General features: G+C 65.4%; 49 protein-coding genes (2 of these 49 only partly in view). 19 read left to right on the forward strand and 30 right to left on the reverse strand.

Annotated elements, in window-relative coordinates; genetic code table 11:
• Positions 1 to 1088, forward strand: partial view of a DUF692 family protein gene (locus tag E7V67_006055; GenBank protein ID WUR14668.1) — the 3' portion only. It extends 550 nt beyond the left edge of the window; 1088 of the gene's 1638 nt are visible here — the last part of the coding sequence; its start codon lies beyond the left edge, outside the window; the stop codon is at positions 1086 to 1088.
• Between the two features lie 65 nt (positions 1089 to 1153).
• Positions 1154 to 3406 carry a PAS domain S-box protein gene (locus E7V67_006060; protein WUR14669.1) on the forward strand — a complete coding sequence of 751 codons (2253 nt, stop codon included), beginning with the start codon at positions 1154 to 1156 and terminating at the stop codon, positions 3404 to 3406.
• Positions 3407 to 3583: 177 nt separating this feature from the next.
• Here E7V67_006060 and E7V67_006065 read toward each other — a convergent pair whose 3' ends face one another.
• The 4 genes from E7V67_006065 to fumC form a co-directional block, all read right to left on the reverse strand.
• Positions 3584 to 6250: a M1 family metallopeptidase gene (locus E7V67_006065; protein ID WUR14670.1), complete on the reverse strand. Its 2667-nt coding sequence runs from the start codon at positions 6248 to 6250 to the stop codon at positions 3584 to 3586.
• Positions 6251 to 6486: 236 nt separating this feature from the next.
• The gene (locus tag E7V67_006070) at positions 6487 to 6771 is read right to left on the reverse strand and encodes a hypothetical protein (protein ID WUR14671.1); all 285 of its coding nucleotides are present in this window, start codon (positions 6769 to 6771) and stop codon (positions 6487 to 6489) included.
• A 68-nt stretch (positions 6772 to 6839) separates the two neighbouring features.
• A complete protein-coding gene (locus E7V67_006075) occupies positions 6840 to 7076 on the reverse strand; it encodes an RNA-binding S4 domain-containing protein (GenBank protein ID WUR14672.1) in 237 nt (78 codons plus the stop codon).
• 102 nt (positions 7077 to 7178) lie between these two features.
• Complete coding sequence (gene fumC / locus E7V67_006080) at positions 7179 to 8576, reverse strand: class II fumarate hydratase (GenBank protein WUR14673.1); 1398 nt, start codon at positions 8574 to 8576, stop codon at positions 7179 to 7181.
• Between the two features lie 134 nt (positions 8577 to 8710).
• Here fumC and E7V67_006085 point away from each other — a divergent pair, with 134 nt between their 5' ends.
• The gene (locus tag E7V67_006085; protein WUR14674.1) at positions 8711 to 10234 is read left to right on the forward strand and encodes a hypothetical protein; all 1524 of its coding nucleotides are present in this window, start codon (positions 8711 to 8713) and stop codon (positions 10232 to 10234) included.
• 59 nt (positions 10235 to 10293) lie between these two features.
• Here the strand turns inward: E7V67_006085 and E7V67_006090 are convergent, their stop codons facing one another.
• Together E7V67_006090 and E7V67_006095 are read right to left on the reverse strand one after the other, a co-directional pair.
• Positions 10294 to 10536: a flagellar protein FliT gene (locus tag E7V67_006090; protein WUR14675.1), complete on the reverse strand. Its 243-nt coding sequence runs from the start codon at positions 10534 to 10536 to the stop codon at positions 10294 to 10296.
• Between the two features lie 235 nt (positions 10537 to 10771).
• Entirely contained in the window at positions 10772 to 11599 is an 828-nt protein-coding gene (locus E7V67_006095) for an HDOD domain-containing protein (protein ID WUR14676.1), read from the reverse strand.
• Between the two features lie 250 nt (positions 11600 to 11849).
• Here E7V67_006095 and E7V67_006100 point away from each other — a divergent pair, with 250 nt between their 5' ends.
• The gene (locus E7V67_006100; GenBank protein ID WUR14677.1) at positions 11850 to 13874 is read left to right on the forward strand and encodes a M13 family metallopeptidase; all 2025 of its coding nucleotides are present in this window, start codon (positions 11850 to 11852) and stop codon (positions 13872 to 13874) included.
• Between the two features lie 158 nt (positions 13875 to 14032).
• Positions 14033 to 14245 carry a CsbD family protein gene (locus tag E7V67_006105; GenBank protein WUR14678.1) on the forward strand — a complete coding sequence of 71 codons (213 nt, stop codon included), beginning with the start codon at positions 14033 to 14035 and terminating at the stop codon, positions 14243 to 14245.
• Between the two features lie 284 nt (positions 14246 to 14529).
• Here the strand turns inward: E7V67_006105 and E7V67_006110 are convergent, their stop codons facing one another.
• Both E7V67_006110 and E7V67_006115 read right to left on the reverse strand, forming a co-directional pair.
• Positions 14530 to 16743, reverse strand: a complete 2214-nt coding sequence (locus tag E7V67_006110) for a S9 family peptidase (GenBank protein WUR14679.1) — start codon at positions 16741 to 16743, stop codon at positions 14530 to 14532.
• Positions 16744 to 16842: 99 nt separating this feature from the next.
• Complete coding sequence (locus E7V67_006115) at positions 16843 to 18237, reverse strand: MATE family efflux transporter (protein WUR14680.1); 1395 nt, start codon at positions 18235 to 18237, stop codon at positions 16843 to 16845.
• Between the two features lie 177 nt (positions 18238 to 18414).
• Between E7V67_006115 and E7V67_006120 the strand changes: the two genes are divergently transcribed.
• From E7V67_006120 to E7V67_006130, 3 genes are read left to right on the forward strand one after another with little or no spacing between them, the layout of a single operon-like run.
• Positions 18415 to 19113: a beta/gamma crystallin-related protein gene (locus tag E7V67_006120; protein WUR14681.1), complete on the forward strand. Its 699-nt coding sequence runs from the start codon at positions 18415 to 18417 to the stop codon at positions 19111 to 19113.
• Between the two features lie 59 nt (positions 19114 to 19172).
• Positions 19173 to 20099, forward strand: coding sequence for a DnaJ C-terminal domain-containing protein (locus E7V67_006125; protein ID WUR14682.1), 927 nt, complete (start codon positions 19173 to 19175; stop codon positions 20097 to 20099).
• A gap of 3 nt (positions 20100 to 20102) precedes the next feature.
• The gene (locus E7V67_006130) at positions 20103 to 20417 is read left to right on the forward strand and encodes a chaperone modulator CbpM (GenBank protein WUR14683.1); all 315 of its coding nucleotides are present in this window, start codon (positions 20103 to 20105) and stop codon (positions 20415 to 20417) included.
• Positions 20418 to 20612: 195 nt separating this feature from the next.
• Here the strand turns inward: E7V67_006130 and E7V67_006135 are convergent, their stop codons facing one another.
• Together E7V67_006135 and E7V67_006140 are read right to left on the reverse strand one after the other, a co-directional pair.
• Positions 20613 to 21743 (reverse strand): hypothetical protein, encoded by a 1131-nt coding sequence (locus tag E7V67_006135; GenBank protein WUR14684.1) that lies wholly within the window; start codon positions 21741 to 21743, stop codon positions 20613 to 20615.
• Between the two features lie 122 nt (positions 21744 to 21865).
• On the reverse strand, positions 21866 to 22783 hold the full coding sequence (locus E7V67_006140; protein WUR14685.1) for a LysR family transcriptional regulator: 918 nt from the start codon (positions 22781 to 22783) through the stop codon (positions 21866 to 21868).
• Between the two features lie 103 nt (positions 22784 to 22886).
• Here E7V67_006140 and E7V67_006145 point away from each other — a divergent pair, with 103 nt between their 5' ends.
• The 3 genes from E7V67_006145 to pncB all read left to right on the forward strand — a co-directional run bounded on the left by E7V67_006145 (position 22887) and on the right by pncB (position 25704).
• Positions 22887 to 23501, forward strand: a complete 615-nt coding sequence (locus E7V67_006145) for an FMN-dependent NADH-azoreductase (GenBank protein ID WUR14686.1) — start codon at positions 22887 to 22889, stop codon at positions 23499 to 23501.
• A 99-nt stretch (positions 23502 to 23600) separates the two neighbouring features.
• Positions 23601 to 24479: a cysteine hydrolase gene (locus tag E7V67_006150; protein ID WUR14687.1), complete on the forward strand. Its 879-nt coding sequence runs from the start codon at positions 23601 to 23603 to the stop codon at positions 24477 to 24479.
• Between the two features lies 1 nt (position 24480).
• Entirely contained in the window at positions 24481 to 25704 is a 1224-nt protein-coding gene (pncB, locus tag E7V67_006155; GenBank protein ID WUR14688.1) for a nicotinate phosphoribosyltransferase, read from the forward strand.
• Positions 25705 to 25752: 48 nt separating this feature from the next.
• Here pncB and E7V67_006160 read toward each other — a convergent pair whose 3' ends face one another.
• On the reverse strand, positions 25753 to 26055 hold the full coding sequence (locus E7V67_006160) for a hypothetical protein (protein ID WUR14689.1): 303 nt from the start codon (positions 26053 to 26055) through the stop codon (positions 25753 to 25755).
• Between the two features lie 95 nt (positions 26056 to 26150).
• On the opposite strand from E7V67_006160, the gene E7V67_006165 reads away from it, so the two are divergent.
• Complete coding sequence (locus E7V67_006165) at positions 26151 to 26705, forward strand: GNAT family N-acetyltransferase (GenBank protein WUR14690.1); 555 nt, start codon at positions 26151 to 26153, stop codon at positions 26703 to 26705.
• 282 nt (positions 26706 to 26987) lie between these two features.
• On the opposite strand, the gene E7V67_006170 is transcribed toward E7V67_006165, so the two are convergent.
• The 6 genes from E7V67_006170 to E7V67_006195 all read right to left on the reverse strand — a co-directional run bounded on the left by E7V67_006170 (position 26988) and on the right by E7V67_006195 (position 40457).
• A complete protein-coding gene (locus tag E7V67_006170) occupies positions 26988 to 27602 on the reverse strand; it encodes a hypothetical protein (GenBank protein WUR14691.1) in 615 nt (204 codons plus the stop codon).
• 154 nt (positions 27603 to 27756) lie between these two features.
• Complete coding sequence (locus tag E7V67_006175; protein ID WUR14692.1) at positions 27757 to 28296, reverse strand: PEP-CTERM sorting domain-containing protein; 540 nt, start codon at positions 28294 to 28296, stop codon at positions 27757 to 27759.
• A 162-nt stretch (positions 28297 to 28458) separates the two neighbouring features.
• Positions 28459 to 29886: an HlyD family type I secretion periplasmic adaptor subunit gene (locus E7V67_006180; protein WUR14693.1), complete on the reverse strand. Its 1428-nt coding sequence runs from the start codon at positions 29884 to 29886 to the stop codon at positions 28459 to 28461.
• Between the two features lie 15 nt (positions 29887 to 29901).
• Entirely contained in the window at positions 29902 to 32094 is a 2193-nt protein-coding gene (locus E7V67_006185; protein ID WUR14694.1) for a type I secretion system permease/ATPase, read from the reverse strand.
• A 119-nt stretch (positions 32095 to 32213) separates the two neighbouring features.
• Positions 32214 to 40043, reverse strand: coding sequence for a calcium-binding protein (locus E7V67_006190; GenBank protein WUR14695.1), 7830 nt, complete (start codon positions 40041 to 40043; stop codon positions 32214 to 32216).
• A 33-nt stretch (positions 40044 to 40076) separates the two neighbouring features.
• Complete coding sequence (locus E7V67_006195; protein ID WUR14696.1) at positions 40077 to 40457, reverse strand: hypothetical protein; 381 nt, start codon at positions 40455 to 40457, stop codon at positions 40077 to 40079.
• 287 nt (positions 40458 to 40744) lie between these two features.
• On the opposite strand from E7V67_006195, the gene E7V67_006200 reads away from it, so the two are divergent.
• Together E7V67_006200 and E7V67_006205 are read left to right on the forward strand one after the other, a co-directional pair.
• Entirely contained in the window at positions 40745 to 41599 is an 855-nt protein-coding gene (locus tag E7V67_006200) for a hypothetical protein (GenBank protein ID WUR14697.1), read from the forward strand.
• Between the two features lie 382 nt (positions 41600 to 41981).
• Positions 41982 to 42296 carry a transcriptional regulator gene (locus tag E7V67_006205; protein ID WUR14698.1) on the forward strand — a complete coding sequence of 105 codons (315 nt, stop codon included), beginning with the start codon at positions 41982 to 41984 and terminating at the stop codon, positions 42294 to 42296.
• A gap of 988 nt (positions 42297 to 43284) precedes the next feature.
• Here E7V67_006205 and E7V67_006210 read toward each other — a convergent pair.
• The 3 genes from E7V67_006210 to E7V67_006220 all read right to left on the reverse strand — a co-directional run bounded on the left by E7V67_006210 (position 43285) and on the right by E7V67_006220 (position 46350).
• On the reverse strand, positions 43285 to 43881 hold the full coding sequence (locus E7V67_006210; protein WUR14699.1) for a hypothetical protein: 597 nt from the start codon (positions 43879 to 43881) through the stop codon (positions 43285 to 43287).
• 814 nt (positions 43882 to 44695) lie between these two features.
• On the reverse strand, positions 44696 to 45124 hold the full coding sequence (locus E7V67_006215; protein WUR14700.1) for a DUF4224 domain-containing protein: 429 nt from the start codon (positions 45122 to 45124) through the stop codon (positions 44696 to 44698).
• A 1070-nt stretch (positions 45125 to 46194) separates the two neighbouring features.
• Complete coding sequence (locus E7V67_006220; protein WUR14701.1) at positions 46195 to 46350, reverse strand: hypothetical protein; 156 nt, start codon at positions 46348 to 46350, stop codon at positions 46195 to 46197.
• Between the two features lie 739 nt (positions 46351 to 47089).
• Here E7V67_006220 and E7V67_006225 point away from each other — a divergent pair.
• Together E7V67_006225 and E7V67_006230 are read left to right on the forward strand one after the other, a co-directional pair.
• Entirely contained in the window at positions 47090 to 47983 is an 894-nt protein-coding gene (locus tag E7V67_006225; protein WUR14702.1) for an ATP-binding protein, read from the forward strand.
• A 485-nt stretch (positions 47984 to 48468) separates the two neighbouring features.
• On the forward strand, positions 48469 to 48993 hold the full coding sequence (locus tag E7V67_006230) for an SOS response-associated peptidase family protein (GenBank protein WUR14703.1): 525 nt from the start codon (positions 48469 to 48471) through the stop codon (positions 48991 to 48993).
• Between the two features lie 402 nt (positions 48994 to 49395).
• Here E7V67_006230 and E7V67_006235 read toward each other — a convergent pair whose 3' ends face one another.
• The 9 genes from E7V67_006235 to E7V67_006275 all read right to left on the reverse strand — a co-directional run bounded on the left by E7V67_006235 (position 49396) and on the right by E7V67_006275 (position 53231).
• Positions 49396 to 49662: a hypothetical protein gene (locus E7V67_006235; protein WUR14704.1), complete on the reverse strand. Its 267-nt coding sequence runs from the start codon at positions 49660 to 49662 to the stop codon at positions 49396 to 49398.
• Positions 49663 to 50023: 361 nt separating this feature from the next.
• Entirely contained in the window at positions 50024 to 50962 is a 939-nt protein-coding gene (locus tag E7V67_006240) for a hypothetical protein (protein ID WUR14705.1), read from the reverse strand.
• Positions 50963 to 51157: 195 nt separating this feature from the next.
• Positions 51158 to 51382, reverse strand: a complete 225-nt coding sequence (locus E7V67_006245; protein ID WUR14706.1) for a hypothetical protein — start codon at positions 51380 to 51382, stop codon at positions 51158 to 51160.
• On the reverse strand, positions 51379 to 51627 hold the full coding sequence (locus E7V67_006250) for a hypothetical protein (GenBank protein ID WUR14707.1): 249 nt from the start codon (positions 51625 to 51627) through the stop codon (positions 51379 to 51381). The genes E7V67_006245 and E7V67_006250 overlap by 4 nt, the downstream gene beginning before the upstream one ends.
• Positions 51624 to 51845, reverse strand: a complete 222-nt coding sequence (locus E7V67_006255; GenBank protein WUR14708.1) for a hypothetical protein — start codon at positions 51843 to 51845, stop codon at positions 51624 to 51626. Before E7V67_006255 ends, E7V67_006250 begins: the two co-directional genes overlap by 4 nt.
• 14 nt (positions 51846 to 51859) lie before the next feature.
• A complete protein-coding gene (locus E7V67_006260) occupies positions 51860 to 52222 on the reverse strand; it encodes a hypothetical protein (protein ID WUR14709.1) in 363 nt (120 codons plus the stop codon).
• The gene (locus E7V67_006265; protein ID WUR14710.1) at positions 52219 to 52557 is read right to left on the reverse strand and encodes a hypothetical protein; all 339 of its coding nucleotides are present in this window, start codon (positions 52555 to 52557) and stop codon (positions 52219 to 52221) included. Before E7V67_006265 ends, E7V67_006260 begins: the two co-directional genes overlap by 4 nt.
• Positions 52554 to 52874 carry a hypothetical protein gene (locus E7V67_006270; protein ID WUR14711.1) on the reverse strand — a complete coding sequence of 107 codons (321 nt, stop codon included), beginning with the start codon at positions 52872 to 52874 and terminating at the stop codon, positions 52554 to 52556. The genes E7V67_006265 and E7V67_006270 overlap by 4 nt, the downstream gene beginning before the upstream one ends.
• 186 nt (positions 52875 to 53060) lie before the next feature.
• On the reverse strand, positions 53061 to 53231 hold the full coding sequence (locus E7V67_006275) for an Arc family DNA-binding protein (protein ID WUR14712.1): 171 nt from the start codon (positions 53229 to 53231) through the stop codon (positions 53061 to 53063).
• 120 nt (positions 53232 to 53351) lie between these two features.
• On the opposite strand from E7V67_006275, the gene E7V67_006280 reads away from it, so the two are divergent.
• The 3 genes from E7V67_006280 to E7V67_006290 are packed head-to-tail and all read left to right on the forward strand — an operon-like array spanning position 53352 to position 55315.
• Positions 53352 to 53606, forward strand: a complete 255-nt coding sequence (locus tag E7V67_006280) for an Arc family DNA-binding protein (protein ID WUR14713.1) — start codon at positions 53352 to 53354, stop codon at positions 53604 to 53606.
• Positions 53603 to 54049 carry a hypothetical protein gene (locus tag E7V67_006285; protein WUR14714.1) on the forward strand — a complete coding sequence of 149 codons (447 nt, stop codon included), beginning with the start codon at positions 53603 to 53605 and terminating at the stop codon, positions 54047 to 54049. Before E7V67_006280 ends, E7V67_006285 begins: the two co-directional genes overlap by 4 nt.
• Before the next feature lie 21 nt (positions 54050 to 54070).
• Entirely contained in the window at positions 54071 to 55315 is a 1245-nt protein-coding gene (locus tag E7V67_006290) for a hypothetical protein (protein ID WUR14715.1), read from the forward strand.
• A gap of 88 nt (positions 55316 to 55403) precedes the next feature.
• Here E7V67_006290 and E7V67_006295 read toward each other — a convergent pair whose 3' ends face one another.
• A protein-coding gene (locus E7V67_006295; protein WUR14716.1) for a hypothetical protein crosses the window boundary here: on the reverse strand, positions 55404 to 57313 show its 3' portion. Its footprint extends 301 nt past the window's final position; the window shows 1910 of its 2211 coding nt (coding positions 302–2211); its start codon lies beyond the right edge, outside the window; its stop codon occupies positions 55404 to 55406.

Raw genomic sequence — 57313 nt, forward strand, 5'->3', positions numbered from 1 at the left:
ACGGCGAGGACGCGCAGGCGGCGCTGGCAGCCATCGAGCCTGGGCTCGTCGGCGAGATCCACCTGGGCGGCCACCGCGTCACGCCGGGCGCCGTCATCGACGACCATGGCAGTGCGGTCGCCGAGCCGGTCTGGCAATTGTACGAGGCGGCGCTGCGCCGCTTCGGTGCCGTGCCGACCCTGGTCGAATGGGACAACGACGTGCCGCCGCTGGCGGTGCTGCGGGCGCAGGCGGAGCGGGCCGACCGGCTGGCCGCGGGTCACGCGCCCGCGCGCACGCAGCCATGGCGGCCGAGCCCGTCCGTACAGGCGGCAGCTACGATGCCGGACGGACTGCAACAACGCTTTGCCGCCGCCGTGCTGGAACCGGCGCGCACCGAAGCGGTGGCTGCCGACCTGCGCGCCGCCGACGTTGCCGCCCGCATGGCGATCTACCGGGGCAACCTGCTGGGCAGCTGGCACAAGGCGCTGGCTGCCGCCTATCCCGTGATCGGTCAACTGGTCGGCGCCGAGTTTTTCGCCGCACTGGCCGCCGAGTATGGCGCGGCCCATCCGTCGGCGCAGGGCGACTTGAACGCTTTCGGCGCCGGCTTCGCCGCATTCCTGGAGACCTTCCCGCACGTGGCGGACCTGCCGTACCTGCCCGACATGGCCCGGCTGGAATGGCTGCTGCACCGGGCCCACTACGCGCCCGATGCTCCGGTACTCGACGGTGCGGCCTTTGCCGCGCTGACGCCGGAGCAGTTCGCCGCCACGCGGCTGGTGCCGCATCCGGCCGCGCACGTCTTTACCTCCCCCTGGGCCGTGGTCCCGCTGTGGCTGGCGCACCAGCCCGACGGCGGCATGCCGTTGCCGCAGATCGATGCGCCAAGCAGTGCTCTGGTATGCCGGCCCGGCTGGCGGCCAACCGTGTGGCCGGAGCAAGCGGCCGGGCATGCCATGCTGGCGCGGCTGATGGCCGGGGAGGCGATCGGACCGGCGCTCGATGCCGCGCTGGCACTGGACATGGCTTTCGACATGGGCAGCGCGCTGCGGCACTGGATCGCGGCCGGCGCCTGGAGCGGGCTGCGCCCACCCGAACTTGCCTGAACATGGCGAACACATTCCGTCCCCTGACCTATAATCCGGGATTGGAAATATTGAAAGGATCCGTCATGCAGGCCAGCTCCATCGGCGCGCCGCCCCTGGCCGACGAAGCGATCGCGATCCTGGAAGGCATTTCGGAGGGATTTTTCGCCGTTGCGGCGGACTGGACCTTCACCTATGTCAATCGCCAGGCCGGCCAGTTCCTCGGCGCCGACCCCGGCCACCTGGTGGGCCGCAAACTATCGGACCTCGACGTCGGCCTGCGCGGCAGCGCCTTCGAGGCGCTCTGCCGCACCGCGATGGCCGAGGGCGCGCCGGCCGGGATGACGGCCCGTCATCCGGTGCAGGGCGGCTGGCACGAAATGCGCGTGCAGCCCATGCCTGCGGGATTGGCGGTCTATCTGCGCGACGTGACGGCGCAAGTGCAGGCGGAGCAGGCCTTGCGCGAAAGCGAGCGCACGTTCCGCATGATGGCCGATTCGATCCCGCAGATCGTCTGGATCGTCGAGGCCTCGGGCGAAGCGGTCTACTTCAACCGCCAGTGGCGCAACTACACCGGCGTGCACATCGACTCTTCCACGCCCGCCAGCGTGGCGGGCGAATTCGTGCATCCGGCCGACCGGGAGGCGACGCTCGTCGCATGGGAACGGGCGTACCGGGACGGCGGCGTCTTCCACGTCGAGCATCGCATTCGTTCCCGCGACGGCGACTACCGCTGGTTCCTCGTGCTGGCCGAGCCATATCGCAATTGCGCCGGCGTCATCGAGCGGTGGTTCGGCACGTCGACCGACATCCACGGGCAGAAGATGGCGAAAATGGCGTTGGCGGAGAGCGAGCTGCGCTTCCGGGCGCTGACCAATGCGACCTCGGACGTCGTCTTCCGCATGAGTCCCGACTGGAGCATCATGCACGAGCTGGATGGGCGCGGCTTCCTGAAAACGGCGAGCGGGCTGGGCGAATATCGCATCGAGGACTACGTGGACCCGCAGGACCTGGGCATCGCACGCGCCGCCATCGACGCCGCGATCCGTGGCAAGGCCACGTTCGCGCTGGAACACCGCGTGCTGCGGGCCGACGGCAGCAGTGGCTGGACTTACTCACGCGCGGTGCCGATCCTCGATGACGCCGGCGCGATCCGCGAATGGATCGGCATGGCCAGCGACATCACCGCGCGCAAGGCGGCGGAAGAGCAGTTGCGCGAGGCGGACCGGCGCAAGGACGACTTCCTGGCCATGCTGGGGCACGAACTGCGCAATCCGCTGGCGCCGATCAAGGCCGCGACCCAGCTGCTGCAGACGCGCATGCTGGACGAGCCAGCGATCCTGCGCACCAGCCAGGTCATCGAGCGCCAGATCGGCCACATGACCAACCTGATCGACGAGCTGCTGGACATGTCGCGCGTGTCGAAGAACCTGATCAGGCTCGACAAGATCCCGGTCGATCTGGGCGACGTCGTGCACGACGCTGTCGAGCAGGCCGCGCCGCTGGTGCAGGCGCGCCGACACCAGCTGGACGTCCTGGCGGGCCCGGACGCCATGCTGGTGCTGGGCGACAAGAAGCGTCTTGTCCAGGTCGTGACCAATCTGCTCAACAATGCGGCCAAGTTCACCGACCAGGGCGGCCATATCGCGCTGGCGCTACGCGCCAGTGCCGACGAGGTGCGCATCGAGGTGGCCGACAACGGCATCGGCATGACGCCGGCGATGACGCGCCAGGCATTCGAGCTGTTTGCGCAGGCCGAACTGAGCGCGGACCGGACGATGGGCGGGCTGGGCCTTGGACTGGCACTGGTCAAGAGCCTGGTCGAGCTGCATGGCGGCACCGTCAATTGCCACAGCGACGGCCTGGGCCGGGGCAGCCGCTTCACGATCGTGCTGCCGCGCCTGCACGCGGCCGCGCCGCCCGAACCGGCGCCCGTCGCGCTCGCGCTGCCGGCGCAGCAGGCGCTGCGCATCCTGGTCGTCGACGACAACGTCGATGCGGCGCAGATGCTGGCGATGCTGCTGGAGTCCAGCGGCCACGAGGTCGCCGTCGAGCACTCGCCGAGCCGCGCGTTGCGGCATGCGCTGGCCCGGCCGCCGCAACTGTGCCTGCTCGATATCGGCCTGCCGGAGATGGACGGTTACGAACTGGCCGCGCGCCTGCGCGCGCGCAGCGAGACCGCCGGCGTGGTACTGGTCGCCGTCACCGGCTATGGCCAGGCCAGCGACCGCGAGAAATCGCTGGCCGCGGGCTTCGACCACCACCTGGTCAAGCCCATCGCCATGGACAGGCTGCGCGACATCCTGGCGCAGGTGCGCGGCGGCGCCGGGCCAGCCTGACCATTGCATCGCCTATCGGAAAACCCCGTGTACAAACTGACCGGACGGTGCGCATTGCGGCGCTGCGCGCGGCGCTGGCGACCAGCATCGGTCCTGCAAAGGTCGAGGCATGGAGCCAAGTGGCGCACTTCATCTGGCCACGGCCGGATGAAGTTTCCTGCCTGGGAGGCGCTCCGCTCAGCGCGCGGCCACTTTCGCAGACACCGCCGCCGCGGCGGCCTCGCGCATCATGGCGGCTTCTGCTTGCTTGAAGCGCGCCGTCTCCAGGCCGCGCGCCAGCTGCGCAGCCATGTCCGCCGGGACCTTCTGCTTGAACCACGCCTCCAGTTGCTCCGGCGGCGCGGCGCGCCAGAACAGTTCGGGCGCTTCCTGCGACAGGAACGTCAGCCCGAACGGCGCGTAAGGCTCCAGCAGCGCATCGACGTTCTGCTGGAAGAGGTCCCACGCCAGTCGAGGGTGCTCGTCCACCATCCGCGCCAGCAGCGGCAGGCGGGCCGTACCGGCCTGCTTCGGAATCTCGTCGGAAATCAGCATGGCGCCGACCTTCTGCGCCAGCGCCGGGTCGCGCACCAGCGTCAGCGCCTGGTAATAGCGCCGCAATTCCGTTTCGTTGCGCGCGCCCTTGGCGATACCATGCAGCTGCTCGAACTCGGCGGGCGTAGCGCTCGACGCGACGATCGACATGACCATGAACTGGTCATCCGGCGCGACAGCTTCGCGGTCGGCCACGAACGCGGCGAAGCGCTTGCGCGCCTCGGCCATCGTCGCGGCATCGCCCCAGATGCCGAGCTGGCCGAGCAACGTGCGACGCAGGTTCTGGACGGCGGGCGTGTCGCCCGGACGTAGGTCCCAGCCCAACTGCCGCGCCAACGGCCCGACCAGTTCGCGCGCATACGCCGTGAATGCGGCGTGGCTGGGCGCGCCACGCTGGTACGATTCGAGCGTGGCCAGCACGCCGGCGATCTGCTCCCACGAACGCGGGTTCTGCACGCCGCCCATGGCCCAGGCCAGATCCAGGTAGCTTTGCAGCGGGGCCGCGCCGGCTTGCGCCAACGCCCACTGGTCGTCCAGCATGGCGATCCGGTCGCCATCGGTCAGCGTGGTGAACCTGCTGGTATTGCGTGCCAGCGTGGCCGGGTCATAGGCGACGCGGAAGTAACCGATCGCGTCGGCGTTCACGGTCAGCGTGTCCTGGCAGGTGCCAGCTTCGATCTGCTGCCTCGCCCTGCTCAGGAGCACCGCCTGCGCCGGGCCGCTGCCGCTGCGTACCTGCAGCGGCACGTGCCAGCGGCCCTTGCCTTGGCCTGCCTCCAGTCCCTGCAGCAGGAAGCGCTGCTGCGTCAGCGCGGCGGTGCGCTTGCCGTCCGCGCCGCACGTCGCCGTCACCGACACGAGCGGGAAGCCCGGCTGCGTCGTCCACGACGTGGCGATGGCGCTGATCTTGCCGCCCTTGCCGCCTTTCATGCCGACGGCATCGAGCGCCAGCCACAAGTCGCCGCCGAGCGTGTTCGAATAGGCATGTTTCTTCATGTAGTTGCGGATGCCTTGGCGGAAGTTGTCCGGCCCCATGTAGTTTTCGAGCATGCGCAGCACCGCCTGGCCCTTCCTGTATACGATGGCCGGATCGAAGGAGTTCAACGCATCGAGTTCGTTGACCACGTGCTTGAGGATCGGCTGTGCGCTGGCGCGCGCGTCCGCGGCCATCGCATTTTCCTTGCTCTCGTCCTGCTGCTCCCACCAGCGCCAGGCGGGATTGCGCAGGTCCGTCTCGCGCGCCGCCATCCAGGACGCGAAGCTCTCGTTCAGCCACACCTCATCCCACCAGCCCATCGTCACGAGGTCGCCGAACCACTGGTGCGCCATCTCGTGCGCCTGGATCGAGAACACTTTCTGGCGGGCGTTGAGGGTACTGGACGGCGTGATGAGCAGCGCCTGGTCGTTGTACGTGATCGCGCCCCAGTTTTCCATCCCGCCGCTGAAGCCGCCCGGCAGCGCGATCGACGTCAGCTTGGGCAGCGGATACTTCACGCCGAAGTAGTCATTGAAATCGTCGAGGATCTGTTGTGCCGTCGCCAGCGCGAACCGTCCGCCTTCTTCCTGGCCCTTGACCGTCACGACGTTGAGGTACGTGCCGTTGTGGTCCGCGCCGATCTCGCCCAGGTTCCCGCCTGTGAATTCGACCAGGTAAGTGGGCATCTTCGGCGTTGCGTCGAAACTCGTGGTGGCAAGGGCGCCATCGACCGTACGTGAAGCTTGCGGCATGTTCGAGTACACCGCCCAGCTGGCGGGCACGGTCACCGTCAGCTTGAACACGGCGCGAAACGCCGGCTCGTCCCAGCACGGGAACATGCGGCGCGCGTCGGTGGCCTGGAACATTGTGCTGAGCAGTTCGCCATGGACCCCGTCAGGCGTCTTGTACTGCTGGGCGAACAGGCCCACCGGCTTGGTCTGGATCTTGCCGGTGTAGTCGAACGTGAGCGTGTGGCGGCCGCGCGATGCGGGGGAATGCAGCGTGACGGTGGTGAGCTGCCGTTCGTCGCTGGACGCCACCGCCTTGACAGGCTTGCCGTCGAGTAGGACGTTGCTCAGCTTCTGGTTCAGCGAGTTGAACTGGATGGTCGCAGTGGGCGCCATGACGTCGAGCACGATCGACTCATGTCCGGCAAGGGTGCGCGCAGCGGTATTCGGGGTCAGGGCGATGTCGTACCGGATCGGAACGACGTTCTTGGGCAGCCGCCCAGGCGCTTTGGCGAAGCTGAAGGTGGCTGGCACGGCCGATTGTGCCAGGATAGGGGGCGACGAGAGCGCCGTGGCCACGGCCAAACTCAACAGGCTGATTCGCATTGCGCGTTCCTTGCTCGAAAAACGCCGATGCTACAGCCTTCTTGCTGCATTCGAATCGCTAGAAAGAGCTATGCCGGCGCACCGAAAACGGCGCGCCTGGCGTGGTGCCCGGCATTGCAAGGGTTGCCGGCGCAATCCGCGTTACCGAATCGCTTGCAGAGATAGGGGGGGCAAGCATGGGCAAGGAGGGCAAGCCGGGAGCTACCGGCCACGCCGAGAAGTCGGGCCAGGCGTCCTTAGTGGAATGCCCGCAATACCTTCTGCTCGCCGGTGCGGTCGCCATGCAACCGGCAGGCCTGCTCGGTCGCATCCAGCATGCGCACCAGCTGGGCTTCCTCGCAGCGTTCGAGTTCCTCGTTGGCAACGGCCAGCGCCTGGGCCAGCTTGTTGCGGGCCGTGTGGTACAGGCCGTGATCGTAATGTCCCGTGTTCTTCAACAGGTCTTCCGCGTTCTCGATGACCTGCCGCAGATCGCCGATCAGGCGCTGTTGGGTGACGATTTTGGTGTCGGAGCCTTCCATGATGTTTCCCCGTGTTAGCTGCTGGATTGTAAATATAGCTGCGACAGGGCTGCACGGGTTGCGGCAAATCAAGCCCCGTCGGCACCGCTTTCACCGATGACGACGATGCGCACATCGCCCAGCGTCACCTGCTGGCCGGCGCGGATCTTGGCCGTCTTGCGCAGTTCCTGCTTGCCGTCCACGCGGACCTGACCGCTGGCGACGATCTGCTTGCCGGCACCACCGCTGTCGCACAAGCCAACCACCTTCAGAAGCTGGTTCAGCTCGATGTATTCAGATGTTAATTCAAATTCTACTTTTTGCATTCTATCCTCGTTGAAACTGATCCCGCGCACGCAAAGTTTGACAGGGGAATGTTGTAAATATGTTACTAACTGACGTGCCTATGCGGTGCGCGGGGCGGGCCGTCAGCCGCTCGCGCCCGGTTGCGTCATCGCCAGCGGGACGATCCACTGCTCGAATTGTTCGGCCGTCACGTAACCCAGCGCCAGCGCGGCGTCGCGCAGCGTCGTGCCCTCGTGCTGGGCTTTCTTGGCGATCTGGGCGGCGCGATCATACCCGATGTGAGGCGCCAGCGCGGTCACCAGCATCAGCGAGCGTTCCATCAGCTCGCCGATGCGCTCGCGGTTGGGCTCGATGCCGCGGGCGCAGTGCTCGTCGAAACTGCGCATGCCATCCGCCAGCAGCCGCGCGCTCTGCAGGAAATTATGCGCCAGCAGCGGCTTGTAGACGTTCAGCTCGAAATTGCCGGAAGCGCCGCCCAGCGTGATGGCGACGTCGTTGCCGAACACCTGGCAGCACAGCATCGTCACGGCCTCGCACTGCGTCGGGTTGACCTTGCCCGGCATGATCGAGCTGCCCGGTTCGTTCTCCGGAATCGTGATCTCGCCCAGGCCGGAGCGGGGGCCGGAGGCCATCCAGCGCACGTCGTTGGCAATCTTGAACAATGCGCCGGCCAGCGTCTTCAGCGCGCCGTGCGCGGCCAGCAGGGCTTCGTGCCCGGCCAGCGCGGCAAACTTGTTGTCGGCGCTGCGGAACGGCAGCGCCAGGCGGGAAGCCAGCTCGGCCGCGATGCGCGTCGCGTATTCGGGATGGGCGTTCAGGCCCGTGCCCACGGCCGTGCCGCCGGCGGCCAGTTCCAGCACGGCGGGCAGGGCGTTGGTGAGCGCCCGCTCCGCATGGTCCAGCTGGGCCACGTAGCCGGAGAATTCCTGGCCCAGGGTCAGCGGCGTCGCATCCTGCAGGTGGGTGCGGCCGATCTTGACGATGTCGGCGAACGCCTTTGCCTTGGCGTCCAGCGTGGCGCGCAGCTGGCGCAGCGCCGGCAGCACGTTCGTGGCGACAGCCGTGGCGGCGGCGACGTGGATGGCGGTCGGGAAGATGTCGTTGGACGACTGGCCCTTGTTGACGTCGTCGTTCGGGTGCAGCTTGCGCTCCTCGCCGCGTACACCGCCCAGCAGTTCGGAAGCGCGGTTGGCCAGCACCTCGTTCATGTTCATGTTCGACTGCGTGCCGGAACCGGTCTGCCACACGGCCAGCGGGAATTCTTCGGCGTGTTTGCCGGCCAGCACTTCATCCGCCGCCTGGGTGATGGCGTCCGCCTTCACCGTGTCCAGCACGCCCAGGTCGACATTGACGCGGGCGGCGGCGCGCTTGACCTGGGCCAGCGCGGCAATCAGCTCGGGGGGCATGCGTTCCGTGGAAATGTGGAAGTGGTGCAGCGAGCGCTGCGTCTGCGCTCCCCACAAGCGGTCGGCCGGCACGTCGATGGGGCCGAAACTGTCGCGTTCGATTCTGCTGTCCATGCTGTTCCTTTATTAATGTTGTGTTTTGCTCGTTCCAGTGTAGCGCAGTGAAGAAATTCCGGCGGAGCACTACAAAAATCGCGAATCCGGCCGTAATAGGGTTAAGTCTTACCAGCGGGAAAGAATTTATTGCCATGCCGATCACGTTCAAGCTTCTGCCCCTTGCCGCCCTGGTCCTTGGATTGGGAGCCAACAGCGTTTGCGCCGCCGAGCTGGGCGATGCGACGGTGCGTTCGCACATCGGGCAACCTCTGGTGGCGGATGTGGAACTTGCCGACCTGACGCCGCAGGACCTGGCCGACCTGCAGGCCCGCCTCGCCAGCCGCGACGTGTTCCAGGGGGCGAACGTGCCCATGAATCCGGCGCTGGCCGGTATGACCATCGGCATCGTCAAGCGCGACGCGCGCCGTACGCTGCACCTGACGACCAGCGCTCCGGTCCAGTCGGAACTGCTGCACCTGTATTTCGAGCTGTCCAGCGGGGGACGCCAGAGCGTGCGCGGCGTGACGCTGTGGCTGACGCCGGCGCCGCCCGCGCCGGTACCCCAGCCGACGCGCATCGTGACCGCGCCGCCGGTACCCGTACCCGAGCCCGCTGCCGTGTTGCCGGCACCGGAACCGAAACGACCGGCCACCCGTCCAGGCGGCATCAGCATCCAGCTGGCCGCCGCGGGCGTACCGGGCAAGCAGGCCACGCGCGCCGATGCCGAGTTGCTGGGGGCTGTCGAGCGCGCGTTTGCCGCGCGGGCCGCGAAGCCGGCACCGGTGGTCAAAGCGCCGGCGGAGGAGAAGCACGCCACCGAGCCGGCGACCAAGGATGCCGTCAAGGCCGACAAGCCAGCGGTAACAGAGAAGAAGACGGACAAGCCGGCGCAGACCAAGGCCAAGGCCAAGGCCGAGGCCGAGGCCGAGGCCGAGCCGAAAGACAAGCCAGTGGTGTCGAAGCCGGTAGAGAAGGTGGCCGAGAAACCAGCCGAGAAGCCAGCGGAGAAACCGGTGGCGCAGCGGCCTGAACCGAAGCCGGCGCCCGCCAAGGCGGCGCAGCCTGTGGAAGACAAGGCCATGCTGAAGAAGCTGGCCGAGCTGGAAGCCAAGCTGAAAACCTTGCAGAGCATGGTAAAGAGTTCCCAAGTGGCGGCACCCGCGGCTGCGCCGGTAGCGGCACCAGTCGCGCCGAAAGCCGCCGCAGCGGCACCGCCCGCGGCGCCGGCGCTGCCGGTCGCGGAAGCGCCCGGCCGTACTGCCGCCGGCAAGATCACCGATGCCCGGAGCTCTACGGAAGCGAAGCCGAAGAGCGAGGCGCATCCGGCCGTGGCAACGGTGGAGGAGCCCGTCGCCGCCCAGCCGGCGCATGCCAAACCGGAGGCCAAGGCCGCCGAGCCGAAGCCGGCACCGGCGCCAGTGGAGGAGCCCGTCAAGGACAAGAAGATGTCGCGCCCCAAGGTGCTGACGATGATCGCCGGCGGCAGCATGGCGCTGCTGGCGGTGCTGGGCGTCATCATCCACTTCGTTCGGCGCCGCAACGCCAAGAACGCGAAGGCACAGATCAAGGTATGGCAGAGCTGGCGCAAGAAGGCAATCGCCGAGGCGGCCGCTGCGGAGGAGGATGGCCCAGAAGCGGAATCGGCGGAGGCCGCAGCCGAGGCAAAAGCCGCGTGATGCCGCGCGGGCAATAAAAAAAAGCGCCCGGCGGGCGCTTTTTTTTGGAAGGAGGGAACTTAGCCGTTCAGCCGGCCCATCCATGGTTCGGTCACGTCGCGCACGGCGCGGTCGTTGGCGAGAATCTGCTTGAGCAGGTCGATCTTGCGCTGGCGTGCCGCGCCTTCCAGCTTGGTCACGCCGCCGATGGCCGGCACCGCAGCCGCAGCGCACTGATTCTCCAGCCGGTCCAATGCGTCGAAGTCGCCGATCTGCGCCGCCACCGCCATCTTGCCCGTCAAGCCGGCAATGTTTTCGTACATGGAGAGAACTTCGGTGGAGGTCATGGCTAGCCTTCAAAAACGTCGATGGAGTACCGCTTGTCTGGATTAACGTCAGGCCTTGGCGGAACTTTAGGGTTTTTGAAAAAATTTTTTGAATTATTTTCGGGCTTGCCTTTTAGGCATTGAAAGGGGCACGCGCAGGGCGGGACGGCCTCGCGCCGAGGCGGCAGCCGGAGTGCGCTTTGTCATCCCGGCATGCTATAGAAAACCCTTGTTAGCGGAACATCTCTTCCAGGCCCGCGCTCAGCTCGTCCAGGGGCGGCATCTCGTCCAGCAGCAAGTCGGGATCGAGGCCGATCGCCTGAGCCACGTCGCGCGGCAGGGACGCGGCCAGTTGCTCGCCGGTTTTTTCCTCCAGCAGCGCACGGGCGCGCCACGCACCCAGGTGCACGACGGCGGCCAGCCGGTCCACGGAAGGATGCGCCAGCGGTGCGGGGATGGCCTCGATCGCGTCCGAGAAGATGGCCGGGAATTGCCAGCGGCGCGCCAGCTCCGCGCCCACGTCCGCATAGCCGAACCCGAACGCTGCCTTTTCCACGTCGAGGCGGCGCGCGTCCAGCGGTGGCGTATCGCGGTCGAGCGCCTGGGCCTGGTCCGGGATGGCCGAATGGATCAGCAGCTCGCCGATCGCATGCATCATGCCGATGGTGAACGCCAGCTCCTGGTTGTCGCGTGTCTTGCGGGCGATCCATTTGGCGGCAACGGCCGTATGCATGCTGTAGCGCCAGAACTGCTGCAGATCCAGCCCCCTCACGGCCTTGAAACCGTTGACCAGCCCGGAACTGATGACGAGCGTACGTACCGCAACGAAGCCCAGCATCAGCACGGCATCCTCGACGGTGCCGATGCTGCGCGACACATTGTAGTAAGCCGAGTTCGCCAGACGCAGCAGCTTGGCGCTCAGCACCGGGTCCAGCGCGACTTTCTTCGCCACGTCCTCGGTCGAGACCGAGGCCTTGTCGAAGCTCTGGATCAGGTCTTGCACGACCTTGGGCGCTGTCGGCAACGCGGTCGGGTTATCGAACAATTCCTGCAGTGTCATCGCGCGTCTCCTGTCTTCGATGTTGCCGTACGTGAATATTTAACTGAACTATATAGGGAATCCGAGTCCGGCAGAAGCAGTTTATGCCTGGAGGTGGCAAGATGCTTCCAGCCGCGCAGTATCACTTTACAGCGGTCTGTCGGCCCATGGCGCAGCCTGTCGCACACGGCCGCCGGCCAGCCCGCCGATACGCTACAGTGCAAGCTGGCTTCCTGCGCCTCATGCGCTCCTCATCAACCGGATTTCTTCGATGTCTGTCATCCCCGCTTTTTCCCGCCGCCGGGCGTGCCTGTCCCTGGCCGCGCTGGCGCTCTGTACCGCCTTGTCGGTCGCCTCCGCCACCGCTTCCAGCCAGGTCCTGCCCGGCGACGATTTCTATGCTTATGCCAACGGTGACTGGCTGGCCGCGACGACCATCCCGCCGGACCGGGACGGCTGGGGTGCCGACTATGCGGTCAGCGCCGAAACCGACCGGCGCGTCGCGCGCCTGATTGAGCAGGCCAGTGCGCGCGAAGCGACGGGCGACGTGCGCCGCGTCGTCGATTACTATCGCGCGTTCATGGACGAAGCCGGTATCGAGGCGCGCGGCACGGCACCGCTGCGGCCGCTGCTGGAGGAGATCGCCGCCATCCGCGACCGCCACCAGCTGGCCCGGGCGTTGGGCGCGAGCCTGCGCGCCGATGTCGATCCATTGAACGCCACCAACTTCCAGACCGAGAATCTGTTCGGCCTGTGGGTCGCCCAAGGCCTGACGGATCCGGACAACTATGTGCCGTACCTGCTGCAGGGCGGGCTGGGCCTGCCGGACCGCTCGTACTACCTGGAGCGGGGCGCGCGCATGGCGCAGCTGCGCCGCGCCTACCATGGCCATGTCGCCAGCATGCTGCGCCTGGCCGGGTATGCGGACACGCAGGCGCGCGCGGCCCGTGTGGTCGAGCTGGAACGGCAGCTGGCGCGCGCCCATGCGTCGCGCGAAGCCTCGGCGGACGTGCAAAAGGCCAATAATCCGTGGACGGCGCGCGATTTTGCCACCCGGGCGCCCGGCATGGACTGGCCGGCCTTCTTCGACGCGGCCGGGCTGGCCGGGCAGCCGCGGTTCATCGTCTACCATCCGGGCGCGGTCAAGGGCGCGGCCGCCTTGGTGGCGCAGGCGCCGCTGCAGGCCTGGCGCGACTGGCTCGCCTTTCATGCCGTCAACCGGTATGGCGGGAAGCTGCCGCGCGCTTTTGTCGAGCAGCGCTTCGCGTTCTATGGCCGCACGCTGGAGGGCACGCCGCAGCTGTCCGAGCGCCGCCGCCGCGCCCTGGCCGCCGTCAACGACGCGTTGCCGGAAGCGGTCGGCAGGATGTACGTGGAAACCCATTTCCCGCCCGAGGCGAAGGCGCGGGTACAGCAAATGGTCGGCAATATCGTGGCCGCGTTCCGCCGCCGCATCGAGCAGCTGGACTGGATGGCCCCTTCGACCAAGCGTGAAGCGCAGGCCAAGCTGGACGCGCTCTACGTGGGCGTCGGCTACCCGGAGAAATGGATGGGCTACGAGGGCCTGGTGATCCGTCCCGACGACGCCTTCGGCAACGCCGTGCGCAGCGAGCAGTTCCACTACCGCCGCCAGCTGGCCAAGCTGGGCACGAAGGTGGACCCGACCGAGTGGTCGATGCCGCCGCAGGAGGTCAATGCCGTCAACATGCCGATGCAGAACGCGCTGAACTTCCCGGCCGCGATCCTGCAGCCGCCGTATTTCGATCCGGACGCCCCCGATGCACGCAACTATGGCGGCATCGGCGCGACGATCGGCCACGAGATCAGCCACAGCTTCGACGACCAGGGCGCCCAGTTCGATGCGAAAGGGCGCCTGCGCGACTGGTGGACGCCGGCGGACGCGGCCCACTTCAAGCGGGCCTCGGCCCGGCTGGTGGCGCAATACGACGCCTACCGCGCGTTTCCCGACCTGAAGCTGAACGGCCAACTGACCTTGTCGGAGAACCTGGCCGACCTGGCCGGGCTGGCCGCCGCGCTGGACGGGTTCCACGCCTCGCTGGGGGAAGGCAACGCGACCGCGGCGGCCGACCGCGAGTTCTTCCTGGGCTATGCGCAGAGCTGGCGCAGCATGACGCGCGAGGCGGCGCTGCGCAACGAGATCGCCACGGACGGCCACGCGCCGCCGAAATGGCGCACTTATACCGTGCGCAATCTGGACGCCTGGTACCGCGCCTTCGACGTGCAGCCGGGCCAGGCCCTGTACCTGCCGCCGGAACAGCGCGTACGGGTCTGGTAACCCGGCCGTGGAAGTTATCGCTTCTCAATGTTAGGAAACGTACGGACGGAAACACTTGCTGTCCGTATCATTTACTCAACGACTCGCGCTACGCAGCGCAAGCCGCAAAAGGCGCGGACCGCCGTGGTCCGCAGGCCGCAACATTGAGGAGTTTGACCATGAACAGCGATCAGATCAAAGGCAAGGCAAAGGAAATCGGCGGCAAGGTGCAGGAAGAGGCCGGTGAGCTGGTGGGCAGCTCGAAGCAGCAGGCCAAGGGCCTGAAAAACCAGGCTGAAGGCAAGCTGCAGAAGAAGGTGGGCGACGCCCGCGAAGCCGTGGATGACGCACTGGACGACGATTCGACGATCGACCGCGGCAACCGCATGTAAGGTGGCCCAGGCCGCAATGAAAACAGCCGCGTTTGCGGCTGTTTTTGTTGGTGCTGTTGCTGTTGGGGTCTGTCCCCGGTAAGTGATGGCCGACGAGGCAGCCACTCGCGTGTCCAGGGGACTGACCCCGGTTTTCATCGCTGACGCATGCGTACCGGCGGTTTGGCGCAACCGATGATGTAAGGTCGCTGCCGAAAACCGGGGTCAGTCCCCTGGCAGGGCCTGCGACCTTCGTTACCGCCGTCACTTACCGGGGACAGACCCCAAGCCCTCAAGCGCCGCCGTCAGTCCGACTCCGGCCGCAGGTTCTTGCGGAAGAACGCATCGATATACTTCTGCACGTGCCGCTTCTGCGCCGGGTTCGACACCCCGTGCTTGGCGCCCGGGTAGGTCATCAGTTCGAACTGCACGCCGCGGTTGACCAGCGCGTCGATCATCTTGGTGCTGTTGGTGAACAGCACATTGTCGTCCGCCATGCCGTGGATCAGCAGCAGCTTGGATTTGAGCCCGTCCACGTGGGCAAATACCGTGCTGTCCCGGTAGCCTTCCGGATTGTCGGCCGGGCGGTCCATGAAGCGTTCCGTGTAGTGCGTGTCGTACAGCTTCCAGTCCGTCACCGGCGCGCCCGACACGCCTGCCGCGATCTTGTCCGAAGCCTGCGACAGCAGGCGCAGCGTCATGAAGCCGCCATAGCTCCAGCCATACACGCCGATGCGTTTCGGGTCCACGAAGCCCTGCTTGCCCAGCCACTCGATGCCGGTCAGCTGGTCTTCCACCTCGACCTTGCCGAGGTTGCGGTAGATCGCGTCGGCGAACACGCGTTCGCGCCGTGACGAGCCGCGGTTATCCAGGCGGAACACCACATAGCCCTGCTGCGCCATGTACTGGTCGAACGTGTCGCCCCAGCGGCGCGTCACGTGCTGCGCGCCCGGGCCGCCGTAGGTGGACAGGTAGACCGGGTACTTCTTGGCCGCATCGAAGCGGTACGGCTTGATCATCGACCAGTACAGGGTCTGGCCATCCTTCGCCTTGAGCGTGCCGTACTCGGTCGGCAGGTGATCGGACTTGTACTTGTAGTAGGGATGGGACGGCGTAACCTCGTTATGCTGCAGCCACGTCACCATCGAACCGTCCGGCTTGCGGATGGAGACCTGGGGCGGGTTGGCCGGATCGGACCACGTGTCGACGAACACCTCGCCGTTGCGGGCGAAGCTGGTCTCGTGCCAGCCGTCCGCCTGCGTCACGCGCTTGGGCTGCGCGGCCGTGCTGCCATCGAGCTTGACGACGTAGGCCTGCTTGTCCGGAATCGCGTCCTTGTTCGACGCGAAGTAGACCTTGCCGGCCTTTTCGTCCAGCGCCAGCAGGTTGTCGACGCGCCAGTCGCCCTGCGTCAGCGCATGCTTCACCTTGCCGTTCATGTCGAACAGGTACAGGTGATTGCGCCCGCTGCGCTCGGACGCCCACACGAAGCCGGAACCGTCGGCCAGGAAGCGCAGGTCGTCGTTGATGCGGGTCCAGGTGCTCGCCGTTTCCGTCACCAGCACGCGCTGCGCCAGGGTGGCCGCGTCCACGGCGATCAGCTCGAGCTTCTTCTGGTCGCGCGTCTGGCGCTGGAACACCAGCTGGCGGCTGTCGGCCGTCCAGTCGGCGCGCACCAGGTAGATGTCCTGGTCCGGGCCCAGGTCCACCTCGCGCGTGGCCCCGGTGCTTGGCGAGACGATGCGCAGGCCGACGATGGCGTTCTTGTCGCCGGCGGCCGGATAGCGTTGCTCGACGACGTCGGTGCGGTCGGCATAGATCTCGAAGCGGCGCGCCACCGGCACTTGCGCCTCGTCATAGCGGCGGTAGGCGATGGCCGAGTCGTCCGGCGCCCAATAGTAGCCGGTGAACTGGTGCATCTCCTCCTGCGCCACGAATTCCGCCTCGCCGTTGTGCAGCGTGCCCTTGCCGTCCGTCGTCAGGGCCTTTTCCTTGCCAGTGGCCAGGTCGATCACGTACAGGTTCTGGTCGCGCACGAACGACACGTATTTGCCCTTGGGCGAGATCTTCGGATCCGTCACGTTGCCCGAGGCGACCAGCCGCGCGGCATCGGGCTTGGCGACGTCGATCAGGTACAGGTTGCCGGCGATCGGCACCAGGAGGCGCTTGCCGTCCGGCGACCAGCTGTAGCTGATGATGCCTTTCAGGCTGGCGGTGCGCTCGCGCTCGCGGCGGGCCTTCTCCGCATCCGACAGGTTCTCGCTCGGTACCAGCGTCTTCGAGTCGACCAGGCGGCGGGTCGACTTGTCCTTCATGTTGAACTCCCACAGGTCCAGCTGGAACTGGTTGTCCTCGCGGCCGCGCAGGAACGTCACGCGCGCGCCATCGGGCGCGACCTTCAGCGCGCGCACGCCGGGGCCGGCCAGCGCGGGATCGTCATAGATGCGGTCGAGGGTGAGACGCTCGGCCGATGCCGAGCCGGCGGCCAGCAGGGCCAGGAAGCTGAGTATGAAGCGCATGGGTGAACAAAATATGGATGAGTGAGGACCGCGAGACAATACCAGACTCGGCCCCCGCTGACCACGCGCGAACGTTCGTATTACAGCCCGCTGTGCCGACTATTGTTCGGCGCCCGCCAGCGCGCGCCGCTGCGACAGCCGCAGCAGGTAGGTCGACAGCAGCACGGCCGCCACCGTCAGGCCCAGCACCAGGCCGATCCAGAAGCCGGCGGCCGACATCGGCGTGGCCGGGGCGAACGGAATCCACTGCGGCGCCAGGCCCAGCACGCAGCCCAGCGGCAGGGCCACGCCCCAGAACGCGATCAGCTGGATCACCATCGGCGCGCGCGTCACCTTGTAGCCGCGGATGGCGCACGATGCCGCCACCTGCGCCGCGTCGGACAGCTGGAACAGCGCGGCGAACAGCAGCAGGTGCGCGCACAGCTCGCGCACGGCCGGGTCGGACGTGTAGATGGCCGCGATCTGGTGCCGGAACAGCGCGATGAACACGGCCGACAGCACGGCGAAGCCGACCGACATCGACAGTCCGACGATGGAGGCGAAGCGCGCCCGCTGCGGATTGCCTTCGCCCAGCGCCTGGCCCACGCGCGCGATCATGCCGATGCCGAACGAGAGCGGCACCATGAACGTCAGCGACGAGAAGTTCAGCGCGATCTGGTGCGCCGACACGGTGACGACGCCGAAGCGCGCGATCAGCAGGCTGACGGCGCCGAACACGGAGACCTCGGCGAAATAGGTGACGCCGATCGGCACGCCCAGTTTGAGCATGCTCCAGATCTCCGGCCAGTGCGGCCATTCCCAGCGCGTGAACGGGTAGGTCTGGCGGTAGGCCGGTGCAATGCGCACCCAGACCAGCATCGCCAGCAGGTCGAACCAGACGACGGCGGCGGTGGCGATGGCGCAGCCCAGCGCGCCCATCTTGGGCGCGCCGAAGTGGCCGAACACCAGCACCCAGTTTATCGCCACGTTGAGCAACAAGCCCAGGATGGCGATCACCATCACGGGCTTGGTGTGGTTGATGCTGGCGCTGTAGCCGTACAGCGCGCGGTAGGCGGCGAACGGTATCAGGCCGACGCTGATGATGTGCACGAACATCGAAGCGCGCGCGTTCACTTCCGGCTCCAGGTACAGGTGGTCGAACAGCAGCGTGGACAGGTTGGCCAGCAGCGCCGCGATCAGGCCGACGCCGGCCGCCTTCCACAGGGCCTGGCGCACCGTGTGCGGAATCCGCTCGAAGGCGCCGGCGCCCACCTCGTGTGCGACCACGGTATTAATCGCCATCATGGTGCCGCTGACGGTGAGCAGGACGATCGACCAGACCGAGGCGCCCAGCGACACGGCGGCCAGTTCGGCCGCGCTGGTGTGGCCCGTCATCGCCACGTCCGCCGCCGCCATGCCGACGGTGGCCAGCTGGCCGACCAGCACGGGCCAGGCCAGCTGCCACAGGCTGTAGGCTTCGCGGCGGATATTGGGGAGCGTGAACGAGTAAGGCATGGGGCATCGGTGACTGGACAGGGACATGATTTTACCCATTCGGCGCGATCCGTGGCGGCCGCGCCGCGGCGCCGCCCTTGCGGTCGCGGTAGGAATTTGTTACAACGCCGCGTCCACGCGTGGCGCGACTGCCGCGTTCTGTGCCTGTCACCCATAACAATACCGATGGAGTTCCTGATGAAACGCCTGTTCGCCGCGCTTGCCACCACCACGCTGCTGTCCCATGTCGCCCACGCCGGGGAGTTGACCCTGTACGAGCGCCACGGCTTCCGCGGCAACGAGGTCACCTTGCGCAACGACGCTTCGGACTTCCGCGATTTCGGCTTCAACGACCGCGTGTCCAGCATCGTCGTCCATTCCGGCGCCTGGGAAGTGTGCGAACACAAGAATTTCGGTGGCCATTGTGCCGTGTTCCGTCGTGGCGAATACGCGCGCCTGGAAGGCTTCAACAACAGCATTTCGTCGGCGCGCGAAGTGCAGATGCGCGGCGGCTGGCGCGACCGCGACGGCGACGGCCGTGACGACCGCCGCGAAGGCTGGAACGAAGGCGCGCGCGAAGGCCGGGACGACTGGCGCGACGGCGACCGCGGCGGCCGCCGCGACGATACCCGCCGCTGGGGTGGCCAGCGCGAGGCCGTCGTGCTGTATGCGGGCCAGGGCTTCGAAGGCCGCGCGGTCGGCATCAACGGCGACGTGCGCACGCTGAACGACGCCAGCTTCAACGACCGTGCCGGTTCGCTGATCATCCGCGAGGGCACCTGGCAGCTGTGCGAGCATGCCGACTTCCGCGGCCAGTGCCTGGTGTTCGGGCCGGGCCGCTACGAATACCTGGAAGGCCTGAACAACCGCCTGTCGTCACTGCGCCGGGTGCGCTGAAACACCAGCCGTTTTGTTGTAACCTATGCTCTTCAGGAGCCTGACCTGGAGAGCATATCGTGGAATACAAGGACTACTACGCGACGCTGGGCGTGCCGAAGACGGCCAGCGACGACGACATCAAGAAGGCCTACCGCAAGCTCGTGCGCAAGTACCATCCGGACGTGAGCAAGGAAGCCAACGCGGATGCGAGAACGAAGGAACTGAACGAAGCCTACGGCGTGCTGGGCGACCCGGAAAAGCGTGCCGCCTACGACGAACTGGGCAAGGCGCCGCGCGGCGCCGCCGGCCAGGGCTTTCGCCCGCCGCCCGGCTGGGGCGCCGGCTTCGAATCTTCCGGCGCCGACGACAGCGACTTCTTCAAGGACCTGTTCGCCCACGTGGGCGGGCGGCGCCGCCACACCGTCCACTCGCGCGGCGAAGACAGCCACGCCACCATCCGCATCACCCTGCAGGAGAGCTACCACGGCGCCACCCGCACCGTGACCCTGCGTGTGCCGGAACACGACCGCCAGGGCCGCGTGATCACGCGCGAACGCACGCTCGACGTCACCATCCCGAAAGGCGTCACGGCCGGCCAGCAATTGCGGCTGGCGGGGCAGGGCCAGCCCGGCGCGGGCGGCGGCGCCGCCGGCGATGTGTACCTGGAAATCGAGTTCGCGCCGGATGCGCGCTACCGCATCGACGGTCGCGACGTGCACGAGACGGTGCCGGTGGCACCGTGGGAAGCGATGCTGGGCGCGCAGATCGACGTGCCCACGCCGTCCGGCCGCGTGACCGTGACGGTGCCGCCAGGCTCGCAGACGGGCCGCAAGCTGCGCCTGAAGGGCCGCGGCATTCCCGCCGCCGGCTCGGCCACGGCGGGCGACCTGTACCTGGTGCTGGAAGTGGCGCTGCCGCCGGCCGACACGGCCGGCGCGCGCGCGCTGTACGAACAGATGGCACGCGAACTGAAGTTCGACCCGCGTGCCCGCTTGGGGAGCTAAGCCATGGAAAGGGAAACTCTGATCCGCGGCGTGCTGCTGGAAGACGCTGCGCTGACACTGGAAGAACTGGCGTGCGCCTGCGCCGTCGAGCCGGACTGGATCGTGCAGCGGGTCCGCACCGGCATCCTGCTGGGCGGCAGCGAGGCCGCGCCGGAAACATGGCGCTTCACCAGCGTGGACCTGGTGCGCGCGCGCCGGCTGCTGCAGGTGGAGCGCGATTTCGACGCGAACGAGGAGGTGGCCGCGCTGGTGGTCGATCTCACCGAGGAGATCCGGCGGCTGCGGCGGATGCTGGGGTCAGTCCCTGCAAGGGACTGACCCCGAAGTCTGGCTGAACCGCCAGCGTGGCACAAACACCGGTGTCAGGCACCTGTCTTGGGGCCGCAGGGCCCCAAGACAGGTGCCTGACACCACGGGTCTAGCGAGCGTCCCAGCAAAGCCAGGAAACACCGGTGTCAGGCACCTATCTCGGGGTCGGAAGACCCCGAGATAGGTGCCTGACACCACGGGTCATCAACGCTGATCGTCCACGTCCCCACCACGGGAGCCGCCACCGCCCGACTGCCGGCTGCCCACGTCATCGACATCGTGCCCGCGCTCGCCGCCAGCCCCCTGCATCCCCAGGTGGCGGTCGGCCTGCTCGTTGTCAGTGCGGTTGTTCGGCGTGGTCTGGTTGCCGCTGCCGCCTTGCGTGTTGGCCGACTTGTCGGACTGCTGGTTGCTGCCGCGGTTGCCCATGCCGGTGCGCTCGCCGCCCATCTGCGTGCCCGCGTCCAGGCCCAGGTCGTCGCTTGATGCCTGCAGGTTGCCGCTGGCATCGCCGTTGCGGCTTGGCGTATCGGACTGCATGGACCCCTCGTTGCCGCCCATGCCGCCGCGGCCCGTCATGCCGCTCTGGCCCGTGCCCACATTGTGCAGGTCGCCACCCCGTTCGCCGCCCATGCCGCCCGAGTGCTGGCCGCCGTGGCCGTGACCCTGGTGGTTCTTGTCGACGTGCGACTGCTGGCTTTGCGACTGGTCCTGCGATTGCCGGCTGCCCGGACCGCCTTTCTGGTCCTGCACGCGGCTCAGCGCATCGCGGCTGCCCGGGCCACCCTGCAGGCCCTGGCCGGAGCCCTGCTGGTTTTCCGGCCCGCCCTGCAGCTTCTCGGCGATGTCGCCGGACTGGCTGCCCGACTGGTTGGTCGACATCTGGTTGCCCGAAGGCTGGCTGCCGACGCCGCCCTGGCCCTGCGGCGAGCCGCCGAGATAGTCGGACTGGCCGGACTGGTTCCCGCCTCCCTGTGCACTCTGCTGGCTGGCGCCGCCTTGCTGGGTGCCTTGCTTGTTGCCTTGCTTATTGCCTTGATTAATGCCTTGGCCGCTCTGGCCGCCTGCTGTGCCCGACGGCGTACCGCGAATGCCGTCCTGTGCGCCTTCACCACCGATCGATTGGTCCGTTGCCATGTCCATTCCTCCCGAGCTGCCGGCGGCGCTGCTCTGCAGGTTGCCGCCGTGGTTGCCGATATTCGGTTCGCGGTTGACCGCGGGGTTGTCGTTGGCCTGGATGCCGGCCGCATGATTGCCGCTTTCGGCCTTGTAGCCCGCATCCTCCGCTTTTCCCGAGTGATAGTTGCCGCCGACCTTGTCCAGATTGTTCGTCATGTCATCTCCTTGTTTGCATGGTCGTTGCGGGGCGGCGCGCGCCCCGGCAGAGGTCCATGCTAGGCCGCGCGATGGCCGGGGAGAGTAGGCGCACGCGCCGTGCCGCTGTAGGAACGATGGCGTCAGTAGGCGCCGTGCGGCAGGCTGTAGTCGAGTTCGAGGAACTGGTGCTTCAGCCAGCTGGCGGCGGGGCCCAGCTGGTCGTCGGTGCGATGGATGACGAACAGCGGATACTGCAGCGAATCGCCGTCCTGGCCGCGCAGGCGCACCAGGCGGCCCTGCGCCAGGTCGTCGGCGATCATCGCCTCCGGCATGCTGCCCCAGCCCAGGCCCCCGCGCAGCAATGCGTGCTTCGAGTGCAGGTCGGCCAGGCGCCAGTTGGCGCGGCCCAGCACGCCGAAGTCCTGGCCCTGCGTCAGCGGGCTGCGGTCCGTCACGACCAGTTGCAGGTGCTCGCGCAGCACGGCCGTCGGCACCACGCCCTCGATCGCCGCCAGGGCGTGATGCGGCGCGCACACCGGCATCATTGCCACATGGCCTGCCAGCTGGCGCTCGATCGTGTCCGGCATCGCCACCGGCATGCCGGACACGCCCAACTCGCAGGCGCCGTCCAGCACCATCTGCGTGACGGCGCCGAGCGCTTCGGTGTGCAGGCGCAGCGAAACGGTCGGGTATTCGCGGCGGAAGGCTTCCAGCACCGTCACCAGGCGGCACATGGGGAACATCACGTCCACGACAAGGCAGACCTCCGCTTCCAGCCCGGCACCCAGCGCCTTGGCCCGGGCGCGCATGTCGTCCACCTTGGCCGATACGGCGCGCGCGTCGGCGAGCAAGGCCTTGCCGGCTTCCGTCAATGTCGGCTTGCGCCGGCTGCGGTCGAGCAGTGCGATATCGAGCTGCTCCTCCAGGTTGGCGATGGTGTAGCTGATGACGGACTGGGTACGGTGCAGCGCGCGCGCCGCGTGCGCGAAACCGCCGTGGTCGATGACGGCGATGAAAACGCGCAGCTGGTCGAGCGAAGGGAGGCCGGGGTCGCGCATATCGGAAATTTCGATAGAATCTATCGTTATAAAGTGGATTTTCTCGATACTAAACCTGTTCTAAGATGGCCGCAATCACCCAACATTTTCCAAGGAGCCCATCATGGCAACGGTCCTCAACATCAACAGCAGTGTACGTACCACCGGTTCGCTGTCGCGCCAGCTGACGGCGGAGTTCATCGCCAAGTGGCGCCAGGCGCACCCGGATGACGTCATCGTCGAACGCGACCTCGCGGCCGAGCCGGTGCCACACCTGGACGAGCAGACGCTGAGTGCATTCTTCACGCCGGCCGAGCAGCGCAATGCCGAGCAGGCCTTTGCGGCGAAGTTGTCCGACCGGCTGGTGGACGAGGTGGCCGCGGCCGACGTCATCGTCATCGGCGCGCCGATGTACAACTTCTCGGTGCCGTCCGGCCTGAAGGCCTACATCGACCAGATCGCCCGCGCCGGCCGTACCTTCAAGTACACCGAGACGGGGCCGGTGGGCCTGTTGACCGGGAAGAAGGTCTACATCGTCACGGCCAGCGGCGGCGTGTACAGCGAAGGCCCCGGTGCCGGCTTCGACTTCCTGGCGACCTACCTGCGCGCCGTGCTGGGCTTCCTGGGCCTGACGGACATCACGTTCATCCGCGCCGAGGGCGTGGCGCTGGGCGAGCAGGCGGTGGCGGACACGCTGGCGAAGAGCCGCAGCGCCATCGACGAGCTGGCCGCGGCGTAAGCGCGCAGCGGGCAGGGCGGCGGCCGCAATTTTCGCCGCCGTCCTGAAGGAATCCGTTGCAGCCGTTATCATATCGGCATGCCCGCAACGGAGCCTTGAATGAAACACCAACTGCATTTGCTGATCATCGACCCGCAGAACGACTTCTGCGACTTGCCGCCGGCCTACCGGCCGCTCAATCCGGCCACCGGCGCGGCCGTCGCGCCGGCGCTGCCGGTACCGGGCGCCCATGCCGACATGCGCCGCCTGGCGGAGCTGATCGAACGGGGCCGCCACGGCATCGAAGCGATCAGCGTCACCCTCGATTCGCACCACCGCTACGACATCGCCCACCCGACGTTCTGGGTCGGCGCCGATGGCGGTCCCGTCGCGCCATTCACGCAGATCTCGGCCGAGGACCTGCGCGCCACGCGCTACCTGCCGCGCCACCCGCAAGCCCGCGCCCGCGCCCAGGCCTACCTGGACGCGCTGGAAGCGGCCGGTCGCTACCAATTGATCGTCTGGCCCGTCCATTGCGAGATCGGTTCCTGGGGCCACAATGTGCACGACGACGTGCGCGCCGCCTACAACCGCTGGGAAGACGCGGCGCTGGGCGTGGTGAAGAAGATCGCCAAGGGCTCCAATCCCTGGACCGAACACTACTCCGCCGTGATGGCGGAAGTGCCGGACGATGCCGACCCGGACACGCAGCTGAACCGCAGCCTGATCGACAGCCTGCTGCGATCCGACCGCGTCTACATCGCCGGCGAGGCCGGCAGCCACTGCGTCAAGGCGACCACGGAACACATCGTCGAGCAATTCGAGGCGCACGATCCCGCTGCGCTGGCGAAGCTGGTGCTGATCACTGACTGCATGAGCCCCGTCACGGGCTTCGAAGCGCAGCAGCAGGACTTCCTGGCGCGCATGCGCGCCAAGGGTGTGCAGATGGCGCAGTCCGGCGACGTGCTGCAGGAACTGCTGGTCAATGCGGGGCGCTGAGATGACGAACCTGACCGCTACCCCGACCGCTACCCCCTTCGTGCCTGTCGTACGCAGCCTGCTGGAGACGGACCTCTATAAATTCTCGATGTGGCAGGCCTTGCTGCACTGGCACCCGGGCGCGCAGACCGAATACGAATTCCGCTGCCGGAACAAGCCGGCCTATCCGCTGGCCGAGCTGAAGGAAGAGGTCGAGCGCCAGCTGGACCACCTGTGCACCATGTCGTTCACGGAAGAAGAGCTGGCCTACCTGCGCTCGCTGCGCTACATCAAGAGCGACTTCGTCGACTTCCTGACCGTGTTCCGCTTCCAGCGCAAGTTCATCACGGTGACGACCGAGGGCGACGAGCTGGCGATCCACGCGATCGGCCCGCAGGTGCATGTGATGGGCTTCGAGATCTTCGTGCTGTACATCGTCAACGAGCTGTATTTCCGCCGCTTCGACCAGGCCGCGGCGCTGGCGGAAGGGCGCCGCCGCCTGGACGCGAAGATCGCGGCGCTGAAGGAATTCGGCCAGCAGCCGATGCAGCGCAATCCGTTCGAGTTCTCCGACTTCGGCGTGCGCCGGCGCTTCTCGGCCGCGTGGCATGACGAGGTGGTGGAGCGCCTGGCGGCCGAGGTGCCGGAGTTCTTCAAGGGCACGTCCAACGTCTACCTGGCGATGCGCTATAAGATCCACCCGATCGGCACGATGGCGCATGAGTACATGCAGTCGTTCCAGGCCTTCGGCGTGCGGCTGCGCGACTTCCAGAAGGCCGCGCTGGAGGACTGGGTGCAGGAATTCCGCGGCGACCTGGGCACCGCGCTGACGGACGTCGTCGGCATGGACGCCTTCCTGCGCGACTTCGACCTCTACTTCGCCAAGCTGTTCGACGGCCTGCGCCACGATTCGGGCGACCCGGTCGTATGGGGCGAGAAGGCGATCGCGCACTACCTCAAGCTGCGCATCGACCCGAACACCAAGCGCCTGGTCTTCTCGGACGGGCTGGACCTGGACAAGGCCATCGCGCTGTACCGCCACTTCGCCGACCGCATCACGACCGGCTTCGGCATCGGCACCTGGCTCACCAACGACCTGGGCATCCAGCCGCTCAACATCGTCATGAAGCTGGTACGCTGCAATGGCCAGTCGGTGGCCAAGCTGTCGGATTCGCCGGGCAAGACGATGTCGAAGGACGAGACCTTCCTGGCTTATCTGCGCCAGGTGTTCGAGATCCAGCAGTAACGCCAGAGGCAACGGTGACAGGCTCCGGCAGGTGCCTGTCACCAAGGGTCAAGCTTCCACTCCGCCAAAGCGCAGCATGATGGTATTGGCCTGCTCGCGTTCCTGCTCGGTGTCGACGTCGACGCTGAGCAGCGCGGCCGGGCGGGCGACCGGGTGATCCGTGTCGTCGGCATCGTCCGGCGTCAGCGAATCCATGATGTTGTCGACGGCATTCGTCGTCGTGTCCTGCGCGCGCGCGTCGTGCAGGTTCAGCTGCACGGCCGAACCGTGGAAGCCGGCCTGCAGCAGCGCGGCGCGGGCGCTCTCGGCGTCCGCGACCTGTTTGAAATTGCGATGGATCGTGTCGGGCATGGTGCTTCCTCCTCTATGAACTTGGCTCCATTGTGCTGCAAAAAAGGCAAGCATGTCGTCCCGATGGGACACCGCGCCCGATGAAAGGAAGGAATATGCTGGAAACCGAACGGCTGCTGCTGCGCCCCTGGCGCGCCGGCGACGTGGCGCCGTTTGTCGCCATCAGCGCCGATCCGGCCGTCACGGAATTCCTGCCGGGTCCGCTGTCGGCGGACGAGGCGAGGGCGCTGTTCACCCGGCAGAACGCACTGTATGAGCTGTACGGCACCTGCTATTTCGCGGCGCAGCTGAAGGCGACGGACGAGCTGGTGGGCTTTGTCGGCGTGAAGTACGTCGATGCCAGGCTGCCGTTCGCGCCGTGCTACGAGGTCGGCTGGCGGCTGGGTTCGCAGTGGTGGGGCGCCGGTCTCGCGACCGAGGGCGCGCGCGCGGCGCTGCGCCATGGCTTCGACAAGCTGGGGCTGGATGAGATAGTGTCGTTCACGGTGCCGGCCAACGTGCGTTCGCGGCGGGTGATGGAGCGGTTGGGGATGGTGCGCGATGTGGCCGGAGACTTCGATCACCCGGCGCTGCCCGCGGGGCATCCGCTGGCGCGGCATGTGCTGTACCGCCTGGGTTGCGCGAGGTCGCCAGGGCCTGTCCCCGCCTAGCGGCCGACCCTGAAGTTGCGCTGAGCCGTCGATACGCGACGGACTTCGGGGTCCGTCCCCTGCGGGGACTGACCCTAATGCCGCTAAGTTAAGAGAAAAGTAGCTGGGTTAGGGTCTGTCCCCGCAGGGGACTGACCCTGGTTTTAATCGCAGAACCATGCGACTTGCGCGATGAAAACCGGGGTCAGTCCCAAAAAACGGGACAGACCCCAAGCGAGCGTCTGTTCTCTGCGCGCCAAAATTCCTTAACTTAGCGGCATTAGGGACTGACCCCAACCACCGTCAGCGCGACTGGTCCTTGTTGTACAAGTCGCGCTGGTCCGCGCCCGTGCTGCCGGCGCCGGACGGGCTGCCGCGGCCTTGCTCGCCGCTCTGGCGGTTCTGCTGGGTCTGCTGGTTTTGCTGGTTTTGCTGATTCCCACCCGAGGCGTTGCCATGGCCGATCAGGTCGCCCGAGCGGCTGTCCTCGACGCGCTGGCCGCCCGATTCCGGCACGGCGGCGGAGCCCATATTGCCGCCGCCCGCATTCTGCAGCCCATCCGGGTCGGATGGCCGCATCGAGCCGCCCAGGCCGCCCGGCTGGGCATCGCCTTGCTGCTGGCGGTTGCCCCCGCCGCGACTCAGGCTGCCCATGCCGCCCATGCCCGGGTCGAGATCGCCGCTGCGATTGCCGCTGGCGAAGCCGCGGTCGTCCAGTTGCGAATCCGAGCCATCGGACAGCAGGTCGTCCGTGCGGCCGCCCGATTGCTGGTTGCCGCCCGCATGCGCTGCCTCGTCGTAACCCTCCTTGGTGCCGACGTGGCCGGTGGCGCCGGTGCCCATCGAGCCGGCGCTCGTCGTGCCGTCATGGGTTTTCTGGTACAGGTCGCGGCCTTTTTCTTTTCCTTCGTTCTGCATGATCGTCTCCCTAACGAGGTTGAATACCCGTACATCGTAGGGGGAGCGGTCGCCGCATGGCATAGGTGCACGGGTAGACGTCCTGTAGGACTATGGCGGACGCAAAAAAAACGGCGGAGCAAGCTCCGCCGTTCTTGTCGAGCAACAGCCCCGATCAGCGCTGCATCTTGCGGCGCTGCGCGTAGCCGACGGCCAGCAGACCCATGGCCAGCATCATGTAGGTGGCAGGTTCCGGCACGGCCGTGATGACGCCCGGGCCGCCGATCGTCACGCTGTACTTGCCGGCGTCGCCATTGGAATAAGCCGTGAACACCAGCACGTAGTTGCCGGCTTCCAGGTCGCCGTAGAAGCCGGAGGTGGTGCCGCCGAACAAGTCGTCGCTGCCACCCAAGCCGTTCGTCAGCGGATCGGCCGCGTCGAACGAGTTCTGGTACAGGAACATCATGCCATCGTAATCCGAGGTCAGCAGGAAAGTGTACTCGCCGCCGGCGTCCAGGTTGAACGCGAACGTGCGGTAGGCCACGTCGGTGCCGACTATGGACAGGTCGGACAGGTCTTCCAGCGGACGGTTGTAGGTAGGCCCGCCAGTGGTGTCGCCGGTGTGAGTGTAGATATCTGCCTGCGCGGACTGGGCCATGCCGGCAAACAGTGCACCGATCACGAGCACTGCACGGAAGAATTTGCTGACGTTCATGGGTGGCTCTCTTTCTGATAGTGGAAAACCTGACAAACTCATCAGGGTCTTATAAGTATTGCATGGTATTTCCACAAAAAATCTGCTGCCAGCCAAGAACTTGCGGTAGTGTTGTGTAAACGTAAATTGCTTCCTTTGTCATGAAAGTTATGCTAGTCCGCATCAGCGTTCGCGCATGCTTTCGCTGGTATGCACGATCAATGGCGACAGGAAATAGTCAATCACGCGCCGCTTGCCGGTCTTGACCTCGACCGTCACCGCCATGCCCGGCGACAGGTTGACGGCCGTGCCGTCCACGTCGATGCTGGCCTTGTCCATGCGCACCCTCGCCGAATAGACGAGGCCGCGCTTTTCGTCATTGATGGCGTCGTGCGACACGGACGTGACGTGCGCGTGCACCGTGCCATATTTCGTGTACTGGAAGGTTTCGAACTTGACCTCGGCGTCCTGGCCCGGCTTGACGAAGCCAATGTCCTTGTTCTCCAGAAAGGCCTCCACTTCCAGCGCGTGATCGCGCGGCACCACCACCATCAGCGGCTGCGCCGGGGTGACGACGCCTCCGACCGTGTGCACCGCCAACTGCTGTACGGTGCCATCGACCGGCGACGTCAGCCGCATCAGCTGGCCGCGCGTGCTGGCCTTGCGCAGCTCCTGTTCCAGGGCGGCGACCTTCTGCTGGCCATCGGTGATGCTGTCCAGGCTCAGGCGGCGGGTTTCCGCCAGCAGTTCCGCGCGTTGCCCGCGCGCCTCGCGCAGGGCCGCCTCGATTTCCTTCTTCCGGCTGGACAGGTTGGCCAGGTCGCCCTCGACCTCGATGCGGGCCTGCTCGCGTTCCAGGTAGCCGTGCTTGGAAGCGAAGTTCTGCTCGACCAGGCGCTGGTAGTCCTGGGCGCGCTGGCGCGCGATCGGCAGGGTCTGTTCCAGCTTGCGCACCAGCTCCTGCGCCGAGCGCAGCTCCGCCTCGCGCTTGGCCACCTCCGCGTCGATGCGGGCCTGGCGCGCGCCCAGCTCCGCCATCTGCGACGCCAGCAGGCGCTGTGCCTCGACGTAGCGCAGCTCGTCCACGCCGCCCGGGCGCGCCAGCCGCGGGCTGCCGCCATGGTCCAGTGCCGCCAGCAGCGCCTGGCCGCGCGCCACCTGCAGCCGCGCCACCGCCAGGTCGCTGGCGACGCGGTCCGCGTCGGCCGTGGCCGTGGTGGCATCGAGTTCGATCAGCACGTCGCCGGCCTTGACGAGCTGGCCGTCCGTGACATGGATCGCCTTCACGGTCGCCGTCTCGAAAGGCTGGATGGTCTTGGTGCGGTCGTTCGGCACGACCTTGCCCTGTGCCGTCGCTACCAGGTCGACGTGACCGAAGCAGGCCCACAGCAGGGCCAGCGCGACGAAGCCGATCAGCAGCCACATCGCCACGCGCGGCGCCGGCGAGACCGGCGTCTCCTGCAGCGCCAGCGCGGCCGGCAGGAACTGCGCCTCATGGGGCAGGCGCGGCACCGGTTCCATCCGGTGCCGCTGGGCCCAGGCCTGGCGCCATACGGCGCCGTAGCGTTTCGACAGGTCGCCGAACGCCTGCAATGTCATCGTGATGCTCATGTCTGTGCTCTTTCCTTAACCGTGCTGCATGCCGTGCAGGCGCGCGTAGTGGCCGCCCTCGATCGCCAATAGCTCGGCGTGGCGGCCCGTCTCCACTACCTGGCCCCGTTCCATGACGACGATACGGTTGGCATCGCGCACGGCCGACAGGCGGTGGGCGATGACGATCACCGTGCGGCCGCGGCAGATCGCCTTCATATTGTTCTGGATGATGCGTTCGCTCTCGTAGTCCAGGGCGCTGGTGGCCTCGTCGAAGATCAGCACGCGCGGGTTCGTCATCAAGGCGCGCGCGATGGCGATGCGCTGGCGCTGGCCGCCGGACAGCGACGAGCCGTGCTCGCCCACCAGCGTGTCGTAGCCCTCGGGCAGTTCGAGGATGAACTCGTGCGCGCCGGCCAGCTTGGCGGCCTCGATCACGGCCGCCAGCGGCGCGCCCGGATCGGCCAGCGCGATGTTGTCGCGGATGCTGCGCGCGAACAGCACGTTCTCCTGCAGCACCACGCCGATCTGCCGGCGCAGCGACGTCGAGTCGGCCAGCGCCAGGTCCATGCCGTCCACCAGCACGCGGCCCCGTTCCGGCACGTACAGCCGCTGCACCAGCTTGGTCAGCGTGCTCTTGCCGGAACCGGAGCGGCCGACGATGCCGATCACTTCGCCCGGCGCGATCTGCAGCGACACGCCCTTCAGCACCTCCGGCCCGTCCGGGCGGTAGCGGAACACCACGTCGTCCAGCGTGATCTGGCCGGCCAGCGCGGGCAGGGGGCTCTTGTTGCCGGCCACCTCGGTACGCGTGTTCAGGATGTCGCCCAGGCGCTGCACGGAAATACCGGTCTGCTGGAAATCGGTCCACAGCTGCGCCAGCCGCATCACCGGCTGCGCCACCTGCGCCGCCAGCATGTTGAAGGCGATCAGCTGGCCGACAGAGAGCTGGTTGTCGATGACGAGGCGGGCGCCGACGTACATCGTCGCCACCGTGACCAGTTTCGACACCAGGGTGACGCCGCTGCCGGCCAGGGTGCCGATGGTCGCGGTGCGGAAGCTGGACGACACGTAAGCCGCCAGCTGGTTGTCCCACTTGCGCGTCCAGTGCGGCTCCACGGCCATCGCCTTGACGGTATCGATGCCGCTGATGGTCTCCACCAGGAAGGCCTGGTTCTCCGCGCTGCGGGCGAACTTCTCGTTCAGGCGCGCGCGTAGCACGGGCGTAAACAGCGCCGACAGGATCACGTAGCAGGGCAGCGACAGGATGACGATGAGGCTGAGCCAGCCGCTGTAGCTGAGCATGACGGCGATGAACACGACCGAGAACAGCAAATCCAGCACCAGTGTGATCGCATTCCCGGTCAGGAAGGAGCGGATGTTTTCCAGCTCGCGCACGCGCGCGACCGAGTCGCCCACGCGGCGCGCCTGGAAATAGGCCAGCGGCAGGGCCAGCAGGTGGCGGAACAGCCGCGCGCCCAGTTCCACGTCGATGCGGCTGGTGGTGTGCGCGAACACGTAGCTGCGCAAGGTGGTCAGCGCCACTTCGAACAGCATCACGGCGACCAGGCCGACGGCGATCACGTCCAGCGTGGTGAAGCCGCGGTGCACCAGCACCTTGTCCATCACCACCTGGAAAAAGAGGGGCGTGATCAGCGCGAAGAACTGCAGCACGAAGCTGACCACCAGCACTTCGCCCAGCAGCTTGCGGTACTTGACGATGGCGGGGATGAACCAGGTGAAATCGAATTTCGCCAGCTCGCCGGCCAGCGAAGCACGCGACGCGATCAGTACCAGCTCGCCTTCCCAGCGCTGGCGCAACTGCTCCAGCGTCAAGGTCTGCGGCCGCCCTGCCGTGGGCGACTGGATCAGCACCTGGGTGCCATGCTCGTTGCTGTCGACGCGCGCGAGGATGAAGTATTCCGGCTTGCCATCGGCGTCGCGGCCCAGCGCGATCGCGGGCAGCGGCGTCTTGTCCAGCCGGCTCGCATCGGTGCGCACGGCCTTCGCCTTCAGGTCCAGCTTCCTGGCCGCCAGCAGCAGGTCGGCCGTAGCGAGCGTGCCGCCGGGCGGCGCGAATTCGTGCGCCAGCTGGTCGGGATCGGCCGCCACGCCGTGCAGGCGCGCCATCATCACGAGGCAGGCCACGCCGCTGTCAATGCGCGGCGGCAGTGGCGGTTCGGTGCCGGGGCAGGGCGGGGGCGTGCGATAAGGAGCGTCGTCGCGCATGAGGTCCTCGATAGTGCGAAACAAAAATGACCTGCCCCGGCCACGCGGGCCGGGTGCAGGGAAAAACGATGGAGCCAGGGCGGCAGGCATCCCGGCCGGAGCCGGGATGCCGCGCGCGCTTATTTCCAGTTGGCCGCGATGACCGGGTTCAGCGCCGCCTGGTAGTCGGCGGGCAGCGAGGTCTGGCCCGGCACCGGCGGCGCGAACGCCGCCATGGCCGACACCAGCGCCTCCACCTGGCCTTCCAGCAGGTGCTTGCCGTTGGCGAGATCGAAGCCGTCGACACGGTATGCGCTGCCGCTGTACCAGTTGCGGATGGTCAGCTTGTCGTTGGTCTCGATCAGGGTCAGCTGCAGGTCGCTGCCGCTCTTTTGCAGCCAGATCTGGCCTTCCGCCACACCCGCCCCGAAGGCGACGCGGTCGTCGCTGGCGCCGCCGTCGTAGCTGCTGATGCTGTCCGCACCGGCACCCTTGCCGAACAGGTACTTGTCGCTGCCGGCGCCGCCGTCCAGCGTGTCGTTGCCGGCGCCGCCCTCGAGCGTGTCGTTGCCGGCCTGGCCGGACAGCGCGTCGGCACCCTCGTTGCCCAGCAGGCTGTCGTTGCCGGCGCCGCCATCGAGCTGGTCGTCGTTCAGGCCACCTTTCAGCACGTCGTCGCCGTCCTCGCCGTACAGGTTGTCGTCGCCCGCGCCGCCGTCCAGCGTGTCGTTGCCGGCACGGGCGCGCAACGTGTCCTCGCCGCCCAGGCCGGCCAGGCTGTCGGCGCCCGCGTAGCCGATCAGTGTGTCGTTGTCGGCGCCGGCCGCCAGCACCTTCTGCTTGACGGTGGCCACGTTCCAGGTGGTGCCGTCGGCGAAGCGGATTTCCTCGACCTGGTAGCCGTAGGTGGCATCCTGGCTGAAGTAGTTGTTGACGCGCAGGCTGTCGCTGCTGCCGGCGAGCGACAGCACCAGCGTGTCGCCGTCGCGCTGCAAGACCACGTCGGCGGCCGCCACGCCATTGGCCAGCTGGATCCGATCGAGCTTGCCCGCCGTGCTTTCGTGGGCGCTGATGGTGTCCTTGCCCGCGCCCCGGCCGAACAGGTAGACGTCGTTGCCGCTACCGCCGTCGAGCGTGTCGTTGCCGGCGCCGCCTTCCAGCGTGTCGTTGCCGGCCTGGCCGTAGAGGGTATCGTCGCCGTCGCCGCCCTGCAGGCTGTCGTTGCCGGTGCCGCCGTCCAGGCGATCGTTCTGCAGCCCGCCGCGCAGCACGTCGTCGCCATCCTCCCCAGCCAGCTGGTCGTCGCCCCAGCCGCCGTCGAGGGTGTCGTTGCCGGCGCGGCCATACAGCGCGTCGTCGCCCAGCAGGCCGACCAGGCTGTCGTTGCCGGCGTAGCCGTACAGGCTTTCGCTGTCGTTGCCGCCGGCCTGCACCTTGGCCTTGATGGCGGCCAGGTCCCAGGTGGTACCGTCGGCAAAGCGGATCTGCTCGACCTGGTAGCCATAGGTCGCATCGGCATAGAAGTGGCTGGCCACGCGCAGGGTGTCGCCGCTGCCGGCGATCGACAGCACCAGCGCGTCGCCATCGCGCTTGAGCGTGACGTCCGCTGCCGCGATGCCGGCGCCCAGCTGGATCACGTCCAGCTTGCCGGCCGTGCTGTCGTAGCCGCTGATTGTGTCCTTGCCGGCGCCGCGGCCGAACAGGTAGGCGTCGTTGCCGGCGCCGCCGTCGAGCGTATCGTTGCCGCTGCCGCCGTCGATCGTGTCGTTGCCGGCCTGGCCGTGGACGGTGTCGTCGCCGTCGCCGCCTTGCAGGTTGTCGGCGCCGTTGCCGCCATCGAGCCGGTCGTTGTTGGCGCCGCCGCGCAGCACGTCGTCGCCGTCATCGCCGGCCAGCTGATCTTCGCCCGTGCCGCCGTCGAGGGTGTCGTTGCCGCCCTTGCCGGATACCGTGTCGTCGCCGGCCAGCCCGGCCAGGTTGTCCGCCGTGGCGTAGCCGTACAGCGTGTCGCTGTCGGTGCCGGCGGCCTGCACGCGCGCCTTGACCGTGGCCAGGTCCCAGGTCGTGCCGTCGGCGAAGCGGATTTCCTCGACCTGGTAGCCATAGGAGGCGTCGTTGTAGAAATAGCTGCCGACGCGCAGCGTGTCGGCCGTGCCGTTGATCGACAGTACCAGCGCGTCGCCGTCGCGCTTGAGCGTGACGTCGGCAGCCGCGATGCCGGCGCCGAGCCTGACGACGTCGACCTTGCCCGCCGTGCCGTCGTGCGCGCTGATCGTATCCCTGCCGGCGCCCCGGCCGAACAGGTAGACGTCGTTGCCGGCGCCGCCGTCCAGCGTGTCGTTGCCGGCGCCGCCTTCCAGCGTGTCGTTGCCGGCCTGGCCGTAGACGGTGTCGTCGCCGTCGCCGCCCTGCAGGAGGTCGGCGCCGTTGCCGCCGTCGAGGCGGTCGTTGTGCAGCCCGCCGCGCAGCACGTCGTCGCCGTCCTCGCCGGCCAGCTGGTCGTCGCCCCAGCCGCCGTCCAGCGTGTCGTTGCCGGCGCGGCCGGACAGCGTGTCGTCGCCCAGCAAGCCGGCCAGGTTGTCCGCGCCCGCGTAGCCGATCAGCGCATCGTTCTCGCCGGTGGCCGCCGTGACCTTGGCCTTGACCGCGGCGACGTCCCACGTGGTGCCGCTGGCGAAGCGGATCTGCTCGACCTGGTAGCCGCCGGCGCCATCGGTGTTGAAGTAGCTGGAAACGCGCAGCGTGTCGCCGGTGCCCTTGATTGCCAGCACCAGCGTGTCGCCTTCGCGTCCCAGCACCACGTCCGCCTCCGCCACCTCGGCGCCCAGCACGATGGCATCGACCTTGCCGGCCGTGACGTCATAGCCGCCGATCGTGTCGCGACCGGCGCCCTTGCCGAACCTGTAAACGTCGCTGCCGTCGCCGCCATACAGCGCGTCGTTGCCGGCACCACCGTCCAGCGTGTCGTTGCCGGCCTGGCCGTACAGCGTGTCGTTGCCGGCGCCACCTGCCAGGTTGTCGCCGGCTGGGGTGCCGTTGATGCTGACGCTCGGCGCTGGCGTCACCGTCACCAGCTTCGACTTGACGGTGGCGTAGTCCCACGTGGTGCCGTCGGCGAACTTCAGGTGTTCCATGACGTAGGCGGAAGCGCCGTCGTTGTAGAAGTAGCTCTGCACGCGCAGCGTGTCGTCGCTGCCATTGATGGCGATCAGCAGGTCGTCGCTGACGCGCGTCAGCGTCACGCCGCCCGCCGCGATGCCGGCGCCCAGCAGGATCGCGTCCGCATTGGTGCCGACGGCGTCGCCATCGTGGTTGTTGATCGTGTCCTGGCCGCCGCCCTTGCCGAACTGGTACAGGTCGGCGCCGCTGCCGCCCTGCAGGTAGTCGCCGCCGGTGCCGCCGTCGAGGGTGTCGTTGCCGGCATCGCCGTACACGTTGTCGTTGCCTTCGTTGCCGTGCACCAGGTCGTTGCCGTTGCCGCCGTAGACGGTGTCCTGGCCGACGCCACCACGCGCGCTGTCGTTGCCGTCGCCGCCCTGCAGGTTGTCGTTGCCGGAAGCGCCGGTCAGCGCGTCGTCGCCGGCCTGGCCGTACAAGACGTCGTTGCCCTCGCCGCCGGCCAGCGTGTCGGCCGTGGCGTAGCCGTGCAGCGTGTCGTTGTTGGCGCTGCCTGCCTGCACCTTGGCCTTCACGGCCGCGATGTCCCACGTGGTGCCGTCGGCGAAGCGGATCGTCTCGACCGTGTAGTTCGACGCGGCCTCGCCGTGGAAGTAGCTTTGCACGCGCAGCGTGTCGCCGCTGGCGGCCAGGGTCAGCACGAGGTCGTCGCCGGTCCGCGTCAGCGTCACGCCGGCCGGGGCGATGCCCGCGCCCAGCTGGATCGTGTCCGCATTGGTGCCCAGCGCGTCGTTGTCGTAGTTGTACAGCGTGTCCTGGCCGGCGCCGGTGCCGAACAGGTAGACGTCCGCGCCGGCGCCGCCGGCCACGTAATCGTTGCCGGCACCGCCATCGAGCGTGTCGTTGCCCGCTTCGCCGTACAGCGTGTCGTGCTGCTCGTTGCCCTGCAGGTTGTCGTTGCCGGCGTCGCCCGACAGGGTGTCGTTGCCGATGCCGCCGCGCGCGATGTCGTTGCCGTCGCCGCCCTGCAGCCGGTCGGCGCCGGCGGCGCCATCGAGCACGTCGTCGCCGGCACCACCGTAGACCGTGTCGTTGCCTTCGCCGCCGTTCAGGGTGTCCGCGCCGGCATAACCGTACAGCAGGTCGTTGTTGCCGGTGCCGGCCTGCACCTTGGCCTTGACCGTCGCCACGTCCCAGGCGGTGCCGTCGGCGAAGCGCAGCATCTCGACCGCGTAGCTGGAGGCGCCGTCGCTGTTGAAGTAGGCCTGCACGCGCAGGGTGTCGTCGCTGCCGTTGATGGCGATGACGAGGTCGTCGCCGGTGCGGCTCAGCGCGACGCCGGCCGGCAGGACGCCGGCGCCCAGCTGGATCGTGTCGGCATTGGTGCCGGCCGCGTCGTTGTCGGCGTTGTAGATCGCGTCGCGGCCGGAGCCCTTGCCGAACAGGTAGACGTCTGCGCCGGCGCCGCCTTGCAGGTCGTCGTTGCCGCTGCCGCCATCGAGCGTGTCGTTGCCGGCTTCGCCGTACAGTGTGTCGTTCTGTTCGTTGCCGTACAGGCCATCGTGGCCGCTGCCGCCGTACAGCACGTCGTTGCCGAGGCCCCCGCGCGCCGTGTCGTCGCCGTCGCCCGCCTGCAGGTAATCGGCACCGCCGCCGCCGCGCAGGCTGTCGTTGCCGGCATAGCCGTACAGCGTGTCGTTGCCTTCATTGCCGTCCAGCGTGTCGGCGCCGGCATAGCCGTACACGGTGTCGTTGCCCAGCGTGGGCACCTGCACCATCGTCTTGATGATCGCCGTGTCGAGCATGCTGCCGTCGGCGAAGCGGATGGTCTCGACGACGTAGCTATTGGCGGCGTCGCCGTTGAAGTAGCTTTGCACGCGCAGTACGTCGTCCGTGCCCTTGATGGCGATGAGCAGGTCCTCGCCGGCCCGGTGCAACGCCACGTCGGCCTGGGTGATGCCGGCGCCCAGCTGGATCGTGTCGGCGCTGGTGCCGACCGCGTCGTTGTCGTGGTTGGCGACGGTGTCCTGGCCCGAGCCCTTGCCGAACAGGTAGACGTCGGCGCCGGCGCCGCCGCTCAGGTAGTCGTTGCCGCTGCCGCCATCGAGCGTGTCGTTGCCGGCTTCGCCGTACAGGTTGTCGTTGTGGGCATCGCCGCGCACGCTGTCGTTGCCGTTGCCGCTATAGACCGTGTCGTTGCCGGCGCCGGCGCGCACCGTGTCGTTGCCTTCGCCCGCCACCAGGTAGTCGGCGCCGTTGCCGCCGTCGATCGTGTCGTCGCCGCCGTAGCCGTAGACGGTATCGTTGCCGTCGCCGCCGCCGATGCTGTCGGCGCTGGCATAGCCGAGCAGGGAATCGGCACCGGCGCTGGAGGCGAGCACCTTGGCCTTGACCGTGGCGACATCCCATGCGGTACCGTTGGCGAAGGCGATCTTCTCGACCGCGTAAGGTGCGCTGCCGTCGCTGTTGAAGTAGCTCTGTACGCGCAGGGTGTCGTCGGTGCCGTTGATGCGCACGATCAGGTCGTCGCTCACGCGGCTCAGCGACACGCCTTCCGGCGCGATGCCGGCGGCCAGCTCGATGGTGTCCGCATTGGTGCCGGCGGCGTCGCTGTCGTGGTTGTACACCGTGTCCTGGCCGGCGCCCTTGCCGAACAGGTAGACGTCGGCGCCGGCGCCACCGCTCAGGTAGTCGTTGCCGCTGCCGCCATCGAGTGTGTCGTTGCCGGCTTCGCCGTACAGGTTGTCGTTGCCGCCTTTGCCCAGCAGGAGGTCGTTGCCGTCGCGGCCATACAGCGTGTCCGCGGCGTCGGTGCCGGTCAGCAGGTCGGGGCGCGAGGTGCCCGTCAGGTTGTGTTCCGTAGCGGCGGCAAAGCGCACCGTCCAGCTGCTCAGCTCTTCGCTGAAGCTGGCCAGCTCCGGCGCGGCGCCGATCTGGCGCGCCAGGAAAGCGCTGGCATTCCAGCCCAGCTTGGCCAGCTTGACTTCGCCGAACGCGCTGAGGAACTCGACCAGGTCGACGATGCCTTGCTGCGGGTTGGCCTTGATGGCCTGGGTGAAGGCCGCTTCCAGTTGCGTGAACGAGAATACCGGGAACTCGCCCTGCATCGTGGTGCCGATCTTGTCGTAGTAGGGCTTCAGGCGCGTTTCCAGCAGCAGCGATTCGTAGATGTCCGTCTTGAAGCGCTCGTAGGCCAGCGTGATGCTGGTGACCTGCTCGGCCGCCAGCGCGACCGTCACGTTGCCCGACGTCGCGGTCAGCGGCGTGAAGCGCGCCTGGCCGTTGGCGCCGCCATAGGTGAAGCCCATGAAGCGTTCCACCACGCCCAGCTTGCGCACGAACTCGTCGTAGGCGGGCGTGCCGGCGGTCAGGCCGGCCAGGGTGTAGGTCAGTTTGACGCCGCTGGATGCCAGCGCGTCCGCCTGCGCCTTGAGCGGCTTCAGGTCGGCCGTATTGGCCCACTTCTCGATGAAGGTGTCGAGCTGGCCGATCTGGCCGGCGCGGGTGGTTTGCGCCACATAGCCCTGCACCGTGTTGCCCAGGTCGGACGACAGGCTGATGGCCTCGTCCAGGTCGCGCACGCGGCCGGAACCGCGCAAGGTCGGCAGCGCCTTGGCCTGGGCGGTCAGCGGCACGTGGTCGGTGAACTGGCGGTAGAAGGTGTTGACCAGCAGGTCCAGGTTGGCGGCCGCGCCATTGGTCTCGCCGGTGGTGCCCGTGGTGCCGTTGGAACGGATGAAGGTGCCGGCGGCCGTCTGGATATTGCCGTTGCCCAGGTCCGTGCGCACGGCCGTGGCATTGACGCCGATGCCGACGATGCCGTTCGCACCCAGCGTGGACAGCTCGCCCGCCTGGGTGACGCCGTCCTGGTTCAGGTCGCGCCAAATGCGCAGGTTGGCGAACACGCTGTCGCTGCCATCGAGCTTGCCGTCACGGTTGGCGTCCAGGTCGCGCAAGGCGTCGAAGCCGTCGCTGGCGAACTGGCCGTTCGATTTGATGGTGTCCACGCCGAACAGCTCGCGGCCCGAGTCGATCGTGCCGTTGCCGTTGCGGTCCATGACCAGCCAGCCATCGTCCGGCTTGACCCAGCCGGTGCCGGTGCGCACGCCGTCGGCGTCGTGGTCGAACAGCACGACGGTGCCGTTGCGAGTGCTGGTGGTCTCGATGCCGTCGCCGTCCAGGTCCAGCACGAGCGGATCGCGCCGCGGTGGGGTGGTGCCGTTGGCACCGGCGCCGCCGCCGCCACCGCCGGGACCGCCGGAGGAGCCGCCGCCCGTGCCACCGGTGCCGCCCGAGCTGCCGCCGGAGCTGCCGCCGGGGCCGTCGGGACTGCCGCCGCCGGCACCGGGCGCGCCGCCGCCGCCGCCCGGGCCGCCCGGTGCGGAAGGATCGCCGCTATCGTCGCCGCCGGCCGGCTCGCCGGGCGCCGGCAGGTCGGTATCGGAACCGGGCGACCAGTTGTCGCCCAGGTCGTCCTGTTCCGGCTCGTTCAGGCCGGCACGCTCGAGCGCCTCGTCCACCGTGGCGTTGGAGTTGGTGTCGAGCGGATCGTATGCATGGTGTTCGTTGCCGATGGCGTCCACGGCATCGACGATATTGTTCCAGTCTTCGGACAGGTCGTCGCCCGACTTGATGATCTCGCGTGGATCGTCGTTTTCGGGATCGAAGTCGGGAAAGCGGGAATCGTACGGGCCGACGGTGGTGCGGATGTCGCCGAAGGAGCCGTCCGGCTGCCTGGTGGGACCGCCCCGGGCGCCCCACTGGTTGCCGGCCGAATCCGTGTAGACGATATATTTGTGGTAATAGCCGAGTGGGCTGAGGCGGTAATACCGTACCTCGATGGTTTCTGCCATGTTGTTATTCCCTAATTTTGTATGGAGATTGTTTTACAGCGCGCGGTAAATCAGCAGGCCGCTGGCGTGTTTCACTTTATCGTTGTCGAAAATAATGACGACGCGGATCTCGTCGTGGAAGCCGAGGCTCGCGATCAGGCCTTTTTCCTTGCGGACGGCGATCAGCGTGCGGGTCTTGTCGGCGGCTTCCGGTTGTTCGTGCAGGGTGAAGCCCTGCTGTTGCAGCCGGCGTTCGACGTCTTTCCTGCCCGTGCCCGTGGCGATATGGGATTGCACGGTCGTGGAAATGTCGATTTGGTCGGATTTGTCGGTCTGGCGGATACGCTCGATATCGGTAACGAGATTGCTGGCCATGGCGGCTCCTTGAAACAGGGCGAGAATGAGGGTCAGGAATGCGGCGGCGAGAGTGGGCATTTTTGGTGGTGAACCGTGAATGGCGCAGCGACGGTCGAGGCTGCTAAGGGCAGGGGCTATTATGCAAAAGACATCACTGTGGTATTAGGGGGTTTTGGTAAGAATATGTCGCAGATTTGTAGGAAAGCGACCGGCGCCGCGCATGGCGCACGTCAAACGCGGCGCGTGCCGTAAGTTGCAGTTCGTCAATTTCTTCTTCAGGCCCGGCATGCAAGATGCCTGGACCTGCCCGCGCATGTGCGAGGGGACAGGCCGTTACCGTCGTCCACCTCACCAGGAGCACTGCCATGCGTCGATCCATCCTTGCATTTGTTGCCGTAACCCTGTCTCTGTCTGCAGCGACTGCGCAGGCCGACGATCACAAGCTCATCGTTACCGCCGACAGCGATGCCCGTGCGGTGCTGCGTAGCGTTCCCGCGGAGGCCGCGACGGAACGGTTCGAAATGCAGCTGCCGGACGCCGCGCCGGTGAGCTATGTCGGCCTCACCGATGGCCCGGTTGGCGGCATCGTTTTCCAGGGAGGACAGCTGGTCGGGACACTGAGCCGCCCGCAGGCGGAGATGTTCTACGCCTGCCGCGGCTATGCGACGGCGCAGCAGCGTCACTGGGCGCAGGAAGGGGCCCGTTGGGGCGAGTCCTTGTTGCGTATGGCGCAGCCGGCGACGACGGTGGAGCTGGCGTTCTCTGGCATGTCCACCAGCCGCAGCCTGCGCGCGGTGCTCGACAATCCTGCACTGGGCCAGGTCCAGGCGCTGGTCGAGATGGGCACGAACCCCTTGAAGGTGGTGCGCGCATTGTCGAAGGCAGCGCGTGAGCAGAAGCGGCGCGATGCCGACGAGAACACGGCGCGTGAGCTGGGCAAGCTGGTGCCCGGCGATAGCGAAAAGCGCCTGGTCGAGGTGTCGCCGCCGGAGGACCTGGCCTTCACCGGGCAGGGCCTGGTGCTGGCATATCCGAAGCACTCGGTCGACTTCGTTGTCAACGGCGGCCGCATCGAGATCATGCAGCAGCCGTCGTTCCTGCAGCTGGCGCGCACGCGGCCTGCGGTGTTCTATGTGCCGGATGTGGTGTGGGCGAACTGCACGCCGGAGTTGTGGAGTGGGGCGGCGGCGGCGATCGCGAGTACTGGCGCAGCTGAATGAGAGGGGCATAGACATCTATCCCCAACTTGGGCACACTTGATGAAAGCTATTTTTGTCGAGTTGCCGCCATTCCAGCGCGTGCGCGATGACTATTTGGATCTGGAATCGTTCCGGGCTTTCCAGAATATGTTGATGAAGGCCCCGGACGGTGGTGACATCATTCGTGCGCTGGTGGGTTGCGCAAGGTCCGGTTCGCCGACGAGCGCCGCGGCAAAGGCAAGCGCGGCGGCCTGCGCGTCATCTATTACCGGCACGAGGCGGGCCGGTAGTTCTGGTTGTTCACCGTGTACGACAAGGATGAGGCCGGCGATCTGACCGTGCGCCAACGTGAGCTGCTGCGCGAACGGCTGGGCATGGAATTGCAGGGTAGAGGGGAGGGGTCATGACGAAACGCGATATTTTCGGCGAGGTGATGGAGGGGTTCGATGCGCTGCAGGATGCGCGGGCTGGCAAGCTGACGTTGCGGACCACCGAGGTCGAACGCAAGCCGCCGTCCGAGATGACTGCCGCCAAGGTGCGGGCGCTGCGCGAGAAGTTGCGGGTGTCGCAGCCGGTGTTCGCGCGCAAGCTGCGGACGGAGGAGCGGACCATTGCCAACTGGGAGCAGGGGGTGTCGAAGCCGAATGCGCAGGCGGCGATTTTGCTGGCGTTGGTGGAGCGGGATCCGGCTTTGTTGGAGGTTATTGCGGGGCTTTGACGGTGGCTTTCGGCGTGGAGCATTCCAGTCAGAGCAATCTGTCACCTGTCAAAGTATGTATACAAGTCTACGACGACCGGGTCTGAGTGCATCTGAAGGGCGTACGTGGCCCTTAGGTGGAGCCTGTTCCGGCATGGACAGAAAAGGTATTACAGGACCTCTTGATTACCTTGGAAGGCGCGAATAGCGCCTTCTCTTGAAACAACAAACTGCCTGCCATGTGTAACCCGTGCCTGTAACGGGAGTCACCTTTTCGAGTGTTCGGCCAAGAGAGAGCGAAACAATACGGCGCCATTAGATGCGGTAACTATAGATAGCAGTGCAACGGTGCTATTGTCCAGCGAATATGTCAGCTGGAGTGGTGCCACTGCCAATGATATCAACAGTGTCAGGTGAATGTTGATCCACTTGAGTGTCTGTTGCCAGATATGCCCAATTTTGATCGAGTTCTAGCAAAATTTCCAGTTCCGGTCGAGTTGACGGACCAAGTGTTTCCAAGTTGCTGGGATGTAATGGGACCGGTTGCCAGTAGCCGCCAGGTGTGGGGGCCCAATCGTACACCTGTCTGTATTACACATCCAGAGCCGGGGGAAGCCCCTCCGGTTTGAGGAGGCTCAGGCGGAATATAGTGTGGCTTGTTCCATTTAGTGGGATCACTGCAATAGTTAACGTATTTCGGGTCAGCGGCCCACGCTGCCTTAGCTGCCGCGATGCCGACTATTTCATACATGCTCGAGCGAGGATCCACAGCGGTGATAATTCGGTAGTGGCCGCGAGATTGTCCACCGCATATGTGCCGATGTAAATCGTGCCGGGCTGGACCAAACCATTGACTACGGGACCTTTAACATATATGGAGCCAGTGGCTTCCACGAGCCGAATGGTGCCGCCATTGTCAAAAAATCTCGATTCTTGGGCGTCTGCTGTAGGCGTATTAACATTCCTCAGAATACTAGTGATATTGTTCGTCACGGCGAAGTGGCCCATATCAATCCTTTGCTTTAATCAAAGCGTTGACTTCTACGCGGGTTAAGCATCCATTGTCAATCCAAGCGGTTACCCTTATCTGATTGTTCATCCCGGGTATTCTATCGAAGCTGGCAATTTGTTCTCTTGGCAGCGGCTCGTTCTCTTTGGTAAAGGCCTGAACTGCTGGCGGTTCCGACGAGAACGTCGGGCGAGTGCGAACTAGATTTGATATATCTTCTAGGTGCAGGCACGTATTGCGAGGAAATTCCATTAACATGTTACCGCCACTTTGGTATTTGCCGCTTCTGATATTCGGCAAATCCAGATTAGTCACGCTTGGTGCGTTTTGTAATACTTCTGCTCCCCAGCGACACGACCATTGCTTAGGGTCGCACGAATCTGGCTCCATAACGGCTCCGAACTCTGCCTGAATAGTACGTACGTCTATTCGTTGCGGGTCTCGTGCCAGAGAAAGCAGAGTTTTCAGTTTCGTCATTGCAGCTTTATTGCTGCTGACAGGCTCTTTCGTTTGGTTCGCACGGGTTTCTATAGCAAACGATGGTGCCGTGACCATGAGGAATGCGGCAGCGGTGTGGATGAGTCTTGTCTTGAACATTATTCCTCCCGACGAGTATTGTAGTTCTCGCCTCACCAATGTTTCTCACACATTGTAACAAGGATACAAAAACAACACTCCGATCTGGTAACCGGGTGGGAATATTTGAGCACAATTTTGGAGGTGGAATATTCCTGGAGGCGCTCGCCGTCCCTGATCGTCCGATATGTGAGGTAGCCCGGATATCGTAGCCAGGTTCAATCGGTGCCGGGGTCAGGTCTGTCAATCGGACATGCCATGGCGGCATCGACAATCCCTTCGGGCAGTAGCGACATCGCGCAGCGATGTCGTGAATGGGCGGATCGGGGCTGTGGTTAGGTCTGTGCATCGGACATGGCGTAACGGCTTACCGGGGCTGGGGTCAGGTCCGGGGCTGGGGTCAGGTCTGTCAATCGGACATGATGTGACGGCGTCAGCAAGCCCTCCGGGGGCGGGGGTCAGGTCTGTCAATCGGACATGATGTGACGGCGTCAGCAAGCCCTCCGGGCGGTAGCGACATCGCGGAGCGATGTCGTGAATGGGCGAATCGGAGAGCCCCGCGCTGGTAGGCGCGGGTCGGATTTGCGGCGGCGAGCATGCTCGCCGAAACCCCGCAAATCCCCCGCGTCCGTCAGGGACGGACGTGGAACCGATTCCCGCGGTCGGAACCAGAGAACAAAAGAAAAAGGCCCTGAGCGAGCTCAGGGCCTTTTTCTTTTGTTTGGTGGTGGAGACGGCGACTACCGAACGCGTAGCTGGGAGCCGCATTTTGACTGGACATGCTACGCCCTGGCGTGGCTTGTTACCCCCAAAGATACCCCCGCCACATCTCTGCTTAGCGCCCAGTTTTCCTCGGACCACGACGATGTCCCGATTTTTGGGACTGGGTTACTGGCGCGCGCCGACCTCTCAGATTTTCGGGAGATTGGGATGCGCTTGGACCGGACACATCGTTAGAGCAGGTGTCGGAGGAGTCGGGTCTGGCCTGAGCCTTCCCCATCAGTCCCAAGTTGCGCCTGAGCTGTGCTTCGCGCTCCTCCTTCTCCCTCATCTCCCGGAAGACTCGCGGCTCCCATTCCTTCACCGGCGGACTGGGCGATACGTTGCTGCCACCCTCGATTGCTGTTCGCGCGACGATGGGGTGGCCGATGGCATTGATGAAAAACGGAACTCCCATCCGACGTAGCGCTTCGATCTGGTAGCTCTTCAGTTTTCGGCCAGTAAGGGTGGCGAGTTCGTCTTTCGTCAGGAACATGTCGCTCATGGCGCTCCTATGGGTTGAGTGTATGCAGCCGCGCCTTTTGGCGGGTGTTGCTATTAGCCAGCTCCAGCGGATGCTCTATTTCCGGAAATCCCACCAGAGGAATGAAACGCCGAGCCGTCCCACACTGCGTCTGTAGCGAGAAACCCACCACAAGACCGGACGCCAAGTCTACTTGAAGATGGTCTTTCCGCAGCTCGGGAACGTGGTCCGGGGGCGCGCGTCATCCTCGACAATTTTTTTACTGCTGAGGAAGTCGAATTGTTCAGTGGGTAGCACCTGGGTGACAAGCCATCCGGAAATTCACGCTATACCCAAAGGGAATGGTCCCAACTAACTTGCAAGGATTGCATCACATGAAGTATTTATATCGCTTTCTCAAACGGTTCAATCTGTTCACCTCGACAGTGCGCAGCGTCTCCTGGTGGGTGGCTGCCATCAGCCTGGTTGTCGGCGTGAGCACTCCGACTCCGCTTCCCCTTCCACCCCTGCCCAGCAGCACTGCTACCGCGGAAGCTGGTAGCATGTTCAGCACGGTGTAGTATCGGTAGGCTTCGCGTACCGGCTAAGCATGAGCCCGTCGATGAGCACAAAATTGTGCCGGCGGAGGCCGGCGCAAAGTTGCGCTGGCTAACGGGCTGAAGTTCCAGCCGGTTGCCGCTCCAATAGGCAGGTCGGCTCTATATTGAGCTGACCTGATGCGGTAGGTTTGGCTGACGGCTGAAATCTCAGCCGCGAGATTCGAGCATGGTCGAAACATGCGCAGCTCAAAATTGAGCCGCGAATACGTCAGCACAGAATTGTGCCGACCGCCGCTGATCAGGGAGGTTTGGCTGACAGGTCAAAGGGGGTGTCAGTTCGACATACCCCCTTTACCGGGGTGCGGCTAAAATCGGCTTCGGTATCCAGCATCTTCGCGTGGCGGGCCGCTCCACGCTCAGTCCAGAGTGTCAGATTGCGGGTGCGCTTCGGAACTGCGTCAGGATCACTGATGCAGTTCTTGAAGTCCCGGAGGGCCTGCCCTTCGAGCTTGTAGAAGTGAGTTCCCTCTACGAGCGATACCCCTCCGTACATCACCGCAGATGCATCACCGGCGTCAGGTGCCAGTTGCCAGCGCCACCGTCCACGCCCGGCATTTCGTCCACCAGCCGGGCGATCATGGCCACGTCCTCCGCGCGCACGTCGGCCCCAAACATGTCGCGCCAGGCGACCACCGCGCCGTTCGCCATGCCTCAATGCGCCTGGCTGGCTTCGTCCAGCTGGCCGCGCGCCTCCTCGGTCAGCGCGCGGATCGTGCTGGCGAGGCTCTGGGTCGCGCGCTCGTAGGTGATGGCTGCCATAGTGTTCCTCTGTTGTCGTGCGGTCATCATCGCACTAGCGCGGCCAGGGCGGCACATGCATTCCGAACTGTTCGGAAACCGTTTCGAAACTCCAGGCTGAAAGCACGCTAAGCCATTGATCGGAAAGCACTTTCTAGTTGCTATTCTGTTCAGAAACTCTTTGTCTTCATTGGCCAAGTCACTGCTCGTGATGCTGTTGCAAATCGGGGCGATTGCGCCCGACCTAGAGCCGCATCAACGCTAGCCAAGGTCGATGGGCAGAATAGCGCCCAGGAGGCCAATGCAAACGAATACGTGGGGCCGGCGCGACCACCGCCGTGCCGAGCTGATAAACGACGTCCGGCGTGTGGACGTGGACCGCCGAGCTGTCGCCCAGTTCTTGGCCGAAGTCGGCGTGCCCTTCCCAGTGATATGCCGGGTGATCAATGAGCCAACTCGCCGGCGCACGCTTACTGATCTGCCACCCTGAGTCGCCGCAGCCGAGCTATAGTATGTCCGACGAACCGCCATCTGCCAGATGACAATGATGATGCAGCAGCGTGTACTGCTATGACAAAACACATGTTTTGGGAGATGCTACGCCAAAAGCTACGCCGTTCGACTCATGTTGATCCACATAAACTGGCGTATGATGAGCTTTTCCATCAAGGGCATTCAGGTGAACTTTACTTCTGGTCCAGACATCGAATATTGGCTTAATCAGCTGAAGCTTATGCAAATGATGAGGGAGTGTGAAGCACCAAGATTCCTGAAGCCATTTCACTTGGCAACGCTAGCGCATATTCTGCGTCAGGAGGGTGTAGGGGCGCTCGCGCTGCCTAAGAAAGTCGGTGACTATGCCGACACAATGCAGCTCTGGGATGCCCTTGAGATTACGTCACCCTTTGGCCCCAAGAACCGCCAAGCGGCGGGGCGGTACTACCCAATTCAGCTCCTCCGTGACGAGACTCTTATAGAAGAGTCAGCTGATGCCTTGAAGGAGCTTTTTCAGTCGGTATGCGATAGCCCGGAAACGTTAGACGGCGTCCACACGATGCTGCGCGAACTCATCGGAAATTGTTTTGCACACTCAGCGGTGAAAGACGGATTGTATGGTGTTATTTGCGCACAAGTTTGGCAGGGCGGGCGTAAAGCACAAATCGCGCTGTGTGACTCTGGTATCGGGATACGCGCCTCACTGTCCGAAAATGCGCTCTTGTTGGAAAAGCTGCAACACTCGAACAGTTGTGATTTAGCAACCGAATACGGCATCACAAGCAAACCTGGGAAGGGCCACTCTGGCTACGGATTGGCCGTTGCACGCGGCCTGCTCCAGCAAAACTTGGGCATGCTGTACGTTCGGTCGGGCAATGAGGTTTTCAGAGTCTGTCGTGGGCGCGCTAGTAGCGCGACAGTTGCAGATCAATGGGCTGGTACGTTGCTTGTGATAGAGTGGGACCTTGACAACCCTGTTGACATCTCAGCTTTATACGATAGTTTTCCGTTACCAGAGGGTGCCGATGATGACGACTTCGACTTTTAATGTAGACATAGCTCAGATAGCGTCCGAGTTGACGACTCGGCCTGTTGGTGCAGCAGCACGTCATCAGCTTTTGGCGCTCTTGAACGAGCACACTTCCCTTCACATTGACTTTCACCACCGAAGCCTTACCCCTTCTTTTGCTGACGAGTGCATTGGCCAACTTGCCGCTCAGTTGGGACTTGAGCCGTTTAAGCATAGAGTTAAGTTGAAAAATCTAGCTGCGGCAAGCAAGCCGCTTGTGAAGCATGTGATTTTGACCCGCTGCCATGCGAACTCGGCTTAATCGACCTCAGTATTATGTTACAGGGTCGTGCCCTTACAAACTCAGCTCAAGTTCCGCATGTGCGGACGATTGGACCAAAATGACCTGCCCCGGCTGTTGAACGATTTCGCGGGACGGATGAGCTAGTGAACCGCATCGCGGCGGCGCCGTTATGGAATGTCGTGCCCACGACCGCGTGTCCGCTCTTCGCCGCGACGGCGGCATGCTCGTCATCGACGACGTCCACTGGGGATATCAGCCGTGTTGGGCGAAGGGCAAGATCCCGGTCGCGATCAACACGCGCCGCGAGAAGATCACTGGGGAGTACTGGGCCGGCTTGCTGAAAGTTGGCTGTGTCATCGTTCCCGCCGATGGCTGGTACGAATGGACCGGTGACAATGGCGAAAAGCAGCCGTGGCATATCCACCGCGGCGACGGCGGCGCGCTGTACTTCGCCGGCCTGGCGGGCGCCACGCGACCGGACGACGAGCACAAGCCCGCTGAGGGCTTTACGATCGTCACCGACGACGCCCAGGGCGGCATGGTCGACGTGCACGACCGGCGCCCCATCGTCTTTACCGCCGAGGACGCGAAAGTCTGGCTTGACCCTGAGACCTCGCCCGAACACGCAGAGCAACTGGCGCGCGAGGCCGCGCTGGGACCGGAACAGTTCGAGTGGTTCCGCGTGAACCGGGCCGTGGGCAATATACGCAATCAGGGCCCTAAATTGGTCGAACGCGTGGACTGACCCGCCAGCGCGACCGTGCTGCAGACGTTGTACTGCACGGCCCGCTGGACAGGCTGGCCAGCTGTGCCCAAGTGAAGTCAAAGCATGGAAGGGAGGAAGCCAGTGGGAGAAATGAACAAGCAGCAGATATGCGCTGCCTTGGGCGTCAGCGAGTCGACGATCAGGCGGCTTGAGCAGGCGGGTTTGCCCTATACACCGGTAGGAAAGCGTGCAAAACGCTACGACCTTGACGAGTGCAAGACGTGGCTGAGACAGAATGAGTCTGCGCTAGCCGGCCCGGCAAAAATCTTGGGTCCGGCAGCAAGGATCAAGCCTGCGGACCCTGCATTTCTCGAGTCATGCGGCCGGATGCGGCTGCGCGTAACGCCCAGTCCCAAGTAGTCGCAGGTGTCTCGAGCCGGGCTAGTGTTTGTCACGGTATCCTTCTGTCCACTTGATGACTTCGACCGCGCGGTAGAGCGGATGCGTGCGGCCGTTCTTAGTTGGCAGCCGAATAGCCTTAGGGAAACTCGGCAGGCAGGCCATGCGCTCCCGGACAGTCTGCGGATCGCGCTTTAGGTAAGCCGCAATGGTCGCGATGTCCCACAAGTCGATAGACAGGGGGATGACAGGTTTCGTGTGTTCGGCCAATGCGGCGGCTAGGCGGTCAATAAGGTCTGCGTCTGACATTGCGGGCTCCTCTATATCACCCGCCTGCGGTCGCTGGCGGTGCTGGGAAGTGTCCGCCGGCCCGCACGGGTATGGCAATAGTGCCCTGTACGCGACGATGGCAGACATCAGCAGGGTCTGTAATTCTCACCATGCCTCCCGGTGTCCCAATGTCGACTGCATGCTCTGTTGATTGTGGGGCGAGTACGCAGCCTGACGCTTCTCTTGAAGAAGTTTGTCGACGTACAAACTGGCTATCCCTCCTGGCGTAACAATCACTCGGCTCGCGCAGCGAACGAGGCCTTCCTACGGACTTTGATTTACCTTGATGACTTCCTACGGTCTTTGAAACACCTTGAAATACCTTGATATACCTTGATGTCTACACCTTGCTCTTTTCGAACATTAGCCTTGCGCTGCTCACTTTCTCCTTTAAGCCTGCATGCCAGGCTCCAGTGTTAGCCGTGTGCGCACGCAGACGCATGCGAAAAATCCCAAACAACTCGGCAGACTTCTGATGTCGATAGACGGGTAGTACGTAGTCATGTTGCTCTAGTAGCGCTTCACCGCCGGGCAGGTTGGTTCCGACCAAATCTTGAGCGATCCAGTTAAGGCTGGACTCCTCTGGATCAGGGCCATCCACGGGAAACAGAATCTCCGCATCTGGCGATGCTGACTCGAATAGGTAAGCGGCTTCCTGGATCAGCCCCATTTCCTGCAGAATACTGACCCGTTGGAAAAATGGCCCGCCTCGATTATCGTCCTCACCTAGATGTGCCTTAGTTACTTCTGTGGACCATGAAACCCATGTATTTGCATCAGTAAACCCAAGATAGACCATGCTGCCGACGTCCCGGCAAACTTTCTTCTCGTATTTCCGGTAGTAAACGTCCCGCGAGATCCCTCCATCTGCTGCCAGGTTCTGGGCATGGTAAAGCTCAACGAACAGGCGAAGGGTCATAACGTCCTGGGTCTGGCGAACCCGATGCACGACCGGTTCCTCTCCAGCCAGCGGAATAACGATGTTCTTCGGCAGCCAGATCCTGTCTTCGGAGATATTCAGCTTGTAGCGCGGCCGGGCCTTAGTGGAACTCTCCGCCAGTGTGATCAGTCCTGCCTTTAGCAGTTGTTCAATGGCTGGCTTGGCACGCTCCCACCGAATGCCGCCATACTCTTGCACAGAGTTGGCGGACCAGGCCGTGGTCTGGTTATCCCGACCCGTCCCGCATGCCAGAACTAAAAAGGCAACGGCCGAATTTAATCCGACCCCGCAAGCTTGGCGCCACTCAGCCAAGCCGATAGCAAAAAAACCTGTCTTCATAGCGTTCCCTCAAACGCACCTTAAAGCTGGAGGCAATGCCAGGGTGGTAAGGGGACCACCTTTTCGCCCGCTAAAGCTAGGCATTGCCAAACCTTCATGCCGGATACCGGCCAGTGTCACTCTTCTGTATTCTGCGCTCGAGTATGCGCCTTGTCTTCAAGAAATGGGTCAGAACCGCGGCACACTTGATCAGGACTACTGCGCGAAGCTGCTCATTCTCGGCAGATTTTTGCATTCCGGTGCACAAGAGCTCCTGGCTGCGATGTCAACGGCAAGCCGCAACGCTTGGCGCGCTTGGTACTCGGCCCGCTGCAGCTGTTTGTCGCTCCTGTCGCCGATCGCCGCTTTCTCGGCATCGCGCCAGAGCTGCGCGTAGTGGGCGATCCGCTCGATGGCGGTAGCGTGCACGACGGCGCTCATGCGTACCTCCGAACCGCCGGGCGCAGCCGCAGCTGCTCGACCACCGCCGTCGGCGCGGGCATAGCGGCGCCCAGCATCCGGACGGCCGCCGTGGCCAGCTGCAGGAGCTGCTTCCGCTCGTTGGCCGCCATAGCTGGGCCCGGCCCGTGCACCAGCTGCATGCAGACGTCGAACGTGAGCGCGGCGAACTCGGCGCTGGAGGTGCTGACTGCACAATTTTCTGCAATCAGATCGCGGGGGCTCATGTCCGCCTCCCGGTCGTGGTGGCCTTTCGTGCCTGGGTCACGATCGCCAGCACCGGGCGCTGCGCCGTGGCCGCCAGCACAGGAACCGCGGCCGGCCCGCTGTCGACCAGCTGCAGGGCGGGGCGCCGCGCCCGCCGCACGCGGTCGAACTCGTGGCGCAGAATCGCCAGCACATAGCGCCGGCCATCCGCATCAATCGCGTCGAACATCTGGGCCATTCGCTCCCGCTGGCTCATCGCACACCCCCATTCGTCCCCGCCGCGGCTGTGCGTGCCCGGTCGTTCAACAGGTCGACGCTATCGGACGCGCGGTTGCCCAGCAGTCGTGCGGATGCTGTAGCCAGCAGCAACAGGCGTTCCCTCTCCGTGTTGCTAAGTAGTGGCTGATCTTCGCCTCCCCAGCTACGCGCGTGCAGCGCCAAGTCGGTCGTATGCACCAGCTGCAGGCAGGTCTGCACGCCGTTGCACACGTCCAGCACCAGCGCGGCGAAATGTGCATCCCGGTCGTGGTCGCCCACGTTCGGTACCCACGAGAATGGCTGATGGATCGGTCGGGCTTCCGCCGTCGGCTCGGCATTGCTCTCCGGGGCGTTCATGGTTGTTCCCCGGTTTGGGGTGCCTCATTGTAGCGGGCCGCCCGCAGCTCCACGTGGTCGCGCATCTGCTCGCAGATCGTGGCGGCCATGATGACCAGCTGGCCCTCGGCCGTTGCGCTGAGCGGCGGCAGGCTGCCCGCCACGCCTGGCTCGTATTCGTCACGGAGTGCGCCATTGCTGGCGACGATTCGCAGCACGACGCCCAGGCCGCTGAGAATCTGGTGCGCGCGGTTCAGGTCCTGCATCAGGCGGCCCGCATCGTTGGCGGCCGCGATCGTCTCATCAAAGAATATGCCGCACTCCTGCTCGAGCACGTGGACTGGACGGGCGCTCATTGCCGGCCCCCTGCCATGTCAGCAGCGATGATATCGAGCATTTCGTCGGCCTCGTTGGCCAGCTGGCGGGCCAGCCACAGCAGATTGTCCTGCTGCGCGGGCTGGAGCCGGGCGAAATGGGGATCGTCCACCCCGCCGATCAGCTGCAGCAGGCCGCTCAACTGGCTGCTGCGCATGCTGGCATGGTTCAGCGCCTCGCCGCGCTTGACCAGTTGGATGCCGTAGGGTGTGTCGACACCCCCGACGTATTGTGATGGCTCAATGCCATCTTTTTCCCCCACTACCGATGTTTTCGTGTTAATGTTCGCTTCGTGCATGTGTCTCTCCTAAGGGCGCACTTGTCCACACCGGTCAGCAACGTCTCGCACACGTTCTGGCCAGCAACTCCCGGTACCGCCGGGCGCGGTTGCAAAGAAACTCAAGGGGTCAGCCTGCCAGCTGGCCCTTTGTTTTTCTGGTCTTTGTCTACGTCATATCTGCCTTGTCTATGTTGGCTTCGGCCGTTACCTCGCGCGCTGCTCGTTCTGCTGTGCGATCTGAGTCTGCTGGTTCATTCGTTCGCGAAGAATGGCAACCACCTGGCCGTTCATGGACCGGTCGTTTCGCGCGGCGTCCTGCTCCAGCCAATCCCTGACGTCCGGCGGCAATCTCAGCTGAAACTTGATCCCTTGCATGATGCGGCTCCTCCGTGGTGATGTTCATCCATGATATGGCTCAAAGCCATCATCTGCAAGGCATTTTTATGGCTCAATGCCATCATTTCGTAAATGGCTCAATGCCCTTATGCTGTCTTTATGGAAACGGAAAAGACGCCGCGCAACCCGCAAACAGCCGACAAGTACATCGTGCGGCTGCCCGACGGCATGCGCGAGAAGATCAGCGAAATCGCCAAGAGCAACAAACGCAGTATGAACGCGGAGATTGTGTCCATGTTGCAACAAGCGATGGACGATCGGGCCAGCAGTGTGGCTGGGGCATCGCTCGACATCGACGCACTTGCCGAAGCGCTGGCATCGAAGCTTGCAGCCCGATTAAAGGACACACCATGAACCTGCTGCCAGCCGGCCTAGCTTTTGCGATTCTTTCCGGGTTCAGCGTTGCCGCGCCAGCCGCAGCGCTGAGCCAGGCGACCTACCTCGCTTGCATGGGAGCGCAGCCTTGGTGGGAAGGAAGTTGGGGAACGGCGGCGCGTGGGGTCAGCAACGACCAGGCGAAAACCACGATTAAGCTGAGTGCGGACAAAACGACCGCCACGGTCGTGCTCCCCAGCCTTGGGGAACAGGTCTTCGAAATCAAGGCCGACGAAGAGTCCTACCACGGCGGGAAGGAGATGAGTCAACGTGCATTAGACGGGGTGATCAGCAGCGCCTACATCTCCATCAATCGGATTACCGGTAGCACGCGCATCGGCTTCAAAGTGACGAACTCTCCGGCAGACGGAGGCCGGTGGGCATTTTCAGGCTCATGCGAGCCAGCTAGCGCCAAATTCTAGCGCGCCACATCGCTGACTGGCATGGAGTTCGAGCGCGAATCGCTGTATCGGGACGTCTGGGCGCAGCCAATCGCAACGCTGGCGAAGCGGTTCGGCATTTCAGATAACGGCCTCCGGAAGGTTTGCATAGCACTGGCGATTCCGCTGCCAGCACGAGGTCACTGGGCGAAGGTCGCGGCGGGCCACTTACTTCCTACCCCTCCCTTGCCGCCCGCAACTGGGCCGACGCGCTTCATGAGCCGGTTGGCCGCTGCTAAGGTGGCGTCGCCGGCACGTGTTGATGACTGGCTGCTGGAGCGTCTTGCCTTCGAGGCACGTCCCGAAAATGCCATCATTGTGCCGACGGCTCTCGTGAAACCCCACCCCTTGGTGAAGGCTACCGCGACAGCCGTACGCGCGGAGATCGCACTGTTGCAGCGGGCCCGGGATCAGGTACCCGTTGTGCGCAAGCCTGGCGAGCCCTGGGTAATGCCCAGAAGACGCGATATAGCTTGGCTTGACTATGAACGGCGCGGGGTTATGGAGCTAAACGAGAGCCTGATTCCTATGCGTGTCTCGATCGAGTCGGCCGAACGGGCGCTGCTAATCTGGGATGCACTACTCAAGGCATGCACGGCGCGTAGCATGGTCATTGTGGCTGCTCCCCGCCAAGTAAAGATCAGCGATGGCCAAGACGACGTTGGGTTGCGCATGTCGGAAAAGGTTGACCGAATTACCCGGCCAGCGCCGTGGGGTAGCGGCGAGGAGACCGCAAGGCGAAGCGCTACCGGTACCCTACGATTGTTCGCTATCCATTTGGGCGAAGCCAAGTTCCAAGATACCCCCGAGCGCCCGCTTGAGCTGCAGCTAAACGACGTAATGGTGTGGGTCCACCGCTCGATCGCGTCGCAACGCGCCGGGCGCGCGTTAGCTGCCGAACGGCGGATGCATGAGGAAGCGGCTGCTCAGGTGCGGGAGCGAGAGCGCACCGCTGCGGCGGAGGCGGCCCGAGTGCGCGAGGAGGAGGAGCGGCGACTGAAGGCTGAGCAGAATGCGATCGCCGAGCGGGAGCGCGTGCTGGTAGCGGAAGCGGGCGCCTGGCGCGATGCGATGGCAATCCGTGCGTACGCCGCGCATGTTGAAACTGCAGCGGTTAGTGGAGCTATCCTAACGCCGGTGCTCAGGCAATGGCTAGCGTGGGCCGACTCAGTCGCCGCGCAACTGGACCCTACAAAGGAGCGCCTCGGGATGTCCGCAGGGGAGCGGCCGCCCGAAAGCGGCCTATAATTGCTGGATCGACAACGGAGGACGCATGCACTACGACCCGATTCAGCTGGGCTGGATGATCGCTATGGCCATCAACTACTGGCTCTGGTCACGGGAGAAATAGCCCAGCCTCTCGCTGCCGGCGCCGCTCCTCCGTCTCGGTGCCCAGAAGCGCCGCCGGCGGCAACAGGGGAACCTGGCCCCGCGAGCCTGGCAGCATCGGCGGCGGCTTCATCAGCAGCGCGCGCGGCACGTTGAACGCTCGGCTGGCCTGCTGCCCGACCAGGATTTCATTCACAGACGGCTGCACCAGCGCTGCATACCCGGGGATTTTCGGCAGCATGCTGACCCCGGCATTCAGCAGCCGCTCCGCCGTCACAGCAAACGCCCCGCGCGTGTTCGAGTTGTTCACGGCGCTACCGGCTGGCTGTACCTGCTCGTACCGGGCCACGCGCCCGATTGCCTTGATCTGGGCGATTTCGGCCGGCTCGAAGAACAGGCGCAGCTTTCTGTCCCCGATCGCGTTCAGCGCCTTGTTGTAGCCGGCCTGGCTGAAGTTCGCGCCCTCGTCAGCGGCGCCGTTCAGCGCCTTGCTTTTCAGGTGCCCCAGGATCTGCTCGCGCACGGCCGTCATCGCTTCCGGGCTGGCCTTGATCGAGCTCTTCAGCTTGGCGACGTCCATCACGTTCGCCTTGCCGCCCTGGCCAAGGATGAAGCGCTGTACGAACTGGTCGGGCTCGATGCCGTCGCGCACAGCCTGCAGCGCCGGCGTGCTCTCGACGATCTGCATCCAGCTGCGGTTCATCGCGCGGGCCTTGTTGAATGCGTCGATCGCCTCCCGCCCGACGTTCCCCGTCTGCGCGCCGGCCACCGCCCCCGGCACCGTCAGCTGCTGCCCACCGAATGCCTGCGCCGGCGGCGCCTGCTGGAGCAGTGGCGTATCGTCCAGCGCCTGGCGCACAAGGCCCAGGGCGTGCCGGGCGTTGCCGTCGGTGCTGCTGCGCTGGATGCGGCCGAGCCCGGTCTTGAACTGTTCCGCGATGTCCACCGTCAGCGGTGTCTCCCCGGTTGCAAACGCGTTGAGCTTGTTTCGGATGTCGGGCGTCAGGAAGCTCTCGACGTTCGCGTCGTTCAGCAGGTCGCCGGCGCGCTGCGTGAAGGCGTGCGGATCGAGCGCGGCGCTACGGCCGGCCGAATCGCGTGCCCGGTCGTACAAGCTGCCGATGACCTGCTGCGCCCTGGCGTTGCGGTCGGCCAGCGCGCCCATGATGCGCTGCGCGCCGTCGTACGCATCCGGAGCGGCAACGGCGCCCAGGTCGTCCAGCCCCGCCGTGAGGGCGCGGTTGTTCTGGTGCTCGACCTGCGCCAGCTCCTGGGCGGCCCGGTCCTTCAGGTTGGCGCCGACCTTGGCCAGGTTCTTCTGTCGCGTGAAGATGCCCGGATCGTCCGCAAGCCCGGCCGCCGTCGGCCTGGCTCCGGTCAGGCGGTAGTCGACGAGCCGGCGCACGGCCAGCGGCGAGGCCTGGCCACCACCGCGGACCACTTCCGCTACATCGGCGCGGATGCGCTGGGCAACACCGGCCGGTAAGTCGTCCAGCTGCATGCCGGCGCTTTCCAGCGCGCTGTTGATGGTGCTGTCGATGCGGCCCGGATCGATCTGCGGCCCGCGCCCTGCGACACGTGCGGCGGCCTGGCCCACCCGTCCTGCGGCTCCCAGCGCGAACGGTGCACCGACACCCGCCACGATCGAAGCCAGCATCTGCTCCCCCGGGGTGCCTCCGGCTTCGCGCGTGTATCCGCCGGCAGCGCCTGCTGCAGCCGCGCCGGTGAGCTGCTTTGCCGGGCTGGCCGCCAGCGCCCGCCCGACTCCCGCGGTGATCCCGGTGCTGCGGCTGGCCAGCGACGCCCCCAGCCCGATCGGCAGCACGCCGCCGGCTACCGTGCTGGCGATGTCGCCAACGATGCGCTCGCCGGCCGTCTGCGGCTTGGGCAGGCCCACCAGGTCCGCCAGGGCAACGC

Origin of the sequence: [Empedobacter] haloabium (genome assembly GCA_008011715.2) — a bacterium.
GTDB lineage: Bacteria > Pseudomonadota > Gammaproteobacteria > Burkholderiales > Burkholderiaceae_D > Rugamonas > Rugamonas haloabia.

Coding starts and splice junctions, on each gene's coding strand:
- E7V67_006290 (WUR14715.1), top strand. CDS start 54,071: ATGGAGTTCGAGCGCGAATCGCTGTATCGGGACGTCTGGGCGCAGCCA.
- E7V67_006225 (WUR14702.1), top strand. CDS start 47,090: ATGATGAGCTTTTCCATCAAGGGCATTCAGGTGAACTTTACTTCTGGT.
- E7V67_006205 (WUR14698.1), top strand. CDS start 41,982: ATGACGAAACGCGATATTTTCGGCGAGGTGATGGAGGGGTTCGATGCG.
- E7V67_006175 (WUR14692.1), bottom strand. CDS start 28,296: ATGAACGTCAGCAAATTCTTCCGTGCAGTGCTCGTGATCGGTGCACTG.
- E7V67_006065 (WUR14670.1), bottom strand. CDS start 6,250: ATGCGAATCAGCCTGTTGAGTTTGGCCGTGGCCACGGCGCTCTCGTCG.
- E7V67_006085 (WUR14674.1), top strand. CDS start 8,711: ATGCCGATCACGTTCAAGCTTCTGCCCCTTGCCGCCCTGGTCCTTGGA.
- E7V67_006270 (WUR14711.1), bottom strand. CDS start 52,874: ATGCACGAAGCGAACATTAACACGAAAACATCGGTAGTGGGGGAAAAA.
- E7V67_006075 (WUR14672.1), bottom strand. CDS start 7,076: ATGCAAAAAGTAGAATTTGAATTAACATCTGAATACATCGAGCTGAAC.
- E7V67_006170 (WUR14691.1), bottom strand. CDS start 27,602: ATGCAGAACGAAGGAAAAGAAAAAGGCCGCGACCTGTACCAGAAAACC.
- E7V67_006245 (WUR14706.1), bottom strand. CDS start 51,382: ATGAGCGCCGTCGTGCACGCTACCGCCATCGAGCGGATCGCCCACTAC.
- E7V67_006260 (WUR14709.1), bottom strand. CDS start 52,222: ATGAACGCCCCGGAGAGCAATGCCGAGCCGACGGCGGAAGCCCGACCG.
- E7V67_006140 (WUR14685.1), bottom strand. CDS start 22,783: ATGCGCGACCCCGGCCTCCCTTCGCTCGACCAGCTGCGCGTTTTCATC.
- E7V67_006135 (WUR14684.1), bottom strand. CDS start 21,743: ATGACGAACAATCTGGACAAGGTCGGCGGCAACTATCACTCGGGAAAA.
- E7V67_006105 (WUR14678.1), top strand. CDS start 14,033: ATGAACAGCGATCAGATCAAAGGCAAGGCAAAGGAAATCGGCGGCAAG.
- E7V67_006095 (WUR14676.1), bottom strand. CDS start 11,599: ATGACACTGCAGGAATTGTTCGATAACCCGACCGCGTTGCCGACAGCG.
- E7V67_006230 (WUR14703.1), top strand. CDS start 48,469: ATGCTCGTCATCGACGACGTCCACTGGGGATATCAGCCGTGTTGGGCG.
- E7V67_006210 (WUR14699.1), bottom strand. CDS start 43,881: ATGTTCAAGACAAGACTCATCCACACCGCTGCCGCATTCCTCATGGTC.
- E7V67_006250 (WUR14707.1), bottom strand. CDS start 51,627: ATGAGCCCCCGCGATCTGATTGCAGAAAATTGTGCAGTCAGCACCTCC.
- E7V67_006165 (WUR14690.1), top strand. CDS start 26,151: ATGCTGGAAACCGAACGGCTGCTGCTGCGCCCCTGGCGCGCCGGCGAC.
- E7V67_006180 (WUR14693.1), bottom strand. CDS start 29,886: ATGAGCATCACGATGACATTGCAGGCGTTCGGCGACCTGTCGAAACGC.
- E7V67_006215 (WUR14700.1), bottom strand. CDS start 45,124: ATGAGCGACATGTTCCTGACGAAAGACGAACTCGCCACCCTTACTGGC.
- E7V67_006235 (WUR14704.1), bottom strand. CDS start 49,662: ATGTCAGACGCAGACCTTATTGACCGCCTAGCCGCCGCATTGGCCGAA.
- pncB (WUR14688.1), top strand. CDS start 24,481: ATGACGAACCTGACCGCTACCCCGACCGCTACCCCCTTCGTGCCTGTC.
- E7V67_006280 (WUR14713.1), top strand. CDS start 53,352: ATGGAAACGGAAAAGACGCCGCGCAACCCGCAAACAGCCGACAAGTAC.
- E7V67_006255 (WUR14708.1), bottom strand. CDS start 51,845: ATGGCCCAGATGTTCGACGCGATTGATGCGGATGGCCGGCGCTATGTG.
- E7V67_006220 (WUR14701.1), bottom strand. CDS start 46,350: ATGGCGAACGGCGCGGTGGTCGCCTGGCGCGACATGTTTGGGGCCGAC.
- fumC (WUR14673.1), bottom strand. CDS start 8,576: ATGGACAGCAGAATCGAACGCGACAGTTTCGGCCCCATCGACGTGCCG.
- E7V67_006285 (WUR14714.1), top strand. CDS start 53,603: ATGAACCTGCTGCCAGCCGGCCTAGCTTTTGCGATTCTTTCCGGGTTC.
- E7V67_006120 (WUR14681.1), top strand. CDS start 18,415: ATGAAACGCCTGTTCGCCGCGCTTGCCACCACCACGCTGCTGTCCCAT.
- E7V67_006190 (WUR14695.1), bottom strand. CDS start 40,043: ATGGCAGAAACCATCGAGGTACGGTATTACCGCCTCAGCCCACTCGGC.
- E7V67_006160 (WUR14689.1), bottom strand. CDS start 26,055: ATGCCCGACACGATCCATCGCAATTTCAAACAGGTCGCGGACGCCGAG.
- E7V67_006060 (WUR14669.1), top strand. CDS start 1,154: ATGCAGGCCAGCTCCATCGGCGCGCCGCCCCTGGCCGACGAAGCGATC.
- E7V67_006185 (WUR14694.1), bottom strand. CDS start 32,094: ATGCGCGACGACGCTCCTTATCGCACGCCCCCGCCCTGCCCCGGCACC.
- E7V67_006100 (WUR14677.1), top strand. CDS start 11,850: ATGTCTGTCATCCCCGCTTTTTCCCGCCGCCGGGCGTGCCTGTCCCTG.
- E7V67_006275 (WUR14712.1), bottom strand. CDS start 53,231: ATGCAAGGGATCAAGTTTCAGCTGAGATTGCCGCCGGACGTCAGGGAT.
- E7V67_006115 (WUR14680.1), bottom strand. CDS start 18,237: ATGCCTTACTCGTTCACGCTCCCCAATATCCGCCGCGAAGCCTACAGC.
- E7V67_006200 (WUR14697.1), top strand. CDS start 40,745: ATGCGTCGATCCATCCTTGCATTTGTTGCCGTAACCCTGTCTCTGTCT.
- E7V67_006145 (WUR14686.1), top strand. CDS start 22,887: ATGGCAACGGTCCTCAACATCAACAGCAGTGTACGTACCACCGGTTCG.
- E7V67_006130 (WUR14683.1), top strand. CDS start 20,103: ATGGAAAGGGAAACTCTGATCCGCGGCGTGCTGCTGGAAGACGCTGCG.
- E7V67_006110 (WUR14679.1), bottom strand. CDS start 16,743: ATGCGCTTCATACTCAGCTTCCTGGCCCTGCTGGCCGCCGGCTCGGCA.
- E7V67_006195 (WUR14696.1), bottom strand. CDS start 40,457: ATGCCCACTCTCGCCGCCGCATTCCTGACCCTCATTCTCGCCCTGTTT.
- E7V67_006265 (WUR14710.1), bottom strand. CDS start 52,557: ATGAGCGCCCGTCCAGTCCACGTGCTCGAGCAGGAGTGCGGCATATTC.
- E7V67_006150 (WUR14687.1), top strand. CDS start 23,601: ATGAAACACCAACTGCATTTGCTGATCATCGACCCGCAGAACGACTTC.
- E7V67_006240 (WUR14705.1), bottom strand. CDS start 50,962: ATGAAGACAGGTTTTTTTGCTATCGGCTTGGCTGAGTGGCGCCAAGCT.
- E7V67_006070 (WUR14671.1), bottom strand. CDS start 6,771: ATGGAAGGCTCCGACACCAAAATCGTCACCCAACAGCGCCTGATCGGC.
- E7V67_006090 (WUR14675.1), bottom strand. CDS start 10,536: ATGTACGAAAACATTGCCGGCTTGACGGGCAAGATGGCGGTGGCGGCG.